Annotated in this window: 51 protein-coding genes and 1 other RNA gene (1 of these 52 running past the window's edge); 25 read left to right on the forward strand and 27 right to left on the reverse strand. The window is 63.5% G+C overall.

What is annotated here, in order from left to right:
- Nucleotides 1-319: 319 nt before the first annotated feature.
- From FNA46_RS15090 to FNA46_RS15100, 3 genes are all read right to left on the reverse strand, one after another.
- Nucleotides 320-3,262 carry an autotransporter outer membrane beta-barrel domain-containing protein gene (locus tag FNA46_RS15090; protein ID WP_185969871.1) on the reverse strand — a complete coding sequence of 981 codons (2,943 nt, stop codon included), beginning with the start codon at nt 3,260-3,262 and terminating at the stop codon, nt 320-322.
- Between the two features lie 522 nt (nt 3,263-3,784).
- Nucleotides 3,785-4,804: a ketol-acid reductoisomerase gene (ilvC, locus tag FNA46_RS15095; protein WP_143126039.1), complete on the reverse strand. Its 1,020-nt coding sequence runs from the start codon at nt 4,802-4,804 to the stop codon at nt 3,785-3,787.
- 40 nt (nt 4,805-4,844) lie between these two features.
- A complete protein-coding gene (locus tag FNA46_RS15100) occupies nt 4,845-5,483 on the reverse strand; it encodes a TetR/AcrR family transcriptional regulator C-terminal domain-containing protein (RefSeq protein WP_185969875.1) in 639 nt (212 codons plus the stop codon).
- Nucleotides 5,484-5,660: 177 nt separating this feature from the next.
- On the opposite strand from FNA46_RS15100, the gene FNA46_RS15105 reads away from it, so the two are divergent.
- Entirely contained in the window at nt 5,661-6,041 is a 381-nt protein-coding gene (locus FNA46_RS15105) for a DUF4087 domain-containing protein (protein ID WP_143126041.1), read from the forward strand.
- 392 nt (nt 6,042-6,433) lie between these two features.
- Entirely contained in the window at nt 6,434-6,628 is a 195-nt protein-coding gene (locus FNA46_RS15110; protein WP_143126042.1) for a hypothetical protein, read from the forward strand.
- Nucleotides 6,629-6,705: 77 nt separating this feature from the next.
- Here FNA46_RS15110 and FNA46_RS15115 read toward each other — a convergent pair whose 3' ends face one another.
- Entirely contained in the window at nt 6,706-7,068 is a 363-nt protein-coding gene (locus tag FNA46_RS15115) for a winged helix-turn-helix transcriptional regulator (protein ID WP_244618015.1), read from the reverse strand.
- A gap of 183 nt (nt 7,069-7,251) precedes the next feature.
- Between FNA46_RS15115 and FNA46_RS15120 the strand changes: the two genes are divergently transcribed.
- Complete coding sequence (locus FNA46_RS15120; protein WP_143126044.1) at nt 7,252-8,133, forward strand: SDR family oxidoreductase; 882 nt, start codon at nt 7,252-7,254, stop codon at nt 8,131-8,133.
- Between the two features lie 95 nt (nt 8,134-8,228).
- Nucleotides 8,229-9,152, forward strand: coding sequence for a bifunctional helix-turn-helix transcriptional regulator/GNAT family N-acetyltransferase (locus FNA46_RS15125; protein ID WP_143126045.1), 924 nt, complete (start codon nt 8,229-8,231; stop codon nt 9,150-9,152).
- Between the two features lie 25 nt (nt 9,153-9,177).
- Here FNA46_RS15125 and FNA46_RS15130 read toward each other — a convergent pair whose 3' ends face one another.
- The gene (locus FNA46_RS15130; RefSeq protein ID WP_143126046.1) at nt 9,178-9,930 is read right to left on the reverse strand and encodes a pyridoxine 5'-phosphate synthase; all 753 of its coding nucleotides are present in this window, start codon (nt 9,928-9,930) and stop codon (nt 9,178-9,180) included.
- Nucleotides 9,931-10,156: 226 nt separating this feature from the next.
- Between FNA46_RS15130 and FNA46_RS15135 the strand changes: the two genes are divergently transcribed.
- A complete protein-coding gene (locus FNA46_RS15135; protein ID WP_246103122.1) occupies nt 10,157-10,687 on the forward strand; it encodes a DUF4405 domain-containing protein in 531 nt (176 codons plus the stop codon).
- Nucleotides 10,688-10,705: 18 nt separating this feature from the next.
- On the opposite strand, the gene FNA46_RS15140 is transcribed toward FNA46_RS15135, so the two are convergent.
- The 4 genes from FNA46_RS15140 to nthA are packed head-to-tail and all read right to left on the reverse strand — an operon-like array spanning nt 10,706 to nt 13,489.
- Entirely contained in the window at nt 10,706-11,830 is a 1,125-nt protein-coding gene (locus FNA46_RS15140; RefSeq protein ID WP_143126047.1) for an ATP-dependent DNA helicase, read from the reverse strand.
- 48 nt (nt 11,831-11,878) lie between these two features.
- Entirely contained in the window at nt 11,879-12,271 is a 393-nt protein-coding gene (locus tag FNA46_RS15145; protein ID WP_143126048.1) for a nitrile hydratase accessory protein, read from the reverse strand.
- A complete protein-coding gene (gene nthB / locus FNA46_RS15150) occupies nt 12,258-12,917 on the reverse strand; it encodes a nitrile hydratase subunit beta (RefSeq protein WP_143126049.1) in 660 nt (219 codons plus the stop codon). The genes FNA46_RS15145 and nthB overlap by 14 nt, the downstream gene beginning before the upstream one ends.
- Entirely contained in the window at nt 12,914-13,489 is a 576-nt protein-coding gene (gene nthA / locus FNA46_RS15155; protein WP_425468765.1) for a nitrile hydratase subunit alpha, read from the reverse strand. Before nthA ends, nthB begins: the two co-directional genes overlap by 4 nt.
- 357 nt (nt 13,490-13,846) lie before the next feature.
- Between nthA and FNA46_RS15160 the strand changes: the two genes are divergently transcribed.
- The 5 genes from FNA46_RS15160 to FNA46_RS15180 all read left to right on the forward strand — a co-directional run bounded on the left by FNA46_RS15160 (nt 13,847) and on the right by FNA46_RS15180 (nt 17,396).
- Nucleotides 13,847-14,899: a helix-turn-helix domain-containing protein gene (locus tag FNA46_RS15160; RefSeq protein WP_185969872.1), complete on the forward strand. Its 1,053-nt coding sequence runs from the start codon at nt 13,847-13,849 to the stop codon at nt 14,897-14,899.
- Between the two features lie 385 nt (nt 14,900-15,284).
- Nucleotides 15,285-15,893 (forward strand): hypothetical protein, encoded by a 609-nt coding sequence (locus FNA46_RS15165; protein WP_143126051.1) that lies wholly within the window; start codon nt 15,285-15,287, stop codon nt 15,891-15,893.
- A 64-nt stretch (nt 15,894-15,957) separates the two neighbouring features.
- The gene (locus FNA46_RS15170) at nt 15,958-16,575 is read left to right on the forward strand and encodes a hypothetical protein (protein WP_143126052.1); all 618 of its coding nucleotides are present in this window, start codon (nt 15,958-15,960) and stop codon (nt 16,573-16,575) included.
- Between the two features lie 104 nt (nt 16,576-16,679).
- Nucleotides 16,680-17,123 (forward strand): hypothetical protein, encoded by a 444-nt coding sequence (locus FNA46_RS15175; protein WP_143126053.1) that lies wholly within the window; start codon nt 16,680-16,682, stop codon nt 17,121-17,123.
- A gap of 75 nt (nt 17,124-17,198) precedes the next feature.
- A complete protein-coding gene (locus FNA46_RS15180; protein ID WP_143126054.1) occupies nt 17,199-17,396 on the forward strand; it encodes a hypothetical protein in 198 nt (65 codons plus the stop codon).
- 133 nt (nt 17,397-17,529) lie between these two features.
- Here FNA46_RS15180 and ilvN read toward each other — a convergent pair whose 3' ends face one another.
- On the reverse strand, nt 17,530-18,102 hold the full coding sequence (gene ilvN / locus FNA46_RS15185) for an acetolactate synthase small subunit (RefSeq protein WP_143126055.1): 573 nt from the start codon (nt 18,100-18,102) through the stop codon (nt 17,530-17,532).
- A gap of 32 nt (nt 18,103-18,134) precedes the next feature.
- Nucleotides 18,135-19,913 (reverse strand): acetolactate synthase 3 large subunit, encoded by a 1,779-nt coding sequence (locus FNA46_RS15190; protein WP_143126056.1) that lies wholly within the window; start codon nt 19,911-19,913, stop codon nt 18,135-18,137.
- Between the two features lie 373 nt (nt 19,914-20,286).
- Here FNA46_RS15190 and FNA46_RS15195 point away from each other — a divergent pair, with 373 nt between their 5' ends.
- On the forward strand, nt 20,287-22,224 hold the full coding sequence (locus tag FNA46_RS15195; RefSeq protein ID WP_143126057.1) for an ATP-binding protein: 1,938 nt from the start codon (nt 20,287-20,289) through the stop codon (nt 22,222-22,224).
- Between the two features lie 55 nt (nt 22,225-22,279).
- Here FNA46_RS15195 and miaA read toward each other — a convergent pair whose 3' ends face one another.
- Nucleotides 22,280-23,182, reverse strand: coding sequence for a tRNA (adenosine(37)-N6)-dimethylallyltransferase MiaA (miaA, locus tag FNA46_RS15200; RefSeq protein ID WP_143126058.1), 903 nt, complete (start codon nt 23,180-23,182; stop codon nt 22,280-22,282).
- On the opposite strand from miaA, the gene serB reads away from it, so the two are divergent.
- Both serB and FNA46_RS15210 read left to right on the forward strand, forming a co-directional pair.
- On the forward strand, nt 23,181-24,071 hold the full coding sequence (gene serB / locus FNA46_RS15205; protein ID WP_143126059.1) for a phosphoserine phosphatase SerB: 891 nt from the start codon (nt 23,181-23,183) through the stop codon (nt 24,069-24,071). The genes miaA and serB overlap by 2 nt on opposite strands.
- Nucleotides 24,068-24,652, forward strand: coding sequence for a GNAT family N-acetyltransferase (locus tag FNA46_RS15210; protein ID WP_143126060.1), 585 nt, complete (start codon nt 24,068-24,070; stop codon nt 24,650-24,652). The genes serB and FNA46_RS15210 overlap by 4 nt, the downstream gene beginning before the upstream one ends.
- Nucleotides 24,653-24,712: 60 nt before the next feature.
- Here FNA46_RS15210 and FNA46_RS15215 read toward each other — a convergent pair whose 3' ends face one another.
- From FNA46_RS15215 to FNA46_RS15235, 5 genes are all read right to left on the reverse strand, one after another.
- A complete protein-coding gene (locus tag FNA46_RS15215; RefSeq protein ID WP_143126061.1) occupies nt 24,713-26,305 on the reverse strand; it encodes a Do family serine endopeptidase in 1,593 nt (530 codons plus the stop codon).
- A 145-nt stretch (nt 26,306-26,450) separates the two neighbouring features.
- A complete protein-coding gene (gene hflC / locus FNA46_RS15220) occupies nt 26,451-27,377 on the reverse strand; it encodes a protease modulator HflC (RefSeq protein ID WP_143126062.1) in 927 nt (308 codons plus the stop codon).
- The gene (hflK, locus tag FNA46_RS15225; RefSeq protein WP_143126063.1) at nt 27,374-28,492 is read right to left on the reverse strand and encodes an FtsH protease activity modulator HflK; all 1,119 of its coding nucleotides are present in this window, start codon (nt 28,490-28,492) and stop codon (nt 27,374-27,376) included. Before hflK ends, hflC begins: the two co-directional genes overlap by 4 nt.
- Before the next feature lie 145 nt (nt 28,493-28,637).
- Nucleotides 28,638-29,174, reverse strand: coding sequence for a dihydrofolate reductase (locus tag FNA46_RS15230; RefSeq protein ID WP_143126064.1), 537 nt, complete (start codon nt 29,172-29,174; stop codon nt 28,638-28,640).
- Entirely contained in the window at nt 29,171-29,965 is a 795-nt protein-coding gene (locus FNA46_RS15235) for a thymidylate synthase (protein WP_143126065.1), read from the reverse strand. Before FNA46_RS15235 ends, FNA46_RS15230 begins: the two co-directional genes overlap by 4 nt.
- Nucleotides 29,966-30,137: 172 nt before the next feature.
- Here FNA46_RS15235 and FNA46_RS15240 point away from each other — a divergent pair, with 172 nt between their 5' ends.
- From FNA46_RS15240 to FNA46_RS15260, 5 genes are all read left to right on the forward strand, one after another.
- Entirely contained in the window at nt 30,138-30,974 is an 837-nt protein-coding gene (locus FNA46_RS15240) for a PhzF family phenazine biosynthesis protein (protein WP_143126066.1), read from the forward strand.
- Nucleotides 30,975-31,024: 50 nt separating this feature from the next.
- Nucleotides 31,025-31,401, forward strand: a transfer-messenger RNA (tmRNA) gene (ssrA, locus tag FNA46_RS15245).
- 132 nt (nt 31,402-31,533) lie between these two features.
- Nucleotides 31,534-32,040: an SspB family protein gene (locus tag FNA46_RS15250; protein WP_143126067.1), complete on the forward strand. Its 507-nt coding sequence runs from the start codon at nt 31,534-31,536 to the stop codon at nt 32,038-32,040.
- 18 nt (nt 32,041-32,058) lie between these two features.
- Nucleotides 32,059-32,262: a DUF4169 family protein gene (locus FNA46_RS15255; RefSeq protein ID WP_143126068.1), complete on the forward strand. Its 204-nt coding sequence runs from the start codon at nt 32,059-32,061 to the stop codon at nt 32,260-32,262.
- Between the two features lie 96 nt (nt 32,263-32,358).
- Nucleotides 32,359-32,601 (forward strand): ribbon-helix-helix domain-containing protein, encoded by a 243-nt coding sequence (locus FNA46_RS15260; RefSeq protein ID WP_143126069.1) that lies wholly within the window; start codon nt 32,359-32,361, stop codon nt 32,599-32,601.
- A gap of 80 nt (nt 32,602-32,681) precedes the next feature.
- Here FNA46_RS15260 and FNA46_RS15265 read toward each other — a convergent pair whose 3' ends face one another.
- The 4 genes from FNA46_RS15265 to FNA46_RS15280 form a co-directional block, all read right to left on the reverse strand.
- Nucleotides 32,682-36,344: an AsmA family protein gene (locus FNA46_RS15265; protein ID WP_143126070.1), complete on the reverse strand. Its 3,663-nt coding sequence runs from the start codon at nt 36,342-36,344 to the stop codon at nt 32,682-32,684.
- Between the two features lie 76 nt (nt 36,345-36,420).
- Complete coding sequence (locus FNA46_RS15270) at nt 36,421-37,836, reverse strand: FAD-binding oxidoreductase (RefSeq protein WP_143126071.1); 1,416 nt, start codon at nt 37,834-37,836, stop codon at nt 36,421-36,423.
- Nucleotides 37,837-37,969: 133 nt separating this feature from the next.
- On the reverse strand, nt 37,970-41,137 hold the full coding sequence (locus FNA46_RS15275) for an efflux RND transporter permease subunit (protein ID WP_143126072.1): 3,168 nt from the start codon (nt 41,135-41,137) through the stop codon (nt 37,970-37,972).
- The gene (locus FNA46_RS15280) at nt 41,134-42,345 is read right to left on the reverse strand and encodes an efflux RND transporter periplasmic adaptor subunit (RefSeq protein WP_143126073.1); all 1,212 of its coding nucleotides are present in this window, start codon (nt 42,343-42,345) and stop codon (nt 41,134-41,136) included. Before FNA46_RS15280 ends, FNA46_RS15275 begins: the two co-directional genes overlap by 4 nt.
- Before the next feature lie 252 nt (nt 42,346-42,597).
- Here FNA46_RS15280 and FNA46_RS15285 point away from each other — a divergent pair, with 252 nt between their 5' ends.
- The gene (locus FNA46_RS15285; RefSeq protein WP_143126074.1) at nt 42,598-45,111 is read left to right on the forward strand and encodes an ATP-dependent helicase; all 2,514 of its coding nucleotides are present in this window, start codon (nt 42,598-42,600) and stop codon (nt 45,109-45,111) included.
- Nucleotides 45,112-45,181: 70 nt separating this feature from the next.
- Nucleotides 45,182-46,327, forward strand: coding sequence for an amidohydrolase (locus FNA46_RS15290; protein ID WP_143126075.1), 1,146 nt, complete (start codon nt 45,182-45,184; stop codon nt 46,325-46,327).
- A gap of 9 nt (nt 46,328-46,336) precedes the next feature.
- On the opposite strand, the gene FNA46_RS15295 is transcribed toward FNA46_RS15290, so the two are convergent.
- Entirely contained in the window at nt 46,337-47,725 is a 1,389-nt protein-coding gene (locus FNA46_RS15295) for a DUF2778 domain-containing protein (RefSeq protein ID WP_143126076.1), read from the reverse strand.
- A gap of 538 nt (nt 47,726-48,263) precedes the next feature.
- Between FNA46_RS15295 and pncA the strand changes: the two genes are divergently transcribed.
- The 3 genes from pncA (at nt 48,264) to FNA46_RS15310 (ending at nt 50,107) form a co-directional block, all read left to right on the forward strand.
- Entirely contained in the window at nt 48,264-48,890 is a 627-nt protein-coding gene (pncA, locus tag FNA46_RS15300) for a bifunctional nicotinamidase/pyrazinamidase (RefSeq protein WP_143126077.1), read from the forward strand.
- A gap of 195 nt (nt 48,891-49,085) precedes the next feature.
- Nucleotides 49,086-49,793 carry an AzlC family ABC transporter permease gene (locus tag FNA46_RS15305; protein WP_143126078.1) on the forward strand — a complete coding sequence of 236 codons (708 nt, stop codon included), beginning with the start codon at nt 49,086-49,088 and terminating at the stop codon, nt 49,791-49,793.
- Nucleotides 49,793-50,107, forward strand: a complete 315-nt coding sequence (locus FNA46_RS15310) for an AzlD family protein (RefSeq protein ID WP_143126079.1) — start codon at nt 49,793-49,795, stop codon at nt 50,105-50,107. Before FNA46_RS15305 ends, FNA46_RS15310 begins: the two co-directional genes overlap by 1 nt.
- A gap of 46 nt (nt 50,108-50,153) precedes the next feature.
- On the opposite strand, the gene FNA46_RS15315 is transcribed toward FNA46_RS15310, so the two are convergent.
- The 4 genes from FNA46_RS15315 to FNA46_RS26545 form a co-directional block, all read right to left on the reverse strand.
- Entirely contained in the window at nt 50,154-51,983 is a 1,830-nt protein-coding gene (locus FNA46_RS15315; RefSeq protein WP_143126080.1) for an aminopeptidase P family protein, read from the reverse strand.
- Between the two features lie 77 nt (nt 51,984-52,060).
- Nucleotides 52,061-52,942, reverse strand: coding sequence for a 50S ribosomal protein L11 methyltransferase (locus FNA46_RS15320; RefSeq protein ID WP_143126081.1), 882 nt, complete (start codon nt 52,940-52,942; stop codon nt 52,061-52,063).
- Nucleotides 52,943-53,053: 111 nt separating this feature from the next.
- The gene (locus FNA46_RS15325) at nt 53,054-53,653 is read right to left on the reverse strand and encodes an SCO family protein (RefSeq protein ID WP_143126082.1); all 600 of its coding nucleotides are present in this window, start codon (nt 53,651-53,653) and stop codon (nt 53,054-53,056) included.
- 139 nt (nt 53,654-53,792) lie between these two features.
- Nucleotides 53,793-53,915 carry a hypothetical protein gene (locus FNA46_RS26545; RefSeq protein WP_281288955.1) on the reverse strand — a complete coding sequence of 41 codons (123 nt, stop codon included), beginning with the start codon at nt 53,913-53,915 and terminating at the stop codon, nt 53,793-53,795.
- 258 nt (nt 53,916-54,173) lie between these two features.
- Between FNA46_RS26545 and FNA46_RS15330 the strand changes: the two genes are divergently transcribed.
- Nucleotides 54,174-56,138 carry a methyl-accepting chemotaxis protein gene (locus FNA46_RS15330; protein ID WP_143126083.1) on the forward strand — a complete coding sequence of 655 codons (1,965 nt, stop codon included), beginning with the start codon at nt 54,174-54,176 and terminating at the stop codon, nt 56,136-56,138.
- A 2-nt stretch (nt 56,139-56,140) separates the two neighbouring features.
- Complete coding sequence (locus FNA46_RS15335) at nt 56,141-56,605, forward strand: chemotaxis protein CheW (protein ID WP_062554154.1); 465 nt, start codon at nt 56,141-56,143, stop codon at nt 56,603-56,605.
- Nucleotides 56,606-56,724: 119 nt separating this feature from the next.
- Here FNA46_RS15335 and FNA46_RS15340 read toward each other — a convergent pair whose 3' ends face one another.
- A protein-coding gene (locus tag FNA46_RS15340; protein ID WP_143126084.1) for a CreA family protein crosses the window boundary here: on the reverse strand, nt 56,725-57,077 show its 3' portion. 151 nt of this gene lie beyond the right edge of the window; the window shows 353 of its 504 coding nt (coding positions 152-504); the start codon falls outside the window, past its right edge — the gene reads right to left on this strand; it ends in the stop codon at nt 56,725-56,727.

Here is a 57,077-nt window from a genome sequence, read left to right on the forward strand (position 1 = left end):
GGCCGGGCGGTCTTCCGCCCGGCCATCAATCCGCTCCTGAAAAGCGCCTTGTGCGATCGACAATCGCCGAGGTGGCCCAGAAGACCCCGCCGCCTCACTGGAGCCGACCGGATCCGGCGGCACCAATCCCGGATAACGGGATACAGGCTGCAGCCTCGACAAGGCCGCGCGCATGCTATTGCCGCGAAACCGCGGTCTCACATTCGCTGGAAATGCCCCAGAGTTTCCGGTGAAAACCGGATCACCTGCAATGCTCGATCTCTTTGTTTTCACGCAGTCCGGACGCAAAACCGCTCACGCACTTTTGGCCCGGACGTGCCTAGAACCGCAGCTTCCAGTCCGCCTTGATGCCATGGGCAGCCGTGCCATCGCCGAATTGGCCATCATAACCGATCGACAGGCTGCTGTTTTGCGTTGGCGCCATCGAGACGCCGAGCCCCAGCACGACGGCGTCCTTCGCCGCCTTGACGCCAGCAACGGTGAAACCGTCGCCACCGGAGAGGAAGGCCATCCGGCGATCGCTGGCGTCATCGCCGAAGGCATGACGCCAGCCCGCATGCGCCGTCACGGCGGCATTCTCCAGGCCTGAGACCGGCACATTCCACGCAAGGCGCAGGCCAAGCGTCGAATAAAGGGTGCTGTCCGACATGCCCTGCCCGGCAAGCGCCGTGGTGCCACCGCTTTCCGCAAACCCGTCGCTGTCGTAATGCACGAAGACGAGGTTGCCGAAGGGCTGCCAGTGAAGATCGCCCTGACCGATCAGCGTACTGACTTCGCCGAATGCCTGAAGGCTTCGCGCATCATAGCCGGCGGTCAGTTCCTCGTTGACGGTGCCGAGGGCGACCGAGCGGGTCGTATCGATGCTGCGGAAGGTGTAGGCGCCGCCCAGGCTGACACGGAAGGCACCGACATCCCGCGCGGCGGAGAGGCCAAGGAAATAGCTGTCCGCTTCGGACCGGCCGCTGCCGGAATCATTGGTGACGTGGTCCGTGCCGATTGCACCGGCAACGCCGAAAGTCCACTCGTCGCCCAGCATGGTCGTTGCGCCGAAGGCAAGGCCGCGGCTGTTGTCGGTCATGTCGGAACCGAGGCCGTTCCCGTCCCGCTCCGCACGGCGGCCGAAACCGGACATCCAGAGGCTGGTCTCTTCGCCGACGCGCCGCGTCTCGCCGGCGGTGGTCGACCCGACCGAAGGCTGCAGATGCGAGAGCATCAGGCTGCTGAACAGAAGATCCGATTCCACCTGGCCGCCGATCTGCGAGACATGCAGCGAACCGGAGAGCTGATCAAAAACGGATTGCGCCGAAGCCGCCTGGCTCCACAGAAGATCGTCATAGAAGGAAGAGGCTGCGCCAAAGCTGTCGAGTGCCGCCGCGACCGCCCGCGCATTGCCGCCGAGCGCCGCATCCGCAAAGGTGGTTCCCGTCCGCTGGTAGCCGAGCGTCACGCTCGAGGGATTGTAGTTGACGTCGAGATCGATGAAGGCCCAGGGATCACGCAGGGCCGTGAAGGACCCGGTGACAGCCCCGGTCGCGGTGATCAGCTGATAGACGGTCGTCAGCGGGTTGGCGACACGCAGGTTTTCCACCACCAGTGTGGTGCCGCTGGCAATACTGACATTGCCGCTGACAACAATGGTGTCGCTGAGACCGGTCGTCGTGAGATCGGCCACATAGCTGGAGCCGGTCTGGAAGGACAGGTCACCATAGACATACAGCGTTCCGGGAGAATGCCCGGGCGCAACGGCGCCGCCATCAGCGACAGTGAGGTCGCCGACATTGCCGGTGCCACTCAGCGTGACCCCGCGGCCGACGAGGAAGGCCGCATCGCGGATATCGCCATCCACCACGACATTTCCGCCCGACAGCGACACCAGACCGGAATAGTCGCTGGTGCCGATCATGGTCAGAAGCCCCGCGCCGGTGGCCGATATCGTATCGAAACCGCGATACTGGGCGCCGTCGCCCAGAAGCGCGGCGTCCAAGGTGGTGGCACCGGCAAAATCGAGTTGAAGCGTGGCATCACCCGCGGCAGACACCGTGCCGGAAATCGACGAGCCATCCCTCAGGATCAGCCGACTGGTAGCGCCCGAAAGCGATACGGCACCACCGCCGGAGGCTTCAATCGTCCCGCTGTTGGTCAGCGTCACGCTGTCGCCGGTCAGCAAAACGCCGGTGCCGGCCGTGGCAGTGATCGTGCCGGCGTTGACGACATCGACACGACCCAGATTCGTCCGGGCATAAACACCGTTGGCGCCGGAAATGCTGCCGTCATTGGTCACGGAAACAGCGCCATTGATCGTGACGAGATGCAGGCCCGTGTCCGACGTTCCGACCATCTCGCCCATGGCCCGGTTCTCGACGGTGATGTCACCGAAGCCGGCGCCGCCCGTTTCCGTCCCGGCACTCACACGCACGCCGTAGGCTTCGGCCTGGGCGAGACCCGAGTTGACGACGGTGGCATTCCCGTATTCGGATGCGACACGGATGCCCGCCTTTTTGTCTGCCGAGGCCGCAGTTGAAACGGCAGAGCCTGAATTGGTGACGGAGATTGCTCCGGTCGTGTCGGACCAGGCATAGATCGCCGATTGGGTCTGCGACGTCACGTCCCCGGAATTCTCGGCGCGGATATCGCCGTGATACTGGATCATGCGGATCGCTTCCGCATAGGCCGTTACATCACCGCTGTTGGTGACGGAAACCAACTCGCCGCCCGTGGAATCGTGGCCGCCATCGGCATAGATGCCGCGATCGCTGTCCGAGGACAGGTTGCCGGTGTTGACGATGGAGACGCTGCCGTCATTCGTTGTGGCTGTCAGCGCAGGGCTGCCGCCTGTGCTGGTGATGCCCGCCCCGCTGTTGATGGTGATGTCGCCGCCCAGCTCGGCCCGCACCCACAATCCACCGAAGCCGCCGTTGTTGACGATGGTCACGGTCGGATCCAGCCTAATGTCGATGCTGTCCACCCGCACCTTCGGCGCGACGTTGATGCCGCCATAGTCCGGCGTGTTGATGGTGGTATTGCTGACGGAGAGCGTCAGCGTTCCAAAGACATCCGGATCGGTATCGGACGGGAAGAAATCGATCTTGTTGTCGCTGCCCGAAATCGTCAGCCCGTCGACACGGAGGGACGCATCCCCCTGCTGCGGTTGAACATAGACACCGTCATTGCCACACTTGATGGTGATGACGTCCCCCGTCACCGCACAGCCGGCAAAGGCCGGATCGGCAGTGCCCACCATCGAACCCAGAACAGCCGTCACCCCGACAATTCCGCCAAAGGCCGTATGGCCAAGCAACCACGTCCTTCGGCACCGCAACCTGACATCCCCCATCATGCTTCCACCCCGAATCTTTATCATGATTAAGGGTCACCTTACCTATAATGCGGGTCACCCGCTTTGCGGGAATTGCAGTCGAACGCCGACACAAATCTGAAATTCCGGGCAGCGTTACTTTTTAGCAACTCAAATTGCACGATCAACCCCATTTACAGCACAGACCTGAACATCCCGCTCCCAAAAGCAGGCCGGGAGGCACGAACAAAACTTCCGATCAACACCGATCATCGAAGAAAGTACGCTAGTCGCGATGAGACTATTGCATTGCAATAAAAACTGCAGAGGAAGGGCAGTGGATATCGGAAAGCCCCATCGCAACACAGCGCGGCCCAAGCAGCTGGCAATGCAGAAACGCAAAGGCCGGACGCTTTCGCATCCGGCCCAGAAGTGGCAGAGGCTGCGCCCCTCATGCCGTCAGGCATGGAGGTGGCGCAATGACAGCAATCAGTTGCGGGCCTTGTCGACCAGCTTGTTCTTGCCGATCCAGGGCATCATGGCGCGCAGCTTGGTGCCGACTTCCTCGATCTGGTGGCTGTCGTTGAGGCGGCGGATGCCCTTGAAGCGGGCAGCACCCGAACGGTATTCCTGCATCCAGTCCGAGGTGAACTTGCCGGTCTGGATGTCGTGCAGAACGCGCTTCATCTCAGCCTTGGTTTCAGCCGTAATGATGCGCGGACCGGTGACGTATTCGCCCCACTCGGCCGTGTTGGAGATCGAGTAGTTCATGTTGGCGATGCCACCTTCGTAGATCAGGTCTACGATCAGCTTCACTTCGTGCAGGCACTCGAAATAGGCCATTTCCGGCGCGTAGCCGGCTTCGACCAGCGTTTCGAAACCGGCGCGGATCAGTTCGACCAGACCGCCGCAGAGAACGACCTGCTCGCCGAAGAGATCGGTTTCGCACTCTTCCTTGAAGTTGGTCTCGATGATGCCCGAACGGCCGCCGCCGACGCCGCAGGCGTAGGAAAGCGCGAGTTCAAGCGCGTTGCCGGACGCGTTGTGATGAACGGCAACGAGGCACGGAACGCCGCCGCCCTTCTGGTATTCGCCGCGCACCGTATGGCCCGGGCCCTTCGGCGCGATCATGACGACGTCGACGGTCGACTTCGGCTCGATCAGGCCGAAGTGAACATTGAGGCCGTGGGCAAACGCAATCGCGGCGCCGTCACGGATGTTCGGGGCGATGTCGGCCTTGTAGATATCGGCCTGCAGCTCGTCCGGGGTCGCCATCATCAGGAGGTCGGCCCAGGCGGCAGCTTCGGCAACGGTCATGACCTTGAAGCCATCGGCCTCGGCCTTCTTGATGGTCGGCGAGCCGGCCTTCAGCGCGATGACGACGTTGCCTGCGCCGGAATCCTTGAGGTTCAGCGCATGCGCGCGGCCCTGGGAGCCGTAGCCCACAATGACTACGTTCTTCGACTTGATGAGGTTGAGATCGGCATCCTGATCGTAATAGACGCGCATGTGACTTCGTCCTTCCCTATGCGTTGTTATAAGGGTTGAGTTACCTGCCCGCAGACGCCCGCTGGGCGCCCCCGGTATCCTGGGAAACGCCATGCAGCTGCAGGAAGGCGTCGACCGCCCTCGCCGCCTGGCGTTGATTGTCCTTCAGCCCCGGCTCGCCGAGCAGCATGCGCACATGCAGATCGGAGACAATGAGGCCGTAAAGCGTGTGATAGGCGCTGTCAGCATCGGTGAAGCGCAAAAGGCCGGCGCGGCGCCCCGCCTCCATCAGGCCGATGGCGCGCCGATCGATCTGGCGACGGCCATGCTCGATGAGCAGGCGACCGAGCTTGGAGCCCTCGCGGCTCGCCTGGCCGATCGCCAGACGGTTGAGAGCCAGCGACACCTCGCCGGAGAGAACTTCCAGCAGATCGCGGCCAAACGTTTCCAGATGCTCGCGCAGCAGCTCGGCGGTCAGGCGCCCTGCACTGCGCTCGAAGGTGCGCACCTTGCTGGCCTGATGGGCGATCATCGCCGCCAGCAGGCCGTCGCGATCACCGAACCACTTGTAAAGACTTTCCTTGGAGCAGTTGGCCGCGCGGGCCAGACCGGAGGTCGTCAGCGCCTTTTCACCACCATCCACCAGAAGCTTGAGCGCCTGTTCCAGAACGGCGTTCTGGCGCGGCGAAAACTCCGGCATTTCTGACAGCTCGGCGGACACCTCGAAAACCTCCCCTGTTGCGTACCGTACCGTACGGTTCCTTTCGTTTAAAAGGACGGGGTCACAACGTCAAGGGGCTTTGCCACGGATCTGGAAAGATTTCACTATTGACGCTAAGCAGAGAACCGTGAGCACACCGGGAGGCAGAACACCGCCATGCGCAGCAGATCCGCAACCATGACCGCCGCCGCGGGTCTCGTCCTGGCGACGCTGCTTGCTGGTCAGGCAGACGCAGCGGAAAAGCGGTGCGGCTGGGTGCAGAATCCCACACCCGGCAATTTCTGGCTGGACGACCGGGAGGGTTCCTGGACCATCCTGACGCAGGGCGACCGCGCCGAGCCCGAGGGGATCGACGCTCTGCCGGATCTCTCCGCCGGCGAGTTCGTCGAGACCAACGGCCATTACGGCTATGCCTGCGCCTGCATGTCGGTTGAAACGAACCGGACCGAGATGCGAATCACCCGCATCAACAGCGTGCAGCAACTGCCTGTCGCGAAATGCCGCAATGACCGGACGCTTCCACGCGCCGGCGACTGAAGCACCGGCATCGCGCCGCATCACCGAGGCAATGGCGAGCCACTCGACCATCACCGATCCGTGCGGCCATCAGCCCACAGCCACGTCGCGCCAAACCGCCACGACAAGCCTGCACCCGTTCATTTGATGGATCTGTCCAGTCAATCCGGCATCACCGAGGTGTGAAGACGCGCCAATTCGTGTCAACACGCCCGCAGACCTGACACACGGAAAACGCAAGCGCCTGAAACGCTTCGACTTCGATTGTCACAAACAGACGCACGCGGCCAGCACATTGCTGCAATGCAAAAACACGGCAACTTATACCGATTGCGATGCAACATGCGCATGACTAAGTCTCCGGGGCAGGAAGATCGCCTTCCGCGAGAACACAGAAACTGAGGAAACACCCCATGCGCACCCTGATTGCCGCCTCGATGATCGCCATGCTGGCCGGCGCAACACTGGCTGAAGCCGCCGCTCCCAAGAAGGCACCGGCCAACAGCCATCCGCAGACAACGCAGACCTCCACCCAGCCGCAAGCGACCAAGCAGGCCCCGGCTCCCGCACCGTTCAAGTGGCATCACCGCAACAAGTTCACCGGCTGAACTCTCACGTCACGGAGATGCGGGGGCGGGCACCGTCATGCCCTTCCCCGCGTCCTTTTCTCTCAACCGGCCGGGGATCAGCCGGCCAGTTCGGTCTGGTCGAAGGCAAGTCTCGCCGCCCGCACAGCCTCATGATTTTCGGTCGCCCAGCGCATGACCCTGGACAAAGGCGCAAACAGCGAGCGTCCAAGCGGCGTCATGCTGTATTCCACGCTCGGCGGCTTGGTCGGAAACACCACGCGCGCCACATAGCCATCCCGCTGCAGATCGCGCAGCGTCTGGGTGAGCATGCGCTGTGAAATATCGGGAACAAGGCGACGCAATTCGCCAAAGCGATAGGGCCTCTCCGAAAGCGCCAGCAGAATGAGCGTCGACCACTTGCCCGCAATATGGCTCATCACATCCCGCACAGGGCAGTTGTCCGCATTCCACTCGGACATGCACTCGGTCGTGGCGGGCAAAAGATCGGCAGGCGTCCGCTGGTCCATGATGGTTCCCTTCAGGTAACGATCTCCCGCGAAACTGCCTTCTTTACAGCATGCGGTCAATTCCTATTCTAGCGCTACTCTCAAAAAGAGAGCAAGCTTTACCGCGGCGACCGGCCGCGACAGAAGGAACAACAGATGACCAAAGTTCTCGTGACAGGCGCCTCGGGTCAGCTTGGCCGCGGCGTGATCGCGCATCTTCTCAGGGACGGCAAGATTGCCGCTGCCGACATCGTGGCCGCCAGCCGCAATCCGGACGCGCTTTCGGACATCGCAGCCCAGGGGGTCGAAACCCGCGCCGCGGATTTTGATGATCCCGCCGGTCTGGAAGCAACCTTTACGGGCATTGACCGCCTGCTCATCATTTCCGGCAACGACCTTGCCAATCCGGGCAAGCGCCTTCAGCAGCACAAGGCAGCCGTTGCGGCAGCCGCAGCCGCCGGCGTGAAACACATCTTCTACACCTCGATGCCGAACCCGGACAAATCGCTTGTCAGCTTTGCGCAGGATCACCTCGGCACCGAAGAGGCAATCAAGGCGACCGGCATACGCCACACGATCATTCGCAATTCCTGGTACCTCGACAACTACTTCATGAGCATGCCGCACAATCTGCAGGCGGGCACATGGTATACCTCGCAGGCAGGCGGCAAGGTCGCCAACATCTCGCGTGACGACTGCGCGGCCGCTGCAGCCGCCGCTCTGGCAAACCCGCCGGCAGGCAGCACGACGCTGACGTTGACGGGAGCAGAGGCGCTGACGGCAGAAGAGATCGCAGCTGCGATTTCCGAAATCGCCGGCAAGTCGCTGACCGTGGTCCAGATTTCCGATGAACAACTGGCCGGCGGCATGCGCGGTGCCGGACTGCCGGATTTTGTGGTGAACATGCTCGTCTCGACGGATGCCAATATCCGCGCCGGCAACTTCGATCTCGTCACCGCTGATTTCGAAGCGCTGACCGGCCGCAAGCCGCAGGCGCTTGCAGCCTTCTTCGCCGCACACAAGGCAGCACTGGGCTGAAGACGGTCCGCTCGCCGACGGCAGATTGATGCCGTCGGCGAATGATTGACTCAGTCAAATAAATGTCGGACAAAGTCCTTGATAGGAGGCGCCGCATGTCCGACATTCTCGATAGCATAAGAAGCTTCAACCGCTTCTACACCGATCATCTCGGCCTGTTGTCGCAGGTCTATCTCCAATCCCCCTATTCGCTGACCGAAGCCCGGGTGATCTATGAGATCGGTGCCAGACCGGGTGTCACCGCTGCGGAACTGACGCGCGACCTTCATCTCGACGCAGCCTATCTCAGCCGCATCCTGCGGCGCTTGCGCAGCGAGGAACTTGTTCACACCGAACCGGACGCGCATGACCGGCGCAGCCAGAACCTGTTTCTGACGGAAACCGGCCTGGCAAGGTGGCGAGAGCTTGGTGAACAGTCACGCCAGCAGATTGACAAGTCCCTCTCCGCTCTGGATGCGGCAAGGCAGGGCGCGCTGGTGAAAGCCATGCGAAGCATACAGTCGCTGCTGGAGGGTAAGTCGGTCAATGCAGGCCCAATCGTACTGCGCTCGCACCGTCCAGGCGACATGGGCTGGGTGATCGAGGCACAGACCCGCTTCTACACCGAAACCTTCGGCTGGAACGACCAGTTCGAGGCGCTGGCCGCAGAGGTGGCGGGACAATTCCTGAAGACCTTCGATCCCGCACTGGAGCGGGGATGGATTGCAGAGCGCGAGGGAGAGAGGCTCGGCTCCATCTTCATCGCCAATGGCGGCGACGGGATCGCAAAGTTGCGGCTACTCTATGTCGACCAGGCGGCGCGGGGCATGGGTCTTGGCAAGCTATTGGTCGACGAGGCCCTGCAGTTCGCCCGCCGCTGCGGCTATCACCGGATCAAGCTGTGGACCAACGACAATCTGGCAGCCGCCCGTGCGCTTTATCTGAAGACGGGCTTTCGCCTGGTGTCCGAAGAGCGTCACAGCCTGTTCGGGCCGGAACTGACAGGCCAGACCTGGGTGCTGGATCTGAAGACGGACTGACGCTCTGCGCCGCTTCGGACGCTCCTCAGATCTTTTCGCCGCAGGCGCGGCGGAAGCGACGAACGGTTTCGGCCATGCCGTATTCCAGCGCATCGGCCGTCAGCCCATGGCCGATGGAAACTTCCGCCAGATGCGGAATGCGAGCTGCGAGCGCCGGCAGATTGGCGACCGTCAGGTCATGACCGGCATTGACGCCGAGGCCCTCGGCCTTTGCCGCATCGGCGGTCCGTCCGAGCAGGTCAAGAAACACACTGGCCTCTTCCGGCCTGTCAAAACAGCCGCCATAGGGGCCGGTGTAAAGCTCGATGCGATCGGCGCCGGTGGCCTTGGCAAGCCGCACCGCCGCCTCATCGCCATCGCCATCGGCAAACAGCGAAACGCGCATGCCCTTCTCTTTCAGGCGCGCGACGATGGGCTTCAGCATCTCGCCCTGGGTGCGGAAATCGAAACCATGGTCGGAGGTGGCCTGGGCCGGATCGTCCGGAACCAGGGTCACCTGCTCCGGCTGGGTCTCCTCGCACAAGCGCAGGAAATCCTCGCTCGGATAGCCTTCGATGTTGAATTCGGCGGCCGGAAACTCGTCATCAATCAGGGCCCGCAGCACCGGCAGATCGGAAAAGCGGATATGCCGCTGGTCCGGGCGCGGATGCACCGTCAGCCCATAGGCGCCCGCCTTCAGCGCCACGCGCCCCAGATGCCGGACATCCGGCCAGGGCAAATCGCGACGATTGCGCAGCATGGCGACAGCATTCAGATTGACGGACAGCTTGGCGGGCATGGCAGAAGATCCTCGGCTGGGAGTGGCCGAATGTCTAAAGCAAAGCCCGTTTGCTCGGCAACGGATTTGTCGGCGGCAATCCAAGCAAATTGCTGAAGCATCTATCAATTTCCGTGGTGCCTCGGGCGCACGGCCGCTGGCGGACTTGAATTATGGCAAAACCATGATTGCCAACTTGTAACGTGACCGCAGCGATATCCACGGCTAGCTAGGGATCCATCGGACCATGCTTACCTTCGGAAAGACCGACATGCCCTCCATCCTGATGCGTTACGCCACGCCCTTCATCACCGGCCTCTTCCTCGTTTCGCTGATCTCGGGGATCGCGCTTTTCTTCCACTGGGGTCCCGGCCAGTTCCACGGCATCCACGAATGGCTGAGCATGGTGCTGATCCTGCCCTTCCTGCTGCATCTTTGGAAGAACTGGCGGCCGATGGTGCTTTATTTCAAGCGGGTGCCGATGGCGGTTGCGCTGGTCGTGTCGCTTGCCGCATCGCTGGCCTTCTTCATTCCGTTCGGCACCTCCGGTGGCGAACGGGGTGCACCGCCGCAGGTGGCGCTGATCCAGATGGTGACGAAAGCAAAGCCCGCACAGGTCGCCGCTCTCGTCGGAAAAAGCGAGGAGGACATCATTTCCACGTTGAAGGCCGCCGGCTTTGCCGCGGCGGCGTCCGATCTGTCGCTCGCCGAGATCGCCAGATCCTCGGGCAAGAGCGACCGGGAACTGCTGGGTCAGGTCACGGCGCTCGGCCGCTGACGGCAAGGGTTTGCGCGATCACCGGACGATGGTGATCGTCTCGGCGGCGCGGGTGATCGCGGTGTAGAGCCAGCGCTCGCGGGTATCGCGAAACGCCCAGCTTTCATCGAACAGCACGACATTGTTCCACTGCGAGCCCTGCGCCTTGTGCACCGTCAGCGCATAGCCGAAATCGAACTCGTCATAGCGCTTGCGGGTGGACCAGGGGATTTCCCCCTCCTCCTCGAAAGCCTGTTTCAGGAGCTTGATCTTCGCCGCACCCCGATCCATGTCGTCGTCCTCGGGGCGGATCATCAGGTTGATGCCGGGCTTCACCGTTTCGCGCGAGGAGCTCATCACCTGCCAGAGCGAACCGTTCAGCAGGCCCTTGGCCGGATCGTTGCGCAGGCAGACCAGCTTGTCGCCCGACTGCGGATAGGCCTGGGAAAAGCCCTTGAGTTCGCGCAGACGCTGGTTGTAGCGCCGCCGCGTCTTGTTGGTGCCGACCAGCACCTGATCGGCCTCCAGCACCAGCGGCTGGGTGACCTCGTTGCGGGAAATCACCTGGGCGGTGCCGTAATCGCCATACATGATCTCCTTGCCCTCGCGCACATGCATGGCAAGCTGGATGATCGGATTGTCGCGCGCCTGGCGATGGATCTCGGTCAGGAGATAGTCCGGTTCCTGATCGGTGAAGTATCCGCCGCCCGAGACCGGCGGCAGCTGGCCGGGATCGCCGAGCACCAGGATCGGCGTGCCGAAGCTCATCAGGTCCTTGCCGAGCTGCTCGTCCACCATCGAGCATTCGTCGATGATGATCAGCGCCGCCTTGGCGACGGGGCTCTGCCGGTTGATGGAAAACATCGGCGCAATCGAGGTCTTGCCGGTTTCCTCGTCCTCCACCGCCTCTTCGCCGCGCGGGCGGTAGATCAGCGAGTGGATCGTCTTCGCATTGGAGGCGCCGCGCGAGCGCAGCACCTGCGCGGCCTTGCCGGTAAAGGCCGCAAACAGCACGTCGCCATCGACATTCTCGGCGAAATGCCGGGCAAGCGTCGTCTTGCCCGTGCCGGCATAGCCGAACAGGCGAAAGACCTGGCTGCGGCCTTCCTTGAGCCATGTCGAAACGGCCTTCAGGGCCTCGTCCTGTTGCGGTGCGAACTGCATTCCTCTTCCTTCACGGATTCGGAACAGAATAGCAACCTGAAAGAAGGATCAGACCCCTTGGTGGGTCGAGCATCGCTGCGGATCATTCTCCAGCACGATTGGCTCGCCATGGGGTGTTGCCTCGGCCGCGCGCTGCCAGCTCTGCTGCAGGGCCAGCACCATCCCCTCCTCAGCCACGCCCTTGTCTATGAGAAGATGCGTCAGCGCGGCCACCCAGGCGTCGAAATAATCAGAAGCATCCGCCGCCCGGCCGTCGCGATGAACCTCATGCGCGAGATGCTGCGCCCATTCCGTCCAGGTAAACAGTCCGCGCTCATGCAGATGCACGGTCAAGGCGAAGGCCTGCGCCTGCCAGGGTTCTGCAAACACCGGATCTCCCTCCCGGCTGCGCGGCAGGCCGGGGGAGGAAACAAGGGCCGAAGCCACATCACACCGGCTCAAGATAGCTCTCCCAGGCATCGATCGAGACCGTGAGCGTCGGATCGCTTCCCTCACCCCAGATTTCCGGGCCATCGAACACTACCGTATAGACCCATTGGGGGTTTTCACCCTGACCATGGGCATTGTCATCGGGAAAGACGAAGGAGCCCTGTACCGCCTCGACAAGACCCGTCTTGCCGCGGGCATAGCGTGGCAGGCGCGTATGGGTGGTCGGATGAAAATTGCGGGTCCGCACGCGGGCACCGGCAGCAAAGCGCGGCGCTTCCGCGACGGGCCGGTCGCATGGCCCGCCACGCGCCAGAACGGCCGGCACCATTTCCGCCGTCAGCACACGCTTCGGCGCAGCACCAGCAGCACGGCTTTGCCCGAGAGCGATTTCGTCCGCCGCCACAAAACCATGCCGCTGCAGCAGAACCTCCAGAGCACGGATCCAGATCTCGTAATAGCTGGCGGAGAGATAGACGGCGGGCGGAATGTTTTCCCGAGCGTGCCGGCTTTCATCGATCGTCCAGGCGCCGAACGCGCCGCAGGCCAGCGTGATTCCAAGCGCACGTCGCTCCCAGTCCGCATGAAACCAGGGCTCGTCCACCTCAGGCGCGACAGGCCCGAAGCCCATCTGCCCACCCAGATCATGCGGCCCGTTCATGTGGACACCTCCGGGCGGTGGAGAAGACCGGTGCCGATCATGCTGTCGCGCGTGACAAGGCTCGCGAGATCTGTCTCGCTCCAGCCCTCGGTGCCCGCCGGTCGCTGCGGCACGACGAGATAACGCAATTCCGCCGTGGAGTCCCAGACGCGGATATTTACCCCTTCCGGCAGCGTCACGCCGAATTCGGCAAGCACGCCCCGCGGATCGATCACCGCGCGCGAACGGTAGGCTGGCGCCTTGTACCAGACTGGCGGCAGGCCAAGCACGGACCAGGGATAGCAGGAGCAGAGCGTGCAGACGACGAGGTTATGCGTGTCTTTGGTATTGAACACCGCCCGCATATGTTCTCCCTGCCGACCGGTATAGCCGAGACTGGCAATGGCAGCGGTCGCATCGCGCAAAAGCCAGTCGGCGAAAACCGGATCGCTCCAGGCCCGGGCAACGACATGCGCTCCATTTCGCGGCCCGACCTTCGTCTCATAGGTCTCGACGATGACGTCGAGCGCAGCCGGATCAATCAGACCCTTCTCCGCAAGGACTGTTTCCAGCGCCCGCACACGCGCCTGCATGTCCGAATAGTGGTTGTCGTGATCATGATCGTGATGCTCGCCGCTCACGGACAGTTCTCCTTCCATCGGCACCGACCCTCACCATGCGGGAAAGCACGCGCCATCGCAAGAAGATGTGATTCGGCAACGCATTACAACCAAGGAAACAACCCAAGATAGAGATAGATTGTCTTAACCAGAAAAGGAATATTTTCTGAAAAGGATTATTTTCCAGAAACTCCATCTAACGAACGGAACGAATCATGAATAAATACCTGAAAAATACGGGAAAAATCTAAAAGGAATTTATTCTTAAGTTTTGCATTGAAAGCTGAGTCTCACTCAGCGAGCCATCTCCAAGACAACCTGGAGATGAAAATGAAACATTCCCGCACTTCTAACGCAGCATCCTCTCCCTTCCCGTCCAGCCCCCTTCACATCCAGCCCGCATCGGAGGACGATCCGTGGGCCTTCTGGGCGCATGCACTGGCGCCACTGGCCGTGGCAGCGTTGCGCCCGTCCCCCGACGGGACAGATACCGCATTCCTTACGGCCCATCATGCCGGCCTGTTCCTGCTTCTGCACAGCCATCTGCCGGCACTGGCCCTGCAGCGCTCGCGCCTGCGATGCACGGAAGACGGGCTGGACCATCTGGTGATCACCTGCCTGCTGAGCGGTCGCGCCCGCTGGCGCAGTGACCGATTGGCGCGGCTAGAACCCGGTGATTGTGGCTTCTGTGATCTGGCAAGCCCGCTTGCGCTGCGCACCACCGGCGGCACCCAAGCACTGCATTTCATCATCCCCAGACTGGCACTGCCAGCCAGCGTGGCACCCCTTGTGCCGATACGGGAACGCCGCTTTGCCGCCGGCAGCAGTCCGGCCCTTCTGTTGCAGGGACTTGCCGCCACGCTGCTGCGCGCCTTGGCCGCGCCGGCCCCGATGGAGCTATCCGCCTTCTCACGCCCGTTGATGGACCTGATGGCGCTGATTCTCGGTCCTGCCGGGAAAGACGCGGGCACCGCCGCGCATGCGGACCTGCGTCGACGCCTGCGACGGCACATCCAGGACAATCTCGCCTCCGACGGCATGACTGCGGACAGCATTTGTGCCGACCTCAGACTGTCGCGCAGCCAGCTCTATCGCCAGTTCGAGGGCGAGGGCGGAGTGGAAACCTATATCCGTCGCCGGCGGCTTGCCCGCAGCCTTCAGATGCTGAGCGACCCCGCATGCGCCGAGCGCCGCATCGGCGAGATCGCCTACGAGGCGGGCTTTGCCGACGAGGCGCATTTCAGCCGGCTGTTTCGCCAGCATTACGGGCTTTCCCCGCGCGCCTTTCGCAAATCCGGCAGCGTCGCGCCCGCTTTACCGATCGGGTCGGGCAACAGCCAGGACGCCAGTGCCACCTTTGCCAGATGGCTTCGACAGCTGTGAGAGTCGATCGCGACCGGAGACGCTGGTGCAAGTTTTTGGAACGGGAGGCCAAGACAGAATGTGAGGTTGTGTATAAATTCAAAAACAACCGAGAGACGAAACCAGTCTCCGCCCACACCGAAAAGAATACGGAGAGGAAACCCATGACGCAAGACCAAAGCCGCGTCGACGACCCCGGGGTAGCCGTGCGCACGATACGGGCTGCAGCCCCCTCTCCGGTCAGATTGTCCCTTTCCCGGCCCTGACAGGCCGGCCCACCGATCCCTCCGTCGATTTCCTCCGCCCAGGCGACGGACGGGATGGAGCCGGTGCCTGCCGCACCCCACACCCCGGCACCGGCTCCCCCTCACCCCAACGAAAACGTCCAACAGAAAGGCATATCTCCATGACGTCCTATTCCCTGACCTGCCTCAACAATTCGACGCTCTCCGGCAGCTTCGCCGTCTTCCAGAAGGCGCCGCCGACCACGGTCCCGGGCAACATCTTCTCGCTCGCCTGGTTCACCCGGCCGACGGCACCGAACACCAAGGTAACCTTTACCTGGAACCTCGATTACAGCTTCGTCTGGTCCGAAACCGGCATCCTGCAGCCCGGCATCAACTTCAACGCCTCGCAGGTGGTGCCGGCCAATCCGAACGGCCAGAACCTGATCCAGCTGAAGCTCGACAATTATGGCGCGACGACCTTCGCCAACCAGAGCGCCAGCGGGGCCATCGGTTCGCTCACCATCGAGCAGCTGTCGAACGTGGCCCCGAACCGTACCTCGGTCGGCATCGGCATGGCCGGCTCCGGCACCTTTGCCGTGCAGGCACAGCCGAACATGACCGCCGTCTTCACGCCCCACCCGAACTACTGGGTGATCTTCGGCAATTTCGAGACCGGTGACGTCATCGACATCGAAGATGTCACGGGCGCCGTCGAGGTGACCTATGGCGGCGCGCTGACCTCGCGCACGGCAGTGCTCGGCCTCGACAACATGATCACGGTCTCCTGATGCCAGACGGTGGCCGCACGATGTGCGGCCACCACAACCTTTCCGGTTCGAGAGGAGAGCCGCCATGCCCGATTATCGACTGATCTGCGCCAACACCTCCCGCATGCACGGGAATTTCTCGATCTATCAGATGCCGCCTCAGACGGAGAGCATCCAGCAGGTTGTCAGCCTCGCCTGGCTGTCGCGCCCCGCTCCTCCCTCGAGTTCGGTTACGTTCACATGGTCCACGGCCATGTCCTTCGTCTGGGGGGAACGCGGAAGGTTCCGCGGACGATCCTATTTCGCCGCCTGCCAGCAGGTTCCGGCCCATCCGGAGCGGGAGAACCTGATCGATCTGACCTCTGAGGAGTTGGGCTCGCCGTTTTTTGCAAACCTGCGCGGCGGCGGCCCCTCCGGCGCGCTGACCGTGCGGCAGCGCAACGCCATCTTCAACTATCCCGTCCATGTGGGAATCGCGATCGGCGGGTCCGCCGTCTACACCGTCGAATTCCAGGCCAACATCTCGACCAGCTTCATCGCCCACCGCGACCGCTACTGGGTGACGTTCGGCGGCTACAGCCCCGGCGAGGCCATCGATGCCACAAGCGTGACGAATGGCGTCGTGCTGGACTTCAGCCCGATCAACCCGACGCTGAGCGTGGTCATGGGGCCGGACAACATCCTGCGGCACGGGCCTGCGTGAGCAAGCGACGCCCATTTGGCCGGCGCCCTGACGGAGCGCGTGCCGGAATACACAAGCAGAACAAAGGCAACTCTCTTTTTCCACCTCACAAGGAGAATATCGACATGACAAGAACTCGTTTCATGCGCCTTACCAATCCATTTACCGGCATCATGTACCTGCTGCTGGCCCTTCTTCTCGTCGCCGGCATGCCGGCACGCGGGCACGCCGCCGGAGAATGCGGCGTCGATCCGGGCCGGCACGCCGACCTCGCGACCAAAATCGCCTATGGTCACGCATTCACCAAGCATTCTGGTGAATTCGTAAAAGGTGTAGTCATCGCAAGGCTCGCGTTTCCGGACAAGACCATCGAGGATGCAGAGAAGTTTGCGGAGTTTCTCACCAAGATTCTGGATCTTCCCTCCGTCAGCAAGTCACTCACCAACAGCCGGGCTGCTTACTGGGACAGCCGGACGGGAACCGTCATCATCTTCAATCCCCTTCCCGAGGATTGCGGAACGGCCTTTCGCCCGACCAGCGGAAAGGCCTACTTTGACAATCTGAGGTGATCGTCACACAGAGACGTCGGACGCCGCCCGCCCTGTCGGGCGGTGTTACGCAATGAGAGAAAGGCAGGCGCGACCATGCAGAGGCAGACCAGCATCGAGCTCTTGGACGAAGAGATGACCGCCATGTTGAACATGCTGAATTATTTCGGCTATGCCTTGAGCGAGGGAGAATGCTCCACCCTGTCGGGGATGGACCAAGATGCCGTTCAAGCGCTTTTCCGACGGCTCGAAAAGCTGGCAAATCGCAACGGGACGGACAGAAAACCGCGATAGGTGCGACATATCGTCGGATTGTCGCATCTGCGCGTTTCAAGGCGCAGCGCTCTCAGGCCGCATCACGACGAAACAGGCATCTGCTGCGTGCGGCATTCCAAAACGGTGCCGCACGCAGATCGTCAGAGCAGGCTCACATCCCCTGCGGGCCGCGGTTCATCGCGGCAATGCCGGTGCGGCAGACCTCGATCAGGCCGAGCGGCTTCATCACCGCGACGAACTGGTCGATCTTCGAGGATTTTCCGGTGATCTCGAAGATGAAATGGGAAACCGTCGCATCCACCACCTTGGCGTGGAAGGCATCCGCCAGGCGGAGCGTCTCGGCGCGGCCTTCGCCGGTGCCGGCCACCTTGACGAGGGCGACCTCGCGTTCGATCGGGCGTTCCTGGCCGAGCTGGCTGGCGCGCACCGTCAGGTCCACCACGCGGTGAACCGGGACGATGCGATCAAGCTGCGCCTTGATCTGCTCCAGAACGCTCGGCGTACCTGTCGTGACGATGGTGATGCGCGACAGGTGTGCCTCATGCTCCGTTTCGGAGACCGTCAGGCTTTCGATGTTGTAGCCGCGGCCGGAAAACAGGCCGATGACGCGGGCCAGCACGCCCGGTTCGTTGCTGACGAGAACCGAGAGCGTATGGCGTTCCTGGCGGGCGCTTTCCTGCTGGATGAAATAGGCCGAGCCGGTGGGTTGAAGGTGTGCGTTCATGGATGCGTTCCTCTCAAATGTCCGGTGGCGGCTCAGACGAGCTGCCGGCCCTTCGCGTCGATGGCATTGGCAACGGCTTCGTCGGTCGCCTCGTCCGGCAGCAGCATCTCGTTATGCGCCTTGCCCGAAGGGATCATCGGGAAGCAGTTGGCGAGATTGGCAACCCGGCAATCGAAGATCACCGGACGGTTGACGGCAATCATCTCGGCGATCTTGTCGTCCAGTTCCGCGGGCTTGTCGCAATACATGCCGACTGCACCATAAGCCTCCGCCAGCTTGACGAAGTCCGGCATGGCTTCCGTATAGGAGTTCGACAGACGGTTGCCATGCAGCAGCTGCTGCCACTGGCGCACCATGCCCATATACTGGTTGTTGAGGATGAAGATCTTCACCGGCAAGCCGTACTGGATGGCGCAGGACATTTCCTGGATGCACATCTGGATCGAGGCGTCACCGGCAATGTCGATGACGAGCGCTTCCGGATGTGCCACCTGCACGCCGATCGCCGCCGGCAGGCCATAGCCCATCGTGCCGAGGCCGCCCGATGTCAGCCAGCGGTTCGGCGCCTCGAAGCCGAAGAACTGCGCCGCCCACATCTGGTGCTGGCCGACTTCCGTCGTGACATAGGTCTCCCGCCCCTTCGACGCCTCATAGAGCCGTTGGATCGCATATTGCGGCATGATGACATCGTTGGAATTCTTGTAGGCGAAGGAATTGCGGGCGCGCCAGCGGCTGATCTGCTGCTGCCATTCCTCCGTCTGTGCCTTTTCGGGCTTCTTCGGCAAGGCGCGCCACAGGCGAACCATGTCTTCCAGAACGCGACCGACATCGCCGACGATCGGAATGTCGACGCGGACATTCTTGTTGATCGAGGACGGGTCGATGTCGATGTGGATCTTGCGCGAGTTCGGCGAAAACGCATTCAGGCGGCCGGTGATGCGGTCGTCGAAGCGTGCGCCGATGCAGACCATGACGTCGCAATCATGCATCGCCATGTTCGCCTCGTAGGAACCGTGCATGCCGAGCATGCCGAGCCAGTTCTTGCCGGAGGCCGGATAGGCGCCCAGGCCCATCAGCGTCGAGGTGATCGGGAAATCCGTCAGCTCCACCAGTTCGCGCAAGAGCTTGGTCGCTTCCGGACCAGAATTGATGACCCCGCCACCGGTATAGAGGATCGGGCGACGGGCAGACGCCATCAGTTCGACGGCGGCGCGCACCGCGTTCAGGTCACCCTCGACCTTCGGCTTGTAGCTCTTCTGGACGACATGATCGGCCTTCGGCGTGTAGGTGCCGGTGGCAAACTGGATGTCCTTCGGAATATCGACGACGACCGGACCCGGACGGCCGGTCTGGGCGATGCGGAAGGCTTCGTGAATGGTGGCCGCCAGTTCGTTGACGTCCTTCACCAGCCAGTTGTGCTTGGTGCAGGGGCGCGTGATGCCGACGGTATCGCATTCCTGGAAGGCGTCGGAACCGATCAGCGTGGTGGGCACCTGGCCGGTGAGGCAGACGAGCGGGATCGAATCCATCAGCGCGTCCTGCAGCGGCGTCACCGCATTGGTGGCACCCGGACCGGAGGTGACCAGCATCACGCCGACCTTGCCGGTGGAGCGCGCATAGCCTTCCGCCGCATGGCCGGCGCCCTGCTCGTGACGGACAAGAATGTGCTGGATGTCGTCCTGCTGGAAGATCTCGTCATAGATCGGCAGCACGGCGCCGCCCGGATAGCCGAAAACATGCTCGACCCCGTTGTCCTTCAGGGCTCTCAGAACGATTTCCGCCCCTGTCATCCGATTGTCTGTGTCCGTCATGTCAAAAAGTCCGTCTGCTTTGATTGTCACGAGGCCGAAGCCAGATTGAAGGCATAAAAAAAGGCCCCTTGAGGAGCCTTTGGTAGCGCATGGGTGGCTGTCGCCGGACGGTTACACCGTCCTGCCCATGCGCCTTCCCACCACGATAAGTGCGTTCGATACGATCATGGGAAGAACCGTTAGCCAGAAAATTGCGGCTCGTCAACGCAAATGCGCAACAAAACATCAGGCCTTGTCGTAATTCGCCCGTAAAACCGGCAGTTTCCGCAATCCTCCCGCAAGGGCCTGTTAAGCCCGGTGGCTCTAGTCTGGCCGCATCACCGGCACTGGCCGGAATGCGCCGCTGCTCCCACCCGGACCGAAGGGTTTCCCCTTGCACGATCAAAACCCTGCCCTCTCCGCCCGCCTGCCGGACCGGCGCGATGCCGAGGCGGCCGGCAACCGTCTGCTCGGGCGCGTGGTGGCCTGCACAGGTGCCCGCGCCACGATTGCAGCAAGCTCGGAGGCCGGCTCTACCACCCATGCCGAACTCTGGGCCGTCGGGCGGCTGGTCTCGATCGCGGTCGGCCGCAACCGCGTGGTCGCGCTCGCCTATGCCATGCAGGCGGCCACGCAAGAATGGTCGGCCACGGATGCCAACGCCTTCCGGGTGGAGGTGGAACTGCTCGGCGAAGTGCGGGTGGGCGCCGATGGCAGCGACCTGTTTTCGACCGGCATTTCGCGCTATCCGCATCTCGGCGCGGCCGTGCACCGCATCCGCGCCGGCGACCTGCAGCGCATCTACGATCCCGGCACGCCGGACAGCTGCAGCATCGGCCGGCTGACGCAGGATGCGGCAATCGATGCGACGATCCACATTCCCTCGATGCTCGCCAAGCATTTCGCCATCGTCGGCTCCACCGGCGTCGGCAAATCGACGGCGGCGACGCTGCTGCTCCGCAAGGCGATCGAGGCCGATCCGAAGCTGCGCGTGCTCATCCTCGATCCGCACAATGAATTTGCCGCCGCGTTTCCGGATCTTGCCGTGGTGATCGACACCGACACGCTGGACCTGCCCTTCTGGCTGATGCGGCTCGAGGAGTTTTCCGAAGCGGTGTTTCGCGGCCGTCCGCCAGTGGCCGAGGAACTGGATGTGCTGCGCGACCTGATACCGGAGGCAAAACGCGCCTTTCGCGGCGGCGATCCGGGCCGACGCCCCGCAGATCGCGGCACGATTACCGCTGACACGCCCGTGCCCTACCGGATGTCGGACCTGATCGCGCTGATCGACGAGCGGATGGGAAGGCTCGACGGACGTGACGAGAAGCCGGCGCTGCGGGCGTTGAAGGTGCGGCTGATGTCGGTCGTCAATGATCCGCGCTACCAGTTCATGTTCTCCAGCAATACGATCCATGACACGATCCTGGAGACGATCACACGCATCTTCCGGATTCCGGGCGGTGACAGGCCGATCTGCACCTTCCAGCTGGCGGGTATCCCCTCCGAAGTGGTGAATTCCGTCGCCTCCGTGCTTTGCCGGATGGCTTTCGAGATTGGCCTGTGGAGCGAAGGCGCGGTGCACATGCTGGTGGTCTGCGAGGAAGCGCATCGCTATGTACCGGCCGATGCCACGCTCGGCTTCCTGCCGACGCGCCAGGCCATTGCCCGCATTGCCAAGGAGGGCCGCAAATACGGCGTCTCGCTCGGCATCATCACCCAGCGCCCCGGCGAACTCGACCAGACGATCCTGTCGCAATGTTCCACCGTCTTCGCAATGCGCCTTGCCAATGAGCGCGACCAGGAGATCATCCGCTCGGCCTTGCCGAATTCCGGCGCCTCGACCGTCAGCTTCCTGTCGGCAATCGGCAATGGCGAGGCGATTGCCTTCGGCGAGGCGATCAGCGTGCCGATGCGCTTGACATTCGAGCGGATCGAACCCCACCGTCTTCCGACAGCCCACGGCCTTGCCGCACGCACAGCGGAGACCACGCCCGAAACCGTGGATCTGCGCCGGATCGTCTCCCGCATGCGGTCCATTGCGGAACTGGATATTTCCGATTTCCAGAAAAGCGTGCTGGGAAGCCTGCCGGACGAGGAGCCGGATCTGTTTGCGCCCCCTGCCCCTTCCTCGCCGATGGATGCCGCCCTCGAACCCTATCGCCCGGACATGCTGCCCGGCACCCGGCTGTCGGCCCATCCGCCAGAGACGCGGCTGATCCGGCGCGAATGGTCACCAGCCAGCGGCTCGTCCATCACGTCCGGCTCCGGCAGCAATGAACGCTCCCCGCGCGATCCGTTCCGCCCGCCGCGAGAGGGCTGGCGCGAGGAGTGAGCACTCTGGGCTAAGGACCGGGGTTCCCATCCGCAAGCCCGGCGCTGAGCCTCCGTCAGACCAGTGGGTCGAAGCGTGTCCAGCTCTCGTCCATCTGGTTGCGGAACCAGGTCATCTGCCGCTTGGCATATTGTCGGGTCAACGCCGAGCCCCGCTCGATCACCTCGGCGCGGCTCATGGAGCCAGCCAGCAGGGCGGCAATTTCCGAAACACCGATCGCCCGCATGACCGGCGCATCCGGCGCCAGTTCGAGCGCCAGAAGCGATTGCACCTCGTCGATGGCGCCGGTCTCCAGCATGATATCGAAGCGACGGTCGATGCGCGCATGCAGCGCCTTGCGATCCGGCAGCACGACAATTTTCTCCGCCTTGTCTGGATCGACCAGCATCGGTCCGCGCGCGGCCTGGAAATCGGCAATAGAACGACCGGTTGCCGCAAAAACCTCCAGCGCCCGGACGATCCGCTGGCCGTCGCCAGGCATCAGACGTGCGGCCATGGCCGGATCGCAGGCGGCAAGTTCTCCATGCAGCACCGACGCCCCTTCGCCCAGCAGCCGGGCGCGAAGAGGGTCGCGGATATCCGCCGGAATGGCCGGCATTTCGGAGAGGCCACCGGTGAGCGCCTTGAAATAAAGCCCCGTGCCGCCGACAAACACCGGCAGGCGGCCTTCGCGGCGCAGAACCGGCAAAAGGACCTCCACGTCACGGAGCCATTCGCCGGTGGAATAGGCGGTGGTCGCCGGCACATGGCCATAGAGGTGATGGGCAATGCCCTGCATCTCCTCTTCGGCAGGGCGCGCGGTCAGCACCCTCAGCGTGTCGTAGACCTGCATGCTGTCGGCATTGATCACAACGCCGCCATGCCTCGCCGCCAGTTGCAGCGCAAGCGCCGACTTGCCGCTGGCCGTCGGCCCGGTTATCAGGATGGCCTCGCAATTGTCCCGAAGGTTTTTCATCATGGCTTTCGTTGCCACGCTCATTGCCCATCCGTCAAATCCCGTTCTCACAGGAAAACTGGGAGAACAGGCCGCCGAAGCGGTCAAAGCCGCAGGCCTTTACTGGCTGACGGACGGCGTTGCCTGCGATCTTGCGTTGCGCGACGAGACCGATCCGAAGGCAGCGGAGGCATCGCTTCGCGCCTTTCTCGCCGGCCAGCCGGTGGATGTGGTGGTGCAACCGGCAGAAACGCGCCGCAAGAAGCTTCTGATCGCCGACATGGATTCGACCATGATCGGCCAGGAATGCATTGACGAACTCGCCGATGTGGTAGGCCTGAAAGACAAGGTGGCGACGATCACCGCCCGCGCCATGAATGGCGAGATCGCCTTCGAACCTGCACTGCGCGAACGCGTCGCCCTGCTGAAGGGCCTGCCGATCGGCGTGGTGGACGAGGTGATCGCCAAGCGCATCACGCTGACGTCTGGCGGGCCGCAACTGATTGCCACCATGCGCGCCAGGGGATTTCACACCGCGCTCGTCTCCGGCGGCTTCACGGTGTTCACCAGCCGGATCGCCGCCATGCTCGGCTTCCACGAAAACCGCGCCAACATTCTCCTGGAACAGGATGGCGTGCTGACCGGCGAGGTGGCGGAGCCCATTCTCGGCAAGCAGGCCAAGGTGGACGCGCTGGAAGAGATTGCAGCGACCCTCGGCATCTCCCCGACAGAAGCCATGGCGGTCGGCGATGGTGCCAACGATCTCGGCATGATCAAGCTTGCCGGTGCGGGTGTCGCCCTGCATGCCAAGCCGACGGTGGCCGCCGAGGCGGGCATGCGCATCGACCATGGCGACCTGACGGCGCTTCTCTATATCCAGGGCTACCGCAGAAGCGACTTCGCAACGCCATGAGCGAGCGCGATCCGGTCGTCATTGCCGAAACGCCGCGGCTTCTCCTGCGCAGCTGGCTGGAGCGCGACCGCGATCTGTTCCGCGAAATCAATGCCGATCCGAAGGTGATGGAGTTCTTTCCGTTTCGCCGCAGCCATGCCGAAGCGGACCAGCTGATGGACCGCGTCAACGGCATGATCCGCGACGACGGGTTGGGCTTCTACGCGCTGGAACTGAAGGAGACCGGCGAGGCCATGGGCTTCTGCGGGCTGGCGCCGGCCAATATGCCCGAAATCTTTCCCATCGGAACGATCGAGATCGGCTGGCGTCTGGCAACCCGGTTCTGGGGCAATGGCTACGTGACGGAGGCCGCCGAAGCAACGCTGACGCATGGCTTCGACCAGCACGGCCTGCCGCACATCATCTCCTTTGCGGTGGCCGGCAACGCCCGCTCCATCGCCGTCATGCGCAGGCTCGGCATGCAGCACCGCCCGGATCTCGATTTCGACAGTCCCCGGGTGCCCGACACACATCTGCATCTCAAGCGGCATGTGACCTATCAGCGCCTGCGCCCGGCAGCAGCGGCAGGCGATATCGGGTAAAGCGCCGAGAGCGGGGCACAATGCGCCGCTCTCCAGAATCTGCCGGCTTTCGGACCAATCCTACTCCAGCGGCAGCGCCACGAACCGCAACTGGCCGCTCGCGCCAGCAATCATCATGTGTGCATTGCGGCGCCCCTCGCCCTTCAGTTCATCGATGCGATCGCTGACATCGCCGGGAGTCGAGACGAAGTCCTGCGCCACTTCGACAATCACCTCGCCCGCCTTCAGGCCCTTGTCGGCAGCCACCGAACCGGGCTCCACGGAGGTGATGACCACGCCTTCCACGCTCTCGGCAATGCCGAACGTCTTGTGACGCGCATCGTCCAGAATGGTCAGCGTCATGCCGAGAAGCTCGACCGGATCTTCCGGTTTTACGTCATCCTGGCTGTCGCTTCCCTTGCCCTGGGATCCCTTGCCCTGGGCTCCCTGGTTCGGGCTTCCCTTGTCGGCACTGCCCTTGTCCTCGCCGGCAGCCGGATCCTGGCCGGCATCTTCCGCCGCAGCACTGTCTTCCAGGCGGCCGAGCGTCACCTTGACCGTCTGCTCCTTGCCGTCGCGCAGGACCACCACATCGACCTGCTTGCCGACAGGGCTCTCGGCGACCGCGAGCGGAAGATCCCGCATTTCCTTGACCGGCTTGCCATCGAAGGAGAGAACCACGTCGCCGGCCTTGATCGTACCGTCGTCCACAGGACCACCCTTGATGACGCCGGAAACGAGGGCGCCGCGTGCACCACTCAAGCCAAGGCTTTCCGCAACATCATCCGTGACCGGCTGGATGCGCACGCCGAGCCAGCCGCGCCGCGTTTCGCCGAATTCGATCAGCTGCTGCACGATGTTCTGGGCGAGTTCCGTCGGAACCGCAAAACCGATGCCGATCGAGCCGCCGCTCGGGGAAATGATCGCGGTGTTGATGCCGATCACCTCGCCGTTCATGTTGAACAACGGACCGCCGGAATTGCCCTTGTTGATGGCCGCATCCGTCTGGATGAAATTGTCGTAGGGGCCGGCATTGATGTTGCGGCCGCGCGCCGAGACGATGCCGATGGTGACGGAACCACCGAGCCCGAACGGGTTGCCGATGGCCATCACCCAGTCACCGATGCGCATCTTCTTGGAATCGCCGAAGCGCACGGATTTCAGCGGCGTCTTCGATTCCACCTTCAGCACGGAAAGATCGGTCTTGGTATCCGTGCCGACGAGCTTGGCTTTCAGCTTGTTGCCGTTCGGGAAGATCACCTCGATGTCATCGGCGCCCTCGATCACATGGTTGTTGGTGACCACATAACCGGACGGATCGATGACGAAGCCGGACCCGAGCGAACTGACCTTGCGGTTGTCCTGCGGCTTGCCCTGGCCATCGAAGAAGTCATCGAACAGGTCCTGGAAGGGAGAGCCCTCGGGCACGACAGGTTTCTGCGGCCCGCTGCCCTGGCCTTTCACGCTCTGCGAGGTGGAGATGTTCACCACGGCATCCAGAAGGCCTTCGGCGAGATCTGCAACGGAGGCCGGCCCGCCCGGCACACGCACGGACGGCGCCGCCTGCACGGTTGTCTGGGCACGCACCGGCCCCGCAAACGACGTGGCCGACAGCGTCAACGCCATCACGGTCGCCAGGGAATGTCGCAGGGACAATCGAAGGGGGTTCACCATCAGGCATCCTCGGTTGCAAATCGCCATGTGTCACAAAGCATAAGGCGGAAAGAGGGCGGAGGAAATTACCTTTTCGTGAGTCCCCAGAAGATGAACACCCCCTTTGAATCGAGAAGGGGCGGCTTGAAGCCGCCCCTTGCCGGGATCAGTTGGACGGAGCCGCAGCCGGTGCCGCCGGAGCCGCCTGTGCCGGATCGCCGCTCTGCTTGAAGTAGCGGAAGAACTGGCTGTCGGGCGACAGCACCATGGTCGTGTTCTTGTCCGAGAGCGCGCCGACATAAGCACGCATCGAGCGGTAGAACTCGAAGAAGGCAGGATCACGCGTGAAGGCTTCGGCGAAGATGCGGTTGCGCTCGGCATCGCCCTCACCGCGCATGATTTCCGAATCCCTCTGCGCTTCGGACACGATCTCGACGACCTGACGGTCGGCGATGGCGCGGCGACGCTGACCGGCTTCGTTACCGCGGGCGCGAATCAGCTCGGCCTCGGCCAGACGTTCCGCCCGCATGCGCTGATAGGTCTGCTGCGAGACTTCGCGGGTCAGATCCGTGCGGCGGATGCGGACATCGCGGACCACGAGACCGAGCGATTCGGCGGCGTTCTGCAGGTCGGCACGCACTTCCTGCATCATCGAGGAGCGTTCGTCGGAGAGCGCTGCCGAGAAGTTGCGCAGACCGTAGACGCGACGAAGCGCTGCATCGAGACGGGTGCGCAGGCGCGCTTCCGCCGAATCGCGATCGCCGGAAACGGTCTGGCGGAAGCGGCGGGCATCGGTGATCTGGTAGACCACGAAGGCATCCACTTCATAGAAGGCACCGCCGCGCACCTGCACGCGGATATTGTCGAGATCGAAGCGCAGCGCGCGATCTTCGATGTACTGTACACGGTCGGCATCCATGAAGGCGAAGGGCAGCTTGAAGTAGATGCCGGGCTCGGTCTTCACGTCCTGGATATTACCGAAGCGCAGCACGATGGCCTGCTGGCGCGCACTCACCACGAAGATGGAGGAGTAGGCGAGGAACAACAGGATCGCCACACCGATGATGGTGGCCGGGAGACGGTTCGAAGTCATGGGTTGCCTCCCCGGTTCGCGGCGCCGGCTGCCTGGCTGTTCTGACGCATCATCTCGTTCAGCGGCAGGTAGGGCACGGCACCCTGCTTTTCGTCCAGGATGACCTTGTTGGAATTCTTCAGCACGTTCTCCATGGTTTCCAGATAGATGCGGTCACGCGTCACGTCCGGAGCATTGCGATACTCGTTGTAGATCGAAACGAAGCGCTGTGCTTCACCGGTCGCCTCGTTGACGACGCGATCCTTGTAGGCGGAGGCTTCTTCGCGAACCTGGGCTGCCTGACCTCGGGCCTGACCGAGCTGCTGGTTGGCATACTGGTTGGCTTCCTCGACGAAGCGATCCTCGTCCTGCTCTGCGCGCTGGACTTCCTCGAAGGCATCGGCCACTTCGCGCGGCGGCGCGGCATCCTCGATCGGCACCGCATTGATCGCAATACCGGAGCCGTAGGTATCCATCGTACCCTGGATGATGTCGCGTACTTCCGTGGAGATCTGCTCACGGTTGTCGCGGAAGACATCCTGCGCCGGACGACGACCGACGACCTCGCGCATGGCGCTTTCGGCGACCTGCTGGAGGGTCGCGGTCGGCGCCTCCAGATTGAAGAGATAGGTGCGCGGATCGGTGACGGTGAACAGGACCGAGAACTGCACGTTGACGATGTTCTGGTCGCCGGACAGCATCAGGCCTTCGGAAGAGCTGGCATTGCCACGCCCGCCAATGTTCAACTGCTGCTCTGTCACCTTGACGATCTCGACGGTCTCGATCGGCCAGAAGTGGAAATGCAGGCCCGGACCGGAGATTTCGTCCTTCGGCTTGCCGAAGCGCAGCTCGACGCCACGCTCATCCGGCTGCACGGTGTAGACGGACTGGATGCCGACGAAGGCAAGCACGATCAGCAGAACGATGAGGAAGGCACCGCCGTTGAAGCCGCCGGGAACAATGTTGCGGAGCCTGTCCTGGCTGCGGCGGATGATATCCTCCAGATCCGGCGGACCACCATTGTTGCCACCGCCGCCCCCGCCACGCGGACGATTGGGGCCTTGACCCCATGGCCCCTGATTGTTGCCGCCGCCGCCCCCCCAGGGGCCGCCGCCATTCTGATTGCTCCAGGGCATCAAAACCTCTTTGTTCGTGTCACTCCCACCCCGCCAGCCGCCGCATGGAACACGCAGCAATCGGGTCATGCCCCGTTATAGGTATGCGAAGGGCTGCTTTCAACGCAGGGCAGTCTCACTTCCCGGTGTAAGGTAACGAAATGTTTCAGTTTGCCGCAGGCCGGCGACGATAAGTTGTGAAACGGGTAGGAAAGCTGTCCTTCTCACCGGCCGGCACCGCGATCTCCTCGACCTTCTCGAAGAGGGCAGGATCGATGGCCGGAAAGAAGGTATCGCCATCGGGAATCTGTGTTTCCACATGGGTGATGTAGAGCCGGTCGGCATCGTCTATCGCCTGGGCATAGATCTCGCCGCCACCGATCACGCAGATTTCCGCGGCACCGGTTTCGGCGGCAATCTGCCGGGCCAGCACCAGAGCCTCCGGCAGCGACGCGACCATGCGGCACCCCTCCACCTGCAACGCGGGATTGCGGGTAATCACCACATGCGGGCGCCCCGGCAGCGGTCTGCCGCCAAAACTCTCCAGCGTCTTTCGCCCGAGGATCACCGGTTTGCCGAGCGTCATCGCCTTGAACCGCTTCAGATCCGTCGACAGCTTCCACGGCATGTCGCCATCGCGACCGATGACGTTGTTTTCCGACACTGCAGAAATCAGGACAACGGGAACAGGCGCGTCGTTCATACCGCCACCGGTGCCTTGATGTTGGGATCCGCTTCGTAGCCGACCAGTTCGAAATCCTCGAAGCGGAAACCGAAGATGTCGGTCACGTCGGGATTGATCCTCATGACCGGCAACGTCTTCGGCACGCGCTGCAGAAGGGTTTTCGCCTGCTCGAAATGGTTGGCATAAAGATGCGCGTCACCCAGCGTATGGATGAAGTCGCCGGACTTCAGCCCCGTTACCTGCGCCACCATCATGGTCAGCAGCGCATAGGAGGCGATATTGAAGGGCACGCCGAGGAAGATATCGGCGGAGCGCTGATAGAGCTGGCAGGACAGTTTCCCGTCCGCCACGTAGAACTGGAAGAGGCAGTGGCAGGGCGGCAGCGCCATCTCGTCCACCTGCGCCGGGTTCCAGGCAGAAACAATGTGGCGGCGTGAATTGGGGTTTTTTCGGATGCCTTCGACAAGGTTTTGGATCTGGTCGACGCTGCCGCCTTCCGGCCGCGGCCAGGAACGCCACTGGTAGCCATAGACGGGTCCGAGTTCGCCCTTGTCGTCTGCCCACTCATCCCAGATGGAAACGCCGTTTTCCTTGAGATAGGCAATGTTGGTATCGCCCTTCAGAAACCACAGAAGCTCGTGAATGATGGAGCGCAGGTGCAGCTTCTTCGTCGTGAGCACCGGAAAGCCCTCCGACAGATCGAAGCGCATCTGGTAACCGAAGACGGAGCGCGTGCCGGTGCCGGTGCGGTCGCCGCGATCGGTGCCGTTCTCCATCACGTGGCGAAGAAGATCGTGATACTGTTTCATGCCCTGTCCTGCCGTCCAGATTCGTCGCGCGCATCATAGGCGGGCGGACCGCCAAGATACAGGGCCGGGCGAACCAATCCCCGCCTTTCGGGCTTGCCGCCCCGCCCGCTTTGCCGCGAATAGGATGAGGCCGCCAGAGGCATCCCGAATCGCAAGGCCGGAGAGACGATCCATGACCACTCCCCTTTCCTTCCGCCAGGTCGACGTGTTCAGCGGCGAGCGGCTGCGCGGCAATGCGCTGGCCGTTGTCCATGACGCAGACGGCCTCTCGGATGCCGACATGGCCGCCTTCGCCCGCTGGACCAATCTCAGCGAGACCACCTTCCTGCTGAAACCGACAAGGGCAGGCGCGGATTACCGGGTGCGCATCTTCACGCCGCGCGAGGAACTGCCCTTTGCCGGCCATCCGACGCTCGGCTCCTGCCATTCCTGGCTGGAGGCCGGCGGCAGGCCCGCCGGCGATCATGTGATACAGGAATGCGGCGCGGGCCTCATCCCGGTCCGGCGGAGCGGCGAGACGCTTGCCTTCCAGGCGCCGCCCATGCTGCGCACCGGCGCCGTGGAGGAGGCAATCCTCGTCCGCATCATGGAGGGTCTCGGCCTGCCGCGGGAGGCAGCGCTGGCGGCGGAATGGGTGGACAACGGGCCGGGCTGGCTGGCGGTGCTGCTCGCCTCGCGTCAGACGGTTCTCTCGGTCATGCCGGATTTCCAGCGTCTCAGGGGCATGCGCGTCGGCATCTTCGCCCGCTGCACGGCCGATGACGCCACCGATGCCGATATCGAGGTGCGCGGCTTTACCGCCGCGGGCTTCGAGGATCCGGTGACCGGCAGCCTGAACGCCGGCCTTGCCTGCTGGCTGACGAGCGCAGGCCTTGCACCGGCACGCTATGTCGCAGCCCAGGGCACCGCGATCGGCCGGGCCGGCCGCGTTGCGGTCCAACAGGACGGCAATGGCCTGTGGATCGGCGGCTCAGTGGCAACGGTGATCACCGGCACGATGACGCTGTGAACCCGGCCTCACCCAGCAGAAAGGCGCGCCGATGACGTTTGCACGACAGAGGCCTTTTCATCCTCCCCGGAAACTCCTATATGGGGAGTGCCGGGGCTTGCTCCGGCTATGGCAATAAACGGTCGGTGTAATAAACCTATTGGACCCGGGGGCGGTACCCGGCGCCTCCACCAGAAACCGGTCGGTCTTTTCCGTGTGAAAGACCGGCTTCTGATGGGGGCGAAATAGGATCGACAAGGGCGTAAAGATCGAACTTTTGCTCGGCATGATACCGCCGTTATCGGGTCACAAGTGTAGTTGCAAACGACAACAACGCTAAGGAATACGCTCTCGCTGCCTAATGGCGGTGCGGGAATTCCGCTCCAAGTCCTCTAGGTTAGCCCCTTGAGGCGGGGTCCGAAGGCACCTGGCAACAGAAGCCTTCACCTTCCCTTTTCCCTGTTTTTCGCCAAGACCATGCCACAGGCACGTGCGGGACTTCCGCGAGCGGCGGAGGTGCCTTATAACAGGCAATGGCAAATCGCCGGAACAAGACGAAATTGATTGGAAGAAGGCACCGATGGGGCAGGATCACATCCGTTACGACATTCTGGCACAGGACGCCCTGCGCGGCGTCATCCGCAAGGTTTTGACCGAAGTGGCCGCCACCGGCCGGCTGCCGGGTGATCATCATTTCTTCATCACGTTCCTGACCGGCGCGCCGGGTGTTCGCATCTCGCAGCACCTCAAGACAAAGTATGTCGAGCAGATGACCATCGTCCTGCAGCACCAGTTCTGGGACCTGAAGGTGACCGACACCCATTTTGAAGTGGGCCTGTCCTTCTCAGACACGCCGGAGAAGCTGGTCATCCCCTTCAACGCCATTCGCGGCTTCTATGATCCTTCCGTGAATTTCGAGCTGGAATTCGAGGTTCCGCTGGCCGAGGAAGACGAAAGCTCTGCGGAAATCACCGCCTATCCCGTGGAGACTGCGGCCAAGCCGCAGGCCGCGGAAGAACAGGGTGCCGGCGAGGAGAAGAAGCCTGCTTCCGTCGTTTCCCTCGATGCCTTCCGCAAGAAGCAGTAAGCCCCGGGAGGTGCGCCGATGAGTGGGGATGTCGTCAATCTTCGCCAGTTCCGCAAGGCCAAGGCGCGCAGCGAAAAGGACAGGCAGGCGGACCAGAACCGCCTGACCTTCGGTCGCACGAAGGACGAAAAGAAGCTCACCCGGGCGCTGAACGACCAGGCCGCGCGCCGCCTCGACCAGGGACGCCTGGAGCCCAGGGGCGACGACGACAAGGCGGAGTGACCTGCCCTCACATGATCAAACCGCTTTGTTTCCAGACACTTGCACCCATTACCGGAATCAGTTCGAAAACCTCTTGAATCAGGATGTGAGGTGGTCGTGATCCGCAAGCATTCAGCCACGCTGCACGGCCACCGCACCAGCTTTTCGCTGGAAGACGCCTTCTGGGCGGATCTCAAGGCCATCGCGGCCACGCGCCGCATGAGCCTAGCCGGCCTGATTGCCGAAATCGACGATGCCCGCGAACCGGACAGCAATCTCTCCTCGGCGCTGCGTCTCCATGTGCTCTCCTGGATCAAGCAGCATGGGGCGCCGAAAGCCGACGGGTTGACGGGCGAATAGCCTTCCTCCGCCTTGGACGGGTTAAAGGCCGACGCGGCGGCAAGCGCCTCGACCCCACCGTCGCGCGCGAGACGTCGTGATCAGTTGCCGGGCGGCGCGTTTGGCATGGCTGTTCCCGGCCGCATCAACTCACCCAATGGCGGCACCTGCAAGACGGGCGCCTGTTCGCGCTGGAGACGCTCGATCTCCTGACGCTGCCGCTCGGCCTCCGCCTGGCGTCGCTGCTCGTCTTCGCGGCGGGCCTGCTCTTCCTGCTGTGCCTTTTCACGGGCCACGCGACGCTCGTTCTCGCGCGCGGTATAGAGCATCACCTCGCGGCGCAGGCGCTGCTTTTCGAGCACGCTGGCCTGCAGGGTTTCAACGCGCCGCCGTTCCCGCTCGAAGGCTCGCAGCGACAGGAAATTGGTCATGGCCTCGACATCGAGGCCTTCCTCCGGATCGGTCAGGTCACCAGAATAGGACAGCCGGATTGACGGCTGCCCGCCCTCGATGGCGTTCTCGCCTGCGTCGTAGGCGAGTTGCAGTTCGGCACCGAGCAGATGCCGGGGAATGTTGACACGCAGCTCGCCGCCCAGCGAGAGATCACCCGCCCGCGCCATCAGATTCTGCGCCCGCACAAGACCGCCATTGATGGTGAAGGGCACGGAGACGGTCCCGATCTGAACGCTACCGGCATGCACGAGGTCGCGGACGAACGGCAGCACCTTTGCGGCGGTCACCTCGCCCTCGATCGCATCCGCCTTGGGCAACAGGGCCGGAAGAAGATTGCCATTGATCATCGGCAGGGACACGTCACTCAGACGGATCGCCCCGGAACCGCTAACGGCGGACAAGAGATCGCGCGGGCTCCTGGCTGTAGCCTCCGCCGCAAGCTCGCCGCCGAGGCGACCGCGAAGGACCGGTGTGTCGCCCTGCCGCCAGGCAAGGGCCGCGAGATCGGCACCGTCGACGGAGAGGCGCGTCTGGAACAGGCCAACGCCGCCGCTGTTCGACAGCGAGAGCCGGCCGGCCACCCGTCCATTCATCCAGGTCCCGGCCAGATTGTCGAGGGCAATGCCGCCGGACTTGGCGGCAAGCCGGCCGGACATTTTCTCCACCGTGCCGAAACCTGGCGTCGTCAGCGCTGCCGCCGTCACATCCGCCGTCACATCCCAGCCGGCAAACAGCGGCGCCGCGAAAGGTTTGGCCGAGACCGCCCCCGTGCCGGCATCGTTCAAGGGCCCGTAGACGGCCTCCGCAAGCCAGGACAGGTCGAGCGCGCCAAGCGACAGCCTGGCGGAGACGGTCGGCACCAGAGCGGCGCGATCCATCGAGACCTCACCCGAAACGGCATTGCCGGCAATCGTGCCGGTGAGGCCGGAGATACCGATCGTCTTCGCGGCCACCGTCATGCTGCCGTTCAGATCGAGCGGCAACCCGACTCCGAACTGCGGCAGGCCGAGCCCTGTCGTCATCAGCGTCGGCTCGATGTCGCTGCTCTGCAGGCCGAGGACAAGCGTGCCCTCGCCGAATGTCTGCGGGGATAGCGCCAGCGTCCCTGCGGCCGTAAAGCGGGTGCGGTCGGTCTGGTAGGAAAGCTTCGTCGTAGCCGGTGCACCATCGACGCTGGAAAGATCGAGCGACAGCGTGGCTCCGGAATCGCCATCGAAAGGCAGGATGTCGAGGCCCGCCTGCCCGAGCAGCGTGGACGCCTCAGGATTGCTGGCCGTGACCGCCACGCGCAGTTCCGTCGGCGCCGTCAGATCGAACAGATTCGGCAGCGCCACATCCCCATCCACCTTGCTGCCATTGACCGTGCCTGTCACCCGCGCGGCAAGACCATTGCCGAGGGTGACGCTCGCCTGAAGGCTGGTATCGGCATAGAAGCCGGCATTCGCGGCCAGCCGGTCGAGCAGCGGATGACGCGGCAATTGCTGGCGCAGCATGGCGATGAAGGATTGCGGGTCTGCCGCGTTGAAACTCAGTGACCCGCTGCCGGAATAGGCGAGGAAGGAGCCCTCTGCCTTGCCGCGCGCCGAGATCCTCGCCCCGGCCAGATCACCGATCGTCAGCCGCTCCAGCGAAACCGAACCGGCCCCGAGCGCGAAGGTGGTTTCCACCTTGTTGGCGGCGATGCCGAGCATCGTCAGCCGATCCGCCTTCAGATGCGCGGCCAACCGGTGATCGAGGACCATCTGACCGGCATCCTCGTCCGTCAGGAGCGAACCCAGCGCGCGCAGCGCATCGAGGTCAATCTCGTTACCGGACAGATCCATGCTGAGATCGGGCATGCGGTCGGCATGCGACTGGCGCTCGACGCGGCCCTTCAGCAGGGCCGGCCCGACAGCCAGTTCCAGCGATTCGAAGCGCTGCAGTTCCGGCGTGAGATTGACGCGCGCCGAAAAGCCGGCGCTCTTCAACTGGCGTATGGCAGGATCGACCTGTCCCTTGAGCCAGTCGGCAAGCCCCGAGGGCTGGGTCGAGGCGAGCAGCATGGTGCCGACGAAGGAGGGACCATCCTGCAGCTTCAGCAGCCCCTGGGCCTCCACCTGGGTGCGGCCCGGCAGAACGGCGACCGCATTGTCCACGTTCCAGCCATTGCCGGCCGGGCGCAGGTTCAGTTCGACCTCACGGATCGTCGTGCCGCCGGCCACAATCGCCGGAAGGCGGATCGTGGCGCGTCCCGGCACCGGCGGCACAGGAATGCGCGCCGCCATCTCCACCAGCGCATTCAGCCGGCGCTGCGCCGAAGCATGCGGATCGCGCGCCGTCTTGCCCTTGACGGCGTCGCTGGTGAGACGGTTCACATCCACCTGCTGTCCTTCGGCCGTCAGCAGAAATTCCGGCTTGTCGCCGGTATCGAGGGTTGCCTCACCGGTGACAACATAGGGATTATCGAGCGCGCCCGCCTCCAGCCGGTACTGGGGAATGCGGATACGGTCGTTGGTCAGTTCGAACTTGCCCTTGGTGCGCGGCGGCGGTGGCGGCTTGACGCCCGGGGCCACGACCGGGCTTACCGGCTGCTCGACGAAGGCGAGATTGAAGTCACCCTTGTAGGCCGGACGGCCATCCGCAACAGATAAGGCGCCGTCCATCTGCACCTCGACCGGCTGCACATCCGGCCAGAGCTTCAGCCGCAGCGGCACGACATGCGCATTCGTGTCCGCCTCGGCGCTGGAAAGCGAAAACTTCGCCTCGTAGCCGTCAAGGGTGGCATTGCCTTCGGCCCGCCAGGGTCCCGCCAGCGAATGCGCCGACATTTCCGCGGTCAAACCGGTCAGCCGGCGCGTGCGACCGCTGGCCTCATCGATGAACTCCACCTCGCCACCGATGACATGGACATCCTCCAGCACCACGTTGCGGGCAGGGATTTCGGCGCGGCTGCCGCGCATCCAGTCCAGGCGACCGTCCTTCAACAGGCGAATGCGCGCCTTTGGCCGATCGATGCGCATGTCGAAGATGCGCGCCTCGCCGGAGAGGAAGGGGGCAAGTTCCATATCCATGGAAAACTGCGCCACCTGCACCAGCGGCGTGCCGTCCACGTCCTGCCCGACGCGCACATCATGCAGCGTGACGGAGGGAAAGGGCAGGATGCGCGCATCGACGGCACCGTGCACCGTGACCTTCTTGCCCAGTATACGGCTGGCCTGGTCCTCGAAGTCACGCCGGAAATTGGACCAGTCCACGAAGAACGGCGCCAGCAAGGCCGTGAACAGGGCGACAACCACGAGGCCGCCGATCAAGAGCATGATCCGTCCAAGCACCTAGTCATTCTCCTTGTCTGGCGTTTTCGAGTTTAGGTCCGCCAGTACATGCTTCAAGCCACAGGCCGGTGAATGTTCACGCGCCCGGACGCAAGATCTTGCCGGGATTGAAGATATCCTGCGGATCGAGCGTTTTCTTGATGGCCCGCATCAGGGGCAGCGACGAACTCGCCTCCTGCTCCAGAAAGCTCATCTTGCCCTGGCCGATGCCATGCTCGCCGGTGCAGGTGCCGTCCATCGACAGCGCCCGGCGGTTCAGCCGCTCTACAAAGGCTTCGGCCCGGGCAATATCGGCCGGATCCTTTTCATCGAACAGCAGCAGGATGTGGAAGTTGCCATCGCCGGCATGGCCGACGATCGGCCCCAGGAACCCGCTGTCGCGGATATCCGCATGGGTCTCGGCCACGCAATCGGCAAGCCTCGAAATCGGCACGCAGACGTCGGTGGACAAGGCGCCGAGATGCGGCGCCAGTGCCCGCGCCGCCCAATAGGCATCGTGACGCGCCTTCCACAGCTTGGCGCGCTGCTGCGCGTCGCCGGTGAACTGGAAATCCTCGCCGCCGCATTCGGCGGCAATCATCGAAAACTGCTCCGACTGCATCGGCACCGTGTCCTCGGTGCCGTGGAATTCCACGAACAGCGTTGGCTTCTCGTCATAGCTCAGGCCGGAATAGGCATTGCAGGCACGCATCTGCATTTCATCGAGAAGCTCGATGCGCGCGACCGGGATGCCCATCTGGATGGTCATGATCACCGCATCGCAGGCAGCCTTGACCGTGGGAAAGGAGCAGACCCCGCCGCCGATCTTTTCCGGAATGCCCTGCAACTTCAGGGTGATGGAGGTAATGACGCCCAGCGTGCCTTCGGATCCGACGAAGAGGCGCGTCAGGTCATAGCCGGCCGACGACTTCTTGGCGCGCGTGCCGGTGACGATCTCCTCGCCGTCGGCCGTCACCACGGTCAGCGAGAGTACATTGTCCTTCATCGTGCCATAGCGCACAGCATTGGTGCCGGAGGCGCGCGTCGCCGTCATGCCGCCGATCGAGGCATTGGCACCGGGATCGATCGGGAAGAACAGGCCGGTATCGCGCAGATAGGTGTTCAGCGCCTCGCGGGTGACGCCCGGCTGCACCGTCACGTCGAGATCCTCGGGCGAGACGCGCAGCACCTTGTCCATGCGGGAAAAATCGAGCGAGATGCCGCCGCTCGGGGCATTCACCTGCCCTTCCAGCGACGAGCCGGTACCGAAGGGAATGACCGGCACCCGATGCGTGGCGCAGGCCCTTACCACGGCCTTCACATCCTCGACGCTTTCGGCGAAGACCACGCCATCCGGGATCTGCCGCGGCAGATAGGTGGTGGTGTGGGAATGCTGTTCGCGAAAGGCCTGACCGGTCTGGAGTTTTTCGCCAAGCTGCTGCTTCAGGATACCGAGCACAGCAGCGATGCCCTCCTCGTTGCGCTGCCCGGTCTGCACGTCTCTCATTACCATGGTCATGCCTCCAGATCCGGCCGGTCATGGCCGTCAGTCTCTTCCCCGCTTGGTAAGGGAGACATCCGGGGTTGTCCATATGCGAAACAGGTGCGGCCGTCTTCGCCCGCCCCTGCTTCGTCCAGCGACACACCTATTCCGCCGCCAGCAGCGGCTTTTCCTCGGCATTGGCAGCGCGATGCCCCGCCCGCTCCAGTTCGTCCTGCAGCCGCTGCTCCTCATGGGCATGCGGCTTGGCAAAGCGGGCAAGCAGAAGATAGGCGACAGGCGTGATATAGAGCGTCACCAGCGTCGCCATCCCCAGTCCGCCGACAATGACCCAGCCGAGCGCGATGCGCGCTTCGGCACCGGCTCCTTGCGCCAGCACCAGCGGCACACCGCCGAGAATGGTGGCGATCATCGTCATCATCACCGGCCGCAGGCGCAGGCTGCAGGCCCGTTCGATCGACTGGCGAACACCCTCGCCGTGGTCCCGCAGCTGATTGGCGAACTCCACGATCAGGATGCCGTTCTTCGCCATGACACCGACGAGAAGCACGAGACCGATCTGGCTGTAGACATTGAGGCTCGATCCCGTCAGCACAAGCGCGAAGACGGCGCAGGCCAGACCGAGCGGCACCGTCGTCATGATGATGACCGAGGACAAGACACTCTCGAACTGCGCTGCCAGCACCAGAAAGATGATGGCAATGGCAAAGCCGAAGGTGATCGCCATGCCGCTCGAATTCTCGCCAAGCGTCTTGGCTTCGGCAAGGGGCATCAGGCGGGCGCCGTCCGGCAGGAGGGGTGCTGCCAGGCGCTGCACCTCGCTCAGGGCATCGCCGAGCGATACGCCGCTCTTGAGGCCCGACGACAGCGAGACGGAAGCAAGCTGCTGCTCGCGGTTCAGCTCCGGCGCCACAGCCCCTTCCCGCAACGTCGCGATCGTCGATATCGGCACCACCTTGCCATCGCCGGTGCGCAGGAAGATGTTTTCGAGATCGGTCGGATCGTTGATCGGCTGCAGGCTGGAGGTGAGCTTGACCGGGATCGCCTCGCCCTGAACGAAGACGTCGACCACCGAACGGCCGTCCAGCAGCGCCTGCATGGCGGCGGAGAGACCGGAAATATCGATACCGAGATCGGAGGCGCGCTCACGATCGATGGAGACGGAGAGCTGCGCCTGCGTCGGCTCCTTGTCGAGCCGCGGCGTCTCGAACGCGGGGCTCTGCTCCATGGCTTGAACAAGCTTGATCGCCGCCTGGGTCAACCGCGCATGATCGGCACCGACGAGCGCGACCTGCAGCCCGTTGCCTGCGCCGCGGATGCGCAGGCTGTTGCTCTGCAGTGCAAAGCCGCGTAGCGCCGGAACTCTTGCGGCGGCTGCGTTCACGTCATTGGCGATCTCGTTCTGGCTGCGGCTGCGTTCGTCCCACGGTGCCAGCGTCAGCACCATGAAGCCGCTATTGGTGGAATTGCCCATGCCGGAAATAGAGAAAATGTTCTGGATTTCTCCGGAATCGAGCAGCGGCTGCAGGTTTTCCTCCACCCGTTTCAGCTGGTCCTGCGTGTATTCGAGGCTGACGCCCTCCGGCGCCGTCAGCCGAAGCTGGATCGCCGCCCGGTCCTCACGTGGCGTCAGTTCGTTCTTGACGGTTCCGAACGTGACGAAGGCGGCAAAGCCGAACAGCAGCGAGCCGGCGATTACCACCAGCGGCGCATTGAGACAGAAGCGCAGGCTTGCGGCATAGGTGCGCGCAAAGAGATCGCCGAAGGCGGAGAGCAGCCCCTTCGGCTCCTGCATCGGCCGCGTCAGCATGCGCGAGGCCAGCATGGGGCAAAGCGTGAGTGCCGTGATCGAGGAAAGCCCGACCGCGAACGCCAGCACGAAACCGAATTCACGGAACAGGCCGCCGATCTGGCCTGGCAGGAAGGAGAGCGGAATGAACACGGCCGCCAGCGTCGCCGTGGTGGCGAGCACGGCGAAGAACACCTGCTGCGTGCCGATGACGGCGGCGGCCCGCGGCCCCATGCCTTCGCTGCGCCGGCGCACGATATTTTCCAGCACCACGATCGCATCGTCCACGACAAGGCCTGTTGCCAGCACGATGGCAAGCAGCGTCAGGATATTGATCGAAAAGCCAACCAGATAGATCGCCGTCAGCGTGCCGATCAGCGCCACCGGCATGGTCAGCGCCGGGATCAGCGTTGCCCGCCAGTCGCGCAGGAACAGATAGAGCACGACAACGACGATCAGCGCGGACAGGCCGAGCGCCAGCTCCACCTCGTGCAGGGCGCCGCGAATGAAGACAGCATCATCGCTGGTGATGAAGATGCGCGTGCCCACGGGCATTGCCTTCTGCAACTCGTCAACCACCGCCTTGATGCCGGTCGAGATATTCAGCGTGTTGGACTGTGCCTGTCGGATCACGCCAAGGCCGATGCCCTGCACGCCGTTGGAGCGCAGCGTGGTGGACCGGTCGTCCGGCCCCAGCATCACATTGGCGACGTCGCGCAGCCGGATCCTGTCCTTGATCAGCACATTGCCGAAATCCTCCGGCGTCGCGAGGTTGGCGGTGGCGCGCACCACGATATCCTGCGTGCGGCTGGTGAGCGACCCCGCCGGCACGTCGAGGGCCGCGCTGGCAAGCGCAGTCGCCACATCGGCCACCGTCAGACCGCGACTGGCAAGCGCCGCCTGATTGATGTCGACGCGAAAAATCTTTTCCTGGTCGCCGTAGAGTTCCACGTCGGCCACGCCATCGACGGCCGCCAGACGGTCGGTGATCACCTTGTCGACCATCTGCGTCAGGTCTTCCATCGAGAGCGTCGAGGAGGTGACGGCAAGACGCATGATCGGCTGCGAATCGGAATCCGCCTTCACGATACGGGGCTCGTCGGCATCTTCGGGCAGCTGGAAGGTGACGCGGCCAATGGCATCACGCACGTCATTGGCGGCCTCGGCCAGATTGACCGAGTCGGAAAATTCCATCGTTACGCGGCTCGAACCGAACTGCGAAGAGGAAGAGAGCGCCTTCAGCCCGCTGACGCGCGCCACGGCCCCCTCGATCACCTGGGTCAGTTCCTGATCGACCGTCTGCGGCGAGGCCCCGTCATAGGTGGTTCGCACCGTGATGACGGGCTGGTCCACATCCGGCAGTTCGCGCACCTCCACGCCCACCAGCGCCGCAAGCCCGGCAACGACCAGCAGGGTATTGAGGACGGCAGCGAGGATCGGGCGGCGGACGAACAGCGCCGTGAAGGTGGACTTTCCGTTGTCCGGCGAAAGCCTGTTGTGATCACGCGGGGTGTTCTCGCTCATGTGCGCTGCGCCTCCGCCACCTTCTGCGGGGACGCCCCCTGCACCCGCAACGGCTGGCCCTCGCGCACCCGCTGCAGCCCTTCGGTCACCACATGATCGTCACCCTCCAGCGCCGCTTCCACCAGCACGCGGTCGGGATTGCGCTGGATGATCTTCACCCGCACCTTGCGGGCCTTTGCCTCTTCCACCGCCCAGACATAGGCACCCTCCGCATCCCACTGGACCGAGAGCGGATCGACGGCCGGATAGGAATCGCCCGGAAAGCGCATGGCCACACTGAAGGACATGCCGGCGCGCAAGAGGTCGCTTGCATTGTCGATGCGGGCGCGCACGCGGATGGTGCGGCTGGCGGAATCGACGCGGTTGTCGATCGACTGCACCTCGCCGCGGAAGGTCTGGCCGGGACGGCTGACGGCGTTTGCCTCCACGGCAAGGCCGGGCTTCAACTGTGTGACGAAGCGTTCCGGCGCCCAGAAATCGACGAGGATTTGCGACCTGTCGTCCAGCATCACGATGCTGGTCTGCGGGGTAACGTTGTCGCCGATATTGACCGCGACGATACCTGCCACGCCATCGATGGGCGCCACGATGTCGCGGCGGCGCAGGTTGAGTTCGGCGGTGCCGAGCGCAAGCCGCGCCGATTCCTCGGCAATCTGGGCATCCAGCACATCGAGCCGCGCGACCGACTGCAGATTCCTGTAGGATTGCGACTTCTCGACCGCGCTGCGCAGCGCCACCTGCGCCTTGTCGCGTTCGATGCGCTGCTCGTCGTCATCGAGGCGCGCCAAGATATCGCCCTTGCGCACCTTCTGGCCCGAAGCGACACGGATTTCCGTCACGGTCCCGCTGGCCTGCGGCATCACCACCACCGACTGGATGGCCTGTCCGTCACCAATGGCATTGAGGTGATCGTTGACCGTACCGGTCTCGACCTGCCGAGTGACAACCAGCACACCGCGCGCCGCGCCACTGCCCTGCCCCGCCTGGCCTGCGCCCTGCGCAACCTGCTGGGCCCCAGACGGAAGAGATGGCTTGCCAGTGCCTTGGGCGCCAGTGCCTTGTCCGGCAGGCGCGAGGAAGGACACCAGCGGACGAGGCACTCCGAGGTTCACCAGTGTCGATGCAGCATCCGGACGAACAAAAAGCCAGAGACAGAGGCCGCCCGAAAGAACGGCAAGACTGAGGGTGACTTGCTTCCAGATCCGCATCACAACTCCCGAACTGACGACTTATGCGCGAAGTATCATGTTTTGTGAAAACGACGGCAATGCCAACGTGTCCAACCTTGCCGAAATGTAACGTTTGCGCGATCACTCTGACGTGAGCATGACGCAGGCCGCCGCAAATTTGCCGCAGCACCGACCGGTTCTGCCGCATTTGTCTGCAAATGCCGGCCGCTCTGGAATAAAACCAGAACATGCTCTATGGCCTTGTCGCCCCGGAATCATTAGATTGGCCTGATGACGAACAGTTTCGATGACATTCCGTTCTTCGACGAGGAACCGGATCACGCCCCGCGCCGCACACCGACCACGCCGCCCGTGCCGCCTGCTTCGCAGCAGAGCCAGCATGCCACCGGCGGCCTCGGCATTGCCGCGCGCGCCATGGCGGCCCGCGACCAGCACCGGGCGCCTGATTATCTCTCCGGCCTCAATCCGGAGCAGCGCGAGGCAGTGGAAACGGTGGACGGTCCTGTCCTCGTGCTGGCCGGCGCCGGCACCGGCAAAACGCGCGTGCTGACCACGCGCATCGCCCATATTCTGGCGACCGGCCGCGCCTTTCCGAGCCAGATTCTCGCCGTCACCTTCACCAACAAGGCGGCGCGCGAGATGAAGGAGCGTATCGGCGTTCTGGTCGGCGGCGCAGTCGAGGGCATGCCCTGGCTCGGCACCTTCCACTCCATCGGCGTGAAGCTTCTGCGCCGTCATGCCGAACTGGTCGGCCTGCGCTCCGATTTCACCATTCTCGATACGGACGACGTGATCCGGCTGATCAAGCAGCTGATCCAGGCGGAGGGCCTCGATGACAAGCGATGGCCGGCCCGCCAGTTCGCCGGCATGATCGATGGCTGGAAGAACAAGGGGCTGACGCCCAAGGATATTCCGGAGGGCGATGCGCGCGCCTTTGCGAACGGCAAGGGCCGTGAGCTTTACGCCGCCTATCAGGCGCGGCTGAAGACGCTAAACGCCTGCGATTTCGGCGATCTGCTGCTGCACCCCATCGATCTCTTCCGCCGCAACCCGGATGTGCTGAGGGACTATCACCAGAAGTTCCGCTATATCCTGGTGGACGAGTATCAGGACACCAACACCGCGCAGTACATGTGGCTGCGGCTGCTGGCCCAGCGCCCGAAGGACGTGCCGCAAAATGTCTGCTGCGTCGGCGACGACGACCAGTCGATCTATGGCTGGCGCGGCGCGGAGGTGGACAATATCCTGCGCTTCGAGAAGGATTTTCCAGGCGCCAAGGTCATCCGGCTGGAGCGGAACTATCGCTCCACGGAACATATCCTCGGCGCGGCCGGCCACCTGATCGCCCATAACGAGGGCCGCCTCGGCAAGACGCTGTTCACCGAACGCCGCGAACCTGACGACGAGAAGGTGGTGGTGCACGCCGCCTGGGATTCCGAGGAAGAGGCGCGCGCCGTCGGCGAAACCATCGAGCAGCTGCAGCGCGGCGATTCGACCGGCAAGAAACACAATCTGAACGACATGGCGATCCTGGTGCGCGCTTCGTTCCAGATGCGCGAATTCGAAGACCGGTTCGTCACGCTTGGCCTGAACTATCGTGTCATCGGCGGCCCGCGTTTCTATGAGCGGCTCGAAATCCGCGATGCGATGGCCTATTTCCGCCTGGTCTGCCAGCCGGCCGACGATCTCGCCTTCGAGCGCATCGTCAACACGCCGAAGCGCGGCCTCGGCGACACCACGGTGCGCGCGCTGCACGATTACGCCCGCGCCCGCGACATCCCGATGCTCGCCGCAGCCGCCGACATCATCGAGACGGACGAGCTGAAGCCAAAGGCGCGCAAAGCGCTGTTCGACGTGATCCAGAGCTTCAAGCGCTGGTCCGAGCTTCTGGAAAACACGCCCCACACGGAACTGGCCGAACAGATTCTCGATGAATCCGGCTATACCGACATGTGGAAGAACGACAAGTCGGCGGAAGGCCCGGGCCGGCTGGAGAACCTGAAGGAACTCATCCGGTCGATGGAAGCCTTCGAGAGCCTGCGCGGCTTCCTCGAACATGTCTCGCTGGTGATGGATGCCGAGCAGAATGAGGACATGGATGCGGTGTCGATCATGACGCTGCATTCGGCCAAGGGTCTGGAATTCGAGACCGTCTTCCTGCCCGGCTGGGAGGAAGGCCTGTTTCCGCACCAGCGGGCGCTTGATGAAGGCGGCCGCTCCGGTCTGGAGGAAGAGCGCCGCCTCGCCTATGTCGGCCTGACGCGCGCAAAACGCCGCTGCCACATCTGGTTCGTCTCCAACCGGCGCATCCACGGGCTCTGGCAATCCACCATGCCCTCGCGCTTTCTGGACGAGCTGCCGCCGGCACATGTGGATGTCGCCGAATCCGAGAGCAGCTATGGCGGTTACGGGCGCGGCGGCTACGGCCAGTCACGCTTCGACAAGGCCGATCCCTTCGCCAATTCCTATTCGACACCCGGCTGGAAGCGCGCCCAGGCCAACAAGACCGATGCCACCCGCGACAACTGGGGCAGCCGCTCCGGCCATGCGGTGGAACGCATCGGCTATGGCGAAAGCGGCCCGCGCGCGAAGACGATCGACGGCGAACTGATCGCCAAATCCGTGGCCGACACGCCGTCCAAATTCGCGGTCGGCGACCGCGTCTTCCACATCAAGTTCGGCAACGGCAATGTCGTTTCCGTCGAAGGCAACAAGCTGACGATCAACTTCGACCGCGCCGGCGAAAAGCGCGTGCTGGACGGGTTTGTGGAGCGGGTGGGCTAACCCCCGCGTCCAGCCTTGCCGGCAAAGAGACGAGGCGCTACCTCTCCTTGCTCTGCAGAAGGAGACCCGCATGCCCCTGTCCGACACCGATCTTGCCGATCTCGTCCGCTGGCGCCGCTATCTGCATACCATGCCGGAGATCTCCGGTGACGAGCATCAGACGGCGGCGGCGGTGGTACGGTTTCTGGACGGCGCTGCGCCGGATGCGATCGTCACCGGGCTTGGCGGCACCGGCGTCGCGGCTGTGTTCAACGGTGCCGCGCCGGGACCGACGGTCATGTTCCGCGCCGAGCTGGATGCGCTGCCGATTGCAGAAATATCGGAGATTGCGCATCGCTCGCGGATCGCCGGCAAGGGGCATATGTGCGGCCATGACGGGCACATGGCGATCCTTGCCGGCCTGGCCCTCGTCTTCGGCCGCGCGCGGCCGGCGAAAGGCCGCGTGGTTCTGCTGTTCCAGCCCGCCGAGGAAAACGGTGCCGGTGCCGCAGCCGTGCTGGCCGATCCGAAGTTTCATTCGCTGAAACCGGATTTTGCCTTTGCCCTGCACAACATGCCGGGCATTCCGCTGGGTGTCAGCTGGATCAAGGAGGGGCCGGCCAATTGCGCCTCCTGCGGCCTGAAGATCACCTTTTCCGGCAAGACGGCGCATGCCTCGATGCCGGAAACCGGCATGTCGCCGGCGCCGGCCATTGCGGCCCTCATCCCTGCCTTGTCCGCCCTGCGGACCGGCACGCTCGCTGGCGGCGATCTGGTGCTGGCAACCGTGACCCATGTCACGATCGGCGAGCCGGCCTTCGGGATCGCCCCCGGGCATGGTGAGTTGTGGGTGACGCTGCGCACCGTCTGGGATGCTGACATGGCGGATCTGCGGGCGCTGACGGAAGACATGGCGCGGGCAATGGCCGCCGAACACGGGCTTCAGGTGAGCTTCAGCTATCACGACGAATTCGGCCACTGCGTCAACCACCCCGAGGCCGCGGCCATCATTCGCCGCGCGCTGGAAGCGGAAGGACTGCCGCATGCCGAAGGCGAAGCCTTTCGCGCCTCGGAGGATTTCGGACGCTTCGGTACGGTCGCGAAATCGGCGATGTTGTTTCTGGGGGCCGGAGAGACGCATCCAGCCCTGCACAATCCGGATTACGATTTTCCCGATCAGCTGATCCCGACCGGCGCGCATATCTTTCTCGCCATCGCTCGGGACCTGCTTGGCTGAGGCCTGGCCTCAGCCGTCGCGCTTCAGGTAGTCCATCAGCGTGCGGCGATTGCCGCCCTCATCGGCAACCGGGGTGGCCGCCACGCCCGAGCCGCTGCCGCCGCGCGGGTTGATCTTGCGCAGGGCCGCCATCGGGATGGTGCCGTCGTGGCGGTTGACGATGATCATGTGCGTCACCTCCCCGCGCCTGTAGGCATTGAGGAACTTGTTGTAATCGGCAAAGGCCACGCAGCCGTGGGAATCGCCCGGCGCGCTGCGCAGGAGATAGGTATGGGCCAGCAGACCGGTCCGGCCAAGCGGTGCCACGCCGTCGGTCGGCGTCAGGCGGATGGCTGCCACGCCATGGAAGGGTGTTTCACGCATCGACAGCTTGTATGTGCCGGGCGGCGTCGGGCCGCGCATCTTCACATGGGTGAACTTCGGATTGTCGCGCATCTCGCCGATGCCCGAATGCGCTTCCATGACCGTGCCGTTCGGCATGTAGACCTTGGCGGCCGTGATGTCGTAAACGGCGATCTTCACATTCTGGTCCGGCCACGGCACGGCGCGGCTGATGTTCTTGGTCGGATTGTCCGGGCGGGCGAAGGCCAGCGCCTTCGGAGCATCCTCCTCCTCGTCATCATCCGCCTCGGCCACCACCGGCTGCGGCTTGATGCGCGAGGCGGGCTTGCTGTCAACCGGCTTCGTCTCTGCGGAGGGGGCGATGGCCATGGCAAGCGCATTGGCCGCCGGGCGGCGGATCGGCAGCGGCCCCTCCATCGGAAGACCGGTATCTGCGCCCGGTCCCACGGCTTCGGCCACCGCCAGTTCCGCAGAACTCTGCAGATCCGCCACTTCCACCTGCCCGTCTTCGGCATTGCCCACAGGCTGCGCATCCCAGGCCGTCTCGGTCGGCGGTGCCACCAGAACACTGTCCTGCAATGCAGAAACGAGCGCACTCTTAACGTCAGAGGTGGAGGGGCGCTTGTTCGTCAGTGCGGCAAACTGCTTTTCCGTCTCTTCCCGGGCGATGGCCGCGGCAAGCCCCTGCTTCACGCTCGGGTCGGCCGGACGCAGCGCCTGCAACTGCGCCATATGCGCACCCTCCAGACGGCCGGCCTTTTCAGCCGCCCCTCCGGCCAGGCGGGAAAATTTGGAAACGCGGATCACGCGATCGGCCGAAACCTGCTGCGACAACGGCTTCAGATCGAGCGATGCACGCATATCATAGGAAAAATCGGTGGGCTTGATGCTCGCCACGCTGTGCACGGTTGCCAGCGCGCCGATCATCCAGGCACCCGCGGCCAGTGTCGTTCCCACCAGCATCGCATATTTGACGAAACCACCCGAGACCGCATCGCTGGCATTGAGCCTGGAAGATCGGGAGACGGATCGCTCCGTCGCAAAAGCCAGTGCCATGATACGCGTCACCCTTTACTCGCAACTCGGATACGCGGCGCTGAAGCGCCGTACACGGACGGGAAGCCCAGACAGGGCACACGGCCTAAGCCCACGCCCGCACACTTCCACGAAGTGCGATCAGGATGACGAATTATGGTAACCAATTTCTTTACGTGGCCCCTCTTGAGCGTCATGCCCATTATAGCCGGATGCTGACAGAAGTTTAGCGAAAATGCGAAGATCGCGCGGCAATGCCGCAGCAAGGCCCGGATCCGCAGGCCTGCGCGGGCTTCCGGCGCCTGTTTGAGCGGCAGCAAGGGCAGCTTTCCCGACATGGTAAAAATTTTCTCAGCAGCCACGCTTAAGATCACGTTTTCGGGAGGATGAGAGTGTTTCGAGCGACGGCACATGGGGCAGGACGCGGTGCGTCGCGAATCATCCGGCACGCATCGGCTGCCATTGGCAGTGAAAGGCACCGGTCGGATCGTATTGCGGCTTGATTGCCGCAGGCGGGCTTGGCATCCTTTGCCGGCAAAAAGACCGGGGAGAACGGACCATGAAGGCCCTTTTGATCATCGACGTGCAGAACGGGTTCTGCCCGGGCGGCAACCTGCCGGTTCCGGAGGGTGACAAGGTGGTGCCGGTCATCAACCGGCTGATCGAGGACGGCTCCTACGATCTCGTGGTGGCCTCGCAGGATTGGCACCCCGCCGATCATGGCAGCTTCGCCTCGCAGCATCCGGGCGCAAAGCCTTTCGACATGGGAACCCTGTCCGGAAAGCCGCAGGTGCTGTGGCCGGACCATTGCGTGCAGACGACGCCCGACGCCGATTTCCATCCGGATCTCAACACGGATGCCATCGACTACATCCAGCAGAAGGGTGAAAATCCTGCCGTCGACAGCTACTCGGCCTTCCGCGACAACGATCAGGCCGCCGTGACGGGCCTTGCCGGCTACCTGAAGGCACAGCAGGTCAAGGAGCTCGATATCTGCGGGCTGGCCACCGATTACTGCGTGAAATTTTCCGCCCTCGATGCCCGCGACATGCTGCCCGACGCCAAGGTGTGCTTCATCGAGGATGCCAGCCGCGGCATCGACCCGGAAGGGGTCAAGGCCGCCATCGCCGAGATGCGCGAAAAGGGTGTCGCCATCATCACCAGCCGCGACGTGTTGTCGGACTGAGGATCGCCGCTCCCTCCGTCACCGCCCCGCCATCTCCGCCCGTCGAGAAAACTCCCGCACGGCAGCAACCCGACCGGCCGGCTGTGTGTTGAAGTGCCGCACGACCATCAGAATCCTGCATGGCAGCGTCAATTCTGTTGGCTTGTGCTTCGCCTCGCGTTTGCTTACGAGCCCGCGGTGCACAAGGAAACACGCATGCATAAGACGCATTTCTGGCAGGGTGCCCGAACCGGGCTCGTGGTAGGCCTGTCGACCGCCCCTTTCGGCCTGCTGTTCGGCGCCGTGGCCGTCGATGGCGGCGTCTCGCCGCTGGAAGCCACGATGATGAGCGGCATCATCTTTGCCGGCGCCAGCCAGTTGGTCGGCGTAAAACTGTTCGGCACCGATGTGCCGGCCTGGCTGGTCGTGCTGTCGGTGTTTGCCGTCAACTTCCGACATATCCTCTATTCGGCCGCCCTGACCCCGCATCTCGACGACAAGAACCTGACGTCCAAGGCCGGCATCTTCTTCTTCCTCACCGATCCGCAATTTGCCGAGGCGATGAAGCAGGTGGACCGCACCGGGCGGCTGGAGACCGGCTGGTATCTCGGTGTCGCCGCCATCATCTACCTGCTCTGGGTCCTGAGTTCCGCGCTCGGCGCCGTGTTCGGCAGCCTGATCGGCGATCCGGTCGCACTTGGCGTCGACGTGCTGCTGCCGGTCTATTTCCTCGGGCTCGTGCTGGGCTTTCGCAGGCGCCCGCTGTTCGGCCTCGTGGTGCCAGTCAGTGCGGCGGCCTCGATCATCGCCATGCATGTGGTGGGATCGCCCTGGCATGTCAGCCTCGGCGCGCTGGCGGGAATCGTCACCGCGCTGATCGCCCATCGTCCGCCGCCGGCTGCGGCCGAACGGGAGGTACGCTGATGGACAGGCTCACCGATCTCCACACCGCGCTCGTCATCCTCGCCGCCGGTCTTGCAACCTACCTAACCCGCATCGGCGGCTATCTGCTGGTGAGCCGCATGGCCCGCATTCCGCCGCGCATGGAAACAGCGCTGAATGCCGTTCCGGCCGCCGTGCTGACCACGCTGGTCGCACCCGCCTTCTACGATGGCGGCCTCGACGTGAAGATTGCCATGGCGGTTGCGGTTCTGGTCGGGCTCCGGTGGCAGGGTTTTGCCCTGATCGCGGCCGGATGGGGCACAGCCATGGTTCTGCGCCACCTCATCCTGGCCTGATGCCCCCTTGCCCCGCAGCGCATCCGCATGCGGGGCCACATTCCGTTCAGAGCGGCGCGGTCGCCCGTTCCAGCCAGTCGCGCACATCCGGCTCGGCAATCAGCGGCGCCAGCTTTTCGCGCACGGTGGCGTGGTAGCTGTCGATCCATGCCCGCTCTTCCGCGGTCAGCAGCGCGGTCAGGATCAGCCGTCGGTCTATCGGGCACCAGGTTAGCGTCTCAAAGCCCATCATCGGCAGGTCGCCACCCTCGATCGGCTCGAGTTCCCGTACATAGATCAGGTTCTCGATGCGAATGCCAAACGCGCCGGGGCGATAATAGCCGGGCTCGTTGGAGAGAATCATGCCCGGCAGCAGTTCCTGCGTGGACACGCGCGAAATGCGCTGCGGCCCCTCATGCACCGAGAGATAGGAGCCGACGCCATGGCCGGTGCCATGCGCGTAATCGGCGCCGGCCTTCCACAGCGCAATGCGCGCCAGGGGATCGAGATCACAGCCGCGCGTGCCCTTCGGAAAACGCGCCGCGGAAATGGCGATCATGCCCTTCAGCACCAGCGTGAAGAACTTTTTCTGCTCTTCGGGCACCGCCCCGAGGGCCACCGTGCGGGTAATATCGGTCGTGCCGTTCACATATTGGGCGCCGGAATCGATCAGGAACAGCTCGCCCGCCTGCAGGCGCCGATCCGTTTCGGTCGTCACCCGGTAGTGGATGACCGCGCCATGCTCCCCTGCCCCGGAAATCGTGTCGAAGGAAATATCCTTCAGCGGGTTCTGCAGGCTTTCGCCGACCCGGGCGCGAAACCCTTCCAGCGCGGTGACGGCGGAAATCTCGGTGACGCTCTCCGGCACCTGGCTGTCCAGCCAGTACAGAAAGCGCACCATGGCCGCTCCGTCCTGCACATGCGCCTCCGCCGAGCCCCGGAGCTCGACGGCATTCTTGATCGCACGCGGCAGGCGGGCCGGATCGGCGGCCTCGACCACGATGCCGCCGGCCGCCGCGATCGCCCGCGTCAGCGCGATCGAGGCAACATCGCCATCGACGAGGATTTTGCGGCCGCCTGCGGCATGGACTGCCAGCCGATCGAGAAGGGCGGCGGGTTCATGGCGCGTTACAAGCGCATCGAGATGCGAGGCAGCCTCGCCCAAAACCTTGGCGGGCTCGATGAACAGCTCGGCTGCACCTTCCGCTGTGATGATCGCACGGGCGAGCGGATGCGGCGTGTGGGGCACGTCGGCACCGCGAATGTTGAAGATCCACGCAATCGACGAGGGATCGGCAACCAGCAGCGCATTTGCGGCCTTGTCCGCCACGGCAGCGGCCATGGCGGCGATCTTTTCAGCCGCCGGCCGGCCCGCATGCTGCTCCTGCTGCACGCTGACGACACCCATCGGCGCGGCCGGACGGTCCTGCCACAGCCCATCAACCGGATTGCCGTCGAGGATGACGAGGCTACCGCCACAGGCCGATAGCGCGGCTTCGAGGCGCGCCACGTCCTGCCCGCTGTGCAGCCAGGGATCGATACCGAGGCGCAGCCCGCGCGATCCATGGGCCGCGATCCATTTGTGCGGCGGTTCGCCCACCAGATCGCCGGCCGTGAAGGTTGCCTGATCCACCTGCTGCACGAACTGCGTGGTGTAGCGGCCATCCACGAAGACGATCGCCTGCTGACGCAGGATCAGGGCGATCCCGGCAGAACCTGTGAAGCCGGTCAGCCAGGCCAGCCGCTCGGCCGAAGCCGGCACATACTCACCCTGAAACTCGTCGGCGCGCGGCACGAGAAAGCCATCGATCCCGAGGGCGTCGAACCTTGCGCGAAGTGCCTCGACGCGGGCCGGGCCGAGCGCGGGGGACGAGGTGGTTTCAAAGGACTGGAACATGGATCTACTTTCGCTCCGGATGTTGCCGCCGGGCGCCGCAGGACGCCCCGTTTGCCTGTGCGCCGAAGGCGACGCCTTCAGCGGTCGTGTCTCAGGTGGATCGTCACCCAGCCATTGCGCCAGAGGGTACGGACATGGGCAAGGCCCGCGCCCGAATAGGCGGCAATCACCTTCCAGCGCTGCGCGGCCAGAATGCCCGACAGGATGACGTCGCCGCCGGGCGACAGATGGGTCACAAGCTGCGGCGCCATGCGGATCAGCGGACGCGCCAGAATGTTGGCAATGATCAGATCGAAGGGACCGTGCCGGTCGAAGGCGGAAGAATGGAAGCCCGGCGCCGTTTCCAGCGAAAGCCCCTCGACAATGCCGTTCAGGCGCACATTGTCCTTCGCCACCCGCACCGCGACCGGATCGATATCGGTCGCCAGAACAGGAATGCGGCGCAGCTTGCGCACGGCTATCGCCAGAACGCCGCTGCCGGTCCCGAGGTCGAGCGCATTTTTCGGCGGATGGGCACGCATCACCTGCTCGATCATTTCCAGGCAACCTGCCGTCGTGCCGTGATGGCCGGTGCCGAAAGCCTGGCCGGCATCGATCTCGATCGCGACATCGCCGGTGCGCACCTTGTCGCGGTCATGCGAACCATGCACCAGGAAACGACCGGCGCGCACCGGCTTCAGCCCTTCCAGCGACTTGGCGATCCAGTCGATCTCGGGCAGGTCCTCGCGCTCGATCACAAGTCCCGGATAGGCTTCGGCAATCGTCTCCTCAAAGCGCGCCCGGACGGCGTCTTCATCCTCACGCATCATGTAGACGGAGGCCTCCCAGCGATCGGCCTTCTCGTCCACTTCGGTGGTGCCGATGGCAAAATCCTCCTCGCCGAAACACAGGGAGAGCAGCTCGAGAATATCTTCCGATTCCCGTTCGGTAACGGTGACGAAGAGGCGGATTTCACTCACGGTCTGGCTCTTTCTACGGCTTCATGGCGTGCGGCATGTCGAAATGAGGGGCAGCAATGCCACAAAACCGCAGCCCGCTTCAAGAAGCAGCGCAGGACCCGCAAAGGCTTGTCAGCCCTTCAGCAGGTTTTCCAGCTTCTTCACCGCCGTTTCCGGATTCTCGCCATAGGCGATGGTACCGGCAAATCGGCCGCCATGGTTCAGCAGGAAGACGGAGGCTGTGTGATCCATGGTGTAGTCGCCATTGGGATCCTTCTCGTCGACGGGCACCTTGCGGGCATAGACGCGAAAGCCCTTCACCATCTCGCCCACCTTGTCGACCGGGCCGGAAATGCCGACGACGCGATCCGTCACATTGGTGATGTACTGCTTCAGTGTATCCGGCGCGTCCCTCTCCGGATCGACGGTGACGAAATAGGCATTGAGCTTGGTGCCGTCAGGGTCCACCCGATGCAGCCAGCCGTTCATTTCAAAGAGCGTGGTGGGGCAGACTTCCGGGCAATGGGTAAAACCGAAGAACAACGCCGTCGGACGCTCCTGGAAGGCCTTTTCGGTAATCGGCGCGCCAGTCTGCGACACCAGTTGGAAGGGCACCCCGAAAGGCCCCTCGGCGATCTCCTTGGTGGAACGCGTCATTTCCAGCGTCAGCCAGCCCAGCACGCCGGCCATCAGGGCAACGGCGATCCACAGCACGATTCTGATCGTCTTCATGCGACACGACTCCCGGCTTCAGAACTTGCCCCTTTCCGTAGGCTCGCATCACAGATGCGGCAAGACAAGAATGTGTGGGAGGCAAAGGGGCGCGGTGTTTTGTCCCGGCACGACACGGCGCCCGGCATGGCCCGGAGGGTTACATGCACCAGGCGGCAAGGCTGTCGGACATGGCGAGAAAGATCGACAGACCATGCCGCAACCAGCCATAGGCGGCAAAGCCCGTCGCCAGCAGCAGCGAGAGGCTGATCGCCAAAGCCAAGGGCAAGTTTGCGGGGGTCTGGGGTAACCTCATGGCAACCTTATAGTTCAAGACTGGAAGCCTGCCCAGCCGAATTGGCGGCATATCAGGATTAACGAATGTTCAACACCTGTCTGAGACAGTTTGCGGGAGAGTCGCAGAGAGCTGCCGGCGCATGAACGCGCCATTCCCAAGAACCATCCGGGGAAGCGGCCAAGACCTGCCACAACACATTCACGACATCGGTAGCACGTTCTCAACAGGGATCCCGAGAGCCACATGACCACCATAGCCGGCAAGAAAACTCTATCCGTGAGCCACCGGCTCATGACGCTTGGCATCACGGCGTTTGTCGGCATGGGCACGATTCTCGGCGTCGGCTGGTATCAGCAGCAGCAGGTCGAGGACGGCCTGCAGGACGCAGCCGCAATCTGGAAACAGAGCAACGAGCTCAATGACCTGAAATCCGCAAGCCTGGAAATGATCCTGGCCGCAATGGACACCATCGTTGACCGCCACGACGGAAAGGTCACGCCGGAACGCCTGGCACTGATGGCCGAGACGAGCCAGAAGCTCAAAAGCGGTGCCGCGACCGTCAGCAGTCTGGCAAAGATCGTGGCTCATCCCGAACTTGCCTCCGGTTTCGAGGCAAAGGTGGAGACTGCATCACGCGCCATCCAGACCGATCTGCGGCGTCTGGTGGAAACGCGCGGCTCCGACGAGGAATTTGATGCGATCGACGATGCGATCGACGGTGCGGGCGATGCGATCGGCAAGGTGCTGGAACAGCTTTCGGCCTTCGGCACGGATCTCGCCAACCAGCAGATCGCCGAGATGCAGGCCCTGTCGCGCCAGGCGCTGTGGATCCAGCTGATCTGCGGTGCGATCGCCATGGCGATCGTAGGCCTGCTGCAGGTCATCCACGGCGGCGCCATCCAGCGCGGGGTGCGCAACGTCAAGGACAGCATGGCCCGCATCGTCGCCGGCGACTGCCAGACGCCGGTGCCGGGCACCGATGGCATGGATGAACTGGGCGAGATGGCCCGCGCAACGGAAGTGTTCCGCCAGGCAGCGCTCGAAAAGATACGGCTTGAGCAGCAGACCGCCGAGGAGCGTCAGCGCATTGCGGCCGAAAACGCCGTGCGCGAAGCGGAAGAGCGCGCCGACACGGAAGCCGTCCGCACCGCCACCCAGGCACTGGCCTCGGCGTTGACCCGTCTCTCTGAGGGCGACCTCAACGTCACCATCGAGCGCCCGTTCCGCGCGGATCTCGAACCGGTGCGCGCAGACTTCAACAGGCTGACCGCCAAGCTGCGCCTGATCATGGCGGAGATCGCCGGCAGCTCCAGCTCCATCCAGGCCAACGCCCAGCAGATGCGCTCGGCCGCCGACGATCTGGCCAAGCGCACGGAACAGCAGGCCGCATCGCTCGAGCAAACCTCCGCAGCCCTCGAACAGATCACCCGTACGGTGCGAACCGCGACCGAACGTGCGGAAGGCGCCAGCCACCTCGTCAGCCAGGCGAAGGATTTCGCCGAATCCTCCTCTCATGTGGTGACCGATGCCATGGCCGCCATGGAGCGCATCGAGGACGCGACAGGCGAAATCGGCAAGATCATCAACGTGGTCGAGGAAATCGCCTTCCAGACGAACCTGCTGGCGCTGAATGCAGGTGTCGAGGCTGCCCGCGCCGGCGAGGCCGGCAAGGGTTTTGCCGTCGTGGCGCAGGAAGTGCGTGAACTTGCAGGACGCGCCGCCGGCGCTGCCAAGGACATCAAGTCGCTCGTGACCCGCTCCAGCGCCGAGGTTCAGACCGGTGTCGAACTGGTGAAGGCCACGGGTGATGCATTGCACCGCATCGGCGACGACGTGCTCAAGATCAATGATGACGTCGGCGCCATCGTCACCTCCGCGCGCGAACAGTTCATCGGCCTGTCGGAAATCAATTCCGCCATCGGCCAGATGGACCAGACGACGCAGCAGAACGCGGCGATGGTGGAGGAAACCAACGCCTCCAGCCATACGCTTGCCAGCGACGCCGATACCCTGACCCGCCTGATGGCCCAGTTCAGCATGGATACCAGCGCCCGGCCCCGCGCCGTGGATGCGTCCGGCACGCCGGCCCAGGCCCGCCCCTCTCCCGCCCGCAGCCTGATGAACAAGGTTGCGAGCGCCATCTCCAGCAGCAGCCCCGCCGCAAGGTCGCTTGCGACGGCCACCAAAGAAAAATGGGAAGAGTTTTGACCATGAGCAATGCCATCAAACAGTCCGGCGCCTATCTCGAAATCGTATCCTTCCACCTCGGCGATCAGGAATTCTGCATCGACATCATGGCCATTCGCGAAATCCGCGGCTGGGCTCCGGTGACGCCGATGCCGCATACGCCGCCTTACGTGCTCGGCCTCATCAACCTGCGCGGCGCGGTGATCCCGGTCATCGATATGGCTTGCCGTCTCGGCATGAAGATGACCGAGCCGTCGGAACGTGCCGCCATTATCGTCACCGACATCGCCGGCAAGCTGGTCGGCCTCCTGGTGGAACAGGTGTCGGACATGATGACCATCAAGTCGGAAGACCTGCAGCCGGCACCGGAAATCATTCCGGAAGCCCAGCGCGCCTTCTGCCGCGGCATCGTGGCGCTCGAAAAGACCATGGTCTGCTTCCTGAACCTCGATACCGTCATCGCGGACGAACTCGCACAGGCTGCCTGAACCGGGTAACCCGACAGAGACGACGTGATTGCGCTGATTGCTGGATGGCGCTGCCCCGGTTTCCCGCCGGGGCTTTCGCCGTTGCAGGCGCCAAGGCCTCCCAGACCTCCCCGTGGCGATTACTTCGGCGCTCCGCCCTTCCACACCACGGGCTGGTTGAACAGCGGCACGGTGGAGATCGCCATCTTGGCAGAACCATCGGTCAGCTGGCGCGAATGCACGAGATAGATCAGGGTGTTGTTGGCCTTGTCATAGATCCGGTTGACCACGAGCTTCTTCCAGATCAGCGACATGCCCTGCTTGAACACTTCCTCGCCATCTTTCGACAGATCGATATTGCCAATCTCGATCGGCCCCGTCTGGCGGCAGGCGATGGAATTGTTGGAGGGATCCTCGAACCAGTTGCCGTTCTTCAACCGGTCCAGCATGCCGCGATCGAAATAGGTCACGTGGCAGGTCACCCCGCTGACCT

Source organism: Affinirhizobium straminoryzae, assembly GCF_007004135.1.
GTDB lineage: Bacteria > Pseudomonadota > Alphaproteobacteria > Rhizobiales > Rhizobiaceae > Neorhizobium > Neorhizobium straminoryzae.

What these genes read in the sequence shown, in the direction of transcription:
- ilvC (WP_143126039.1), bottom strand. Translation starts at nt 4,804, where the DNA reads ATGCGCGTCTATTACGATCAGGATGCCGATCTCAACCTCATCAAGTCG.
- FNA46_RS15100 (WP_185969875.1), bottom strand. Translation starts at nt 5,483, where the DNA reads ATGCCGGAGTTTTCGCCGCGCCAGAACGCCGTTCTGGAACAGGCGCTC.
- FNA46_RS15105 (WP_143126041.1), top strand. Translation starts at nt 5,661, where the DNA reads ATGCGCAGCAGATCCGCAACCATGACCGCCGCCGCGGGTCTCGTCCTG.
- FNA46_RS15110 (WP_143126042.1), top strand. Translation starts at nt 6,434, where the DNA reads ATGCGCACCCTGATTGCCGCCTCGATGATCGCCATGCTGGCCGGCGCA.
- FNA46_RS15115 (WP_244618015.1), bottom strand. Translation starts at nt 7,068, where the DNA reads ATGTCCGAGTGGAATGCGGACAACTGCCCTGTGCGGGATGTGATGAGC.
- FNA46_RS15120 (WP_143126044.1), top strand. Translation starts at nt 7,252, where the DNA reads ATGACCAAAGTTCTCGTGACAGGCGCCTCGGGTCAGCTTGGCCGCGGC.
- FNA46_RS15125 (WP_143126045.1), top strand. Translation starts at nt 8,229, where the DNA reads ATGTCCGACATTCTCGATAGCATAAGAAGCTTCAACCGCTTCTACACC.
- FNA46_RS15130 (WP_143126046.1), bottom strand. Translation starts at nt 9,930, where the DNA reads ATGCCCGCCAAGCTGTCCGTCAATCTGAATGCTGTCGCCATGCTGCGC.
- FNA46_RS15135 (WP_246103122.1), top strand. Translation starts at nt 10,157, where the DNA reads ATGCTTACCTTCGGAAAGACCGACATGCCCTCCATCCTGATGCGTTAC.
- FNA46_RS15140 (WP_143126047.1), bottom strand. Translation starts at nt 11,830, where the DNA reads ATGCAGTTCGCACCGCAACAGGACGAGGCCCTGAAGGCCGTTTCGACA.
- nthB (WP_143126049.1), bottom strand. Translation starts at nt 12,917, where the DNA reads ATGAACGGGCCGCATGATCTGGGTGGGCAGATGGGCTTCGGGCCTGTC.
- nthA (WP_425468765.1), bottom strand. Translation starts at nt 13,489, where the DNA reads ATGCAGGCGCGTGTGCGGGCGCTGGAAACAGTCCTTGCGGAGAAGGGT.
- FNA46_RS15160 (WP_185969872.1), top strand. Translation starts at nt 13,847, where the DNA reads ATGAAACATTCCCGCACTTCTAACGCAGCATCCTCTCCCTTCCCGTCC.
- FNA46_RS15165 (WP_143126051.1), top strand. Translation starts at nt 15,285, where the DNA reads ATGACGTCCTATTCCCTGACCTGCCTCAACAATTCGACGCTCTCCGGC.
- FNA46_RS15170 (WP_143126052.1), top strand. Translation starts at nt 15,958, where the DNA reads ATGCCCGATTATCGACTGATCTGCGCCAACACCTCCCGCATGCACGGG.
- FNA46_RS15175 (WP_143126053.1), top strand. Translation starts at nt 16,680, where the DNA reads ATGACAAGAACTCGTTTCATGCGCCTTACCAATCCATTTACCGGCATC.
- FNA46_RS15180 (WP_143126054.1), top strand. Translation starts at nt 17,199, where the DNA reads ATGCAGAGGCAGACCAGCATCGAGCTCTTGGACGAAGAGATGACCGCC.
- ilvN (WP_143126055.1), bottom strand. Translation starts at nt 18,102, where the DNA reads ATGAACGCACACCTTCAACCCACCGGCTCGGCCTATTTCATCCAGCAG.
- FNA46_RS15190 (WP_143126056.1), bottom strand. Translation starts at nt 19,913, where the DNA reads ATGACGGACACAGACAATCGGATGACAGGGGCGGAAATCGTTCTGAGA.
- serB (WP_143126059.1), top strand. Translation starts at nt 23,181, where the DNA reads ATGGCTTTCGTTGCCACGCTCATTGCCCATCCGTCAAATCCCGTTCTC.
- miaA (WP_143126058.1), bottom strand. Translation starts at nt 23,182, where the DNA reads ATGATGAAAAACCTTCGGGACAATTGCGAGGCCATCCTGATAACCGGG.
- FNA46_RS15210 (WP_143126060.1), top strand. Translation starts at nt 24,068, where the DNA reads ATGAGCGAGCGCGATCCGGTCGTCATTGCCGAAACGCCGCGGCTTCTC.
- FNA46_RS15215 (WP_143126061.1), bottom strand. Translation starts at nt 26,305, where the DNA reads ATGGTGAACCCCCTTCGATTGTCCCTGCGACATTCCCTGGCGACCGTG.
- hflC (WP_143126062.1), bottom strand. Translation starts at nt 27,377, where the DNA reads ATGACTTCGAACCGTCTCCCGGCCACCATCATCGGTGTGGCGATCCTG.
- hflK (WP_143126063.1), bottom strand. Translation starts at nt 28,492, where the DNA reads ATGCCCTGGAGCAATCAGAATGGCGGCGGCCCCTGGGGGGGCGGCGGC.
- FNA46_RS15230 (WP_143126064.1), bottom strand. Translation starts at nt 29,174, where the DNA reads ATGAACGACGCGCCTGTTCCCGTTGTCCTGATTTCTGCAGTGTCGGAA.
- FNA46_RS15235 (WP_143126065.1), bottom strand. Translation starts at nt 29,965, where the DNA reads ATGAAACAGTATCACGATCTTCTTCGCCACGTGATGGAGAACGGCACC.
- FNA46_RS15240 (WP_143126066.1), top strand. Translation starts at nt 30,138, where the DNA reads ATGACCACTCCCCTTTCCTTCCGCCAGGTCGACGTGTTCAGCGGCGAG.
- FNA46_RS15250 (WP_143126067.1), top strand. Translation starts at nt 31,534, where the DNA reads ATGGGGCAGGATCACATCCGTTACGACATTCTGGCACAGGACGCCCTG.
- FNA46_RS15255 (WP_143126068.1), top strand. Translation starts at nt 32,059, where the DNA reads ATGAGTGGGGATGTCGTCAATCTTCGCCAGTTCCGCAAGGCCAAGGCG.
- FNA46_RS15270 (WP_143126071.1), bottom strand. Translation starts at nt 37,836, where the DNA reads ATGGTAATGAGAGACGTGCAGACCGGGCAGCGCAACGAGGAGGGCATC.
- FNA46_RS15275 (WP_143126072.1), bottom strand. Translation starts at nt 41,137, where the DNA reads ATGAGCGAGAACACCCCGCGTGATCACAACAGGCTTTCGCCGGACAAC.
- FNA46_RS15280 (WP_143126073.1), bottom strand. Translation starts at nt 42,345, where the DNA reads ATGCGGATCTGGAAGCAAGTCACCCTCAGTCTTGCCGTTCTTTCGGGC.
- FNA46_RS15285 (WP_143126074.1), top strand. Translation starts at nt 42,598, where the DNA reads ATGACGAACAGTTTCGATGACATTCCGTTCTTCGACGAGGAACCGGAT.
- FNA46_RS15290 (WP_143126075.1), top strand. Translation starts at nt 45,182, where the DNA reads ATGCCCCTGTCCGACACCGATCTTGCCGATCTCGTCCGCTGGCGCCGC.
- FNA46_RS15295 (WP_143126076.1), bottom strand. Translation starts at nt 47,725, where the DNA reads ATGGCACTGGCTTTTGCGACGGAGCGATCCGTCTCCCGATCTTCCAGG.
- pncA (WP_143126077.1), top strand. Translation starts at nt 48,264, where the DNA reads ATGAAGGCCCTTTTGATCATCGACGTGCAGAACGGGTTCTGCCCGGGC.
- FNA46_RS15305 (WP_143126078.1), top strand. Translation starts at nt 49,086, where the DNA reads ATGCATAAGACGCATTTCTGGCAGGGTGCCCGAACCGGGCTCGTGGTA.
- FNA46_RS15310 (WP_143126079.1), top strand. Translation starts at nt 49,793, where the DNA reads ATGGACAGGCTCACCGATCTCCACACCGCGCTCGTCATCCTCGCCGCC.
- FNA46_RS15315 (WP_143126080.1), bottom strand. Translation starts at nt 51,983, where the DNA reads ATGTTCCAGTCCTTTGAAACCACCTCGTCCCCCGCGCTCGGCCCGGCC.
- FNA46_RS15325 (WP_143126082.1), bottom strand. Translation starts at nt 53,653, where the DNA reads ATGAAGACGATCAGAATCGTGCTGTGGATCGCCGTTGCCCTGATGGCC.
- FNA46_RS15330 (WP_143126083.1), top strand. Translation starts at nt 54,174, where the DNA reads ATGACCACCATAGCCGGCAAGAAAACTCTATCCGTGAGCCACCGGCTC.
- FNA46_RS15335 (WP_062554154.1), top strand. Translation starts at nt 56,141, where the DNA reads ATGAGCAATGCCATCAAACAGTCCGGCGCCTATCTCGAAATCGTATCC.